Below are 57,671 nucleotides of genomic sequence, written 5' to 3'. Positions count from 1 at the left end.
GAAAGCAACATGAACTTCGGCGAGGGCGGGGCGGGCGCGTACACGGACGGCAAGCTGTCCACGCGCATCAACCACCCCATGGTGCGCAAGGTCATTGAGGCGTTCGCCCGCTACGGCGCGCCGGACCACATCCTCATCGAGGGCAAGCCGCACATCGGCTCGGACCTGCTGCCCGGCGCGGTGGCGAAGCTGCGCGAGGAGCTCATCGCCGGTGGCTGCGAGGTCCACTTCAGCACGCGCGTGGACGACCTGCTCTACAAGGACGGCCACATCGCGGGCGTGAAGCTGTCCGACGGACGCACGCTGGAGAGCAACCGCGTCATCCTGGCCCCCGGCAACTCCGCGCGCGAGCTCTACGAGCGCTTCGCCGCCGACGGCCGGGTGATTGTGGAGGCCAAGCCCTTCGCCCTGGGCTTCCGCGCCGAGCACCCGCAGGCGCTCATCAACAGCATCCAGTACGGCAACGCGGCCAAGAATCCGCGCCTGCCCCCGGCGGACTACAAGCTGGCGGAGAACCTGGAGGTGGACGGCGAGGTGCGCGGCGTCTTCTCGTTCTGCATGTGCCCCGGCGGCATCGTGGTCCCCACGCCCACGCAGGACGGGCTCCAGTGCACCAACGGCATGAGCAACTCGCGGCGCAACGCGCGCTACGCCAACTCGGGCATCGTCGTGTCCGTGTCCGTGGCGGACTTCGAGCGCGAGGGCTTCCGCGGGCCGCTGGCGGGCCTGGAGTTCCAGCGCCACTGGGAGAGCAAGGCGTATGAGCTGGGCGGAGGCCGCTTCTACGCGCCGGCCCAGACGATTCCGGACTACCTGGCCGGGCGCGTGAAGAAGGACCCGGGCGGCACCAGCTACCGTCCCGGCCTGGCGCACACGGACCTCAACCAACTCTTCCCGGAGCGGCTCACCGAGTCACTGAAGCAGGCCCTGCGCACCTTCGAGCGGAAGATGCGCGGCTTCATCAGCGAGGAGGGCAAGCTCATCGGCATCGAGAGCCGCACGTCCTCACCGGTGCGCATCACCCGCGGCGAGGACCTGCAGTCGGTGTCCATGAAGGGCCTCTACCCGGCGGGCGAGGGCTGCGGCTACGCGGGCGGCATCGTGTCGTCCGCCGTTGATGGATTGCGCGTCGCTGAGCAGATTGCCACCGAACTGTCCTGACGGACGGCCGGGAGGAGGGCTCATGGGATACATCGTGCGGACGCCGGAGGGCGAGCTGGTCTACCCCAGCCTGCTGGATGTGGAGCGGGCCTACGTCCAGGGGCTGGTGGACGCAGAGGACGAAGTCCGAGAGGAGACCGCCACCACCTGGCGCAAGGCGGCGAGCATCCCCGTTCTTGCCCGGGCGAAACCCGCGCGCTCGGGGGCATTGCAGCGGGGACAGGTGCTTCGCGTGGCGGCCGTGGTGCTGCTGAGCGCGGTGGCCCTGTCCCTGGTGTTCCGCGACGAATTGCGGCTGCGGGGCATCGGCATCGTCCTGGCGTTGGCGGCCAGCACCCTGCTCTTCCAGGTCACCACGAAGGCCTTCAAGCGCACGCCCAGCGGGGGCTGACGCGACAGGGCGACGGCGCACGGGCCCGCCCGCCCGGCCGCCCCCCGACGTGGCGCTCCGGGACGGGCAGCCATCCGCAGGCCAGCACCCCATGTTCTTCCCTGGCAGTACGCCCCGGGCGCCGGTGCCCTCGGGTCGCCGCGAGAGGAGAACCCACCGTGCTCAGCACCTATCTGTCCCGCGACGCCGCCCGCCGACTGCGCCATGGCGCGCCATGGGTGCGCCGGGAAGACATCATCTCCATGGAAGGCACGCCGCAACCCGGAGAGCCCGTACAGCTTCGGGACGAGGACGGCTCGGTGCTGGGCCTGGGTGACGTGGATTTAGAGGCGTCCTACGCGGTGCGGCGGCTCGGTCAGCCGGACGAGGTGGTGGAGGGACTCATCCCGCGCCATCTCCGCCGCGCCTTCGAGCGGCGGGCACGGCTGGTGGACGACCCGCGCTTCTGCCGCGTCGTCAACGATGACGGGGACGGCCTGCCCGGCCTCATCGTGGACCGCTACGACACGCACTTCGTGGTGCAGACGCTCACCCGTGCCATGGACGCGCGTCTCGAGGAGCTGACGCGCGCGCTGGTGGAGGTGGCGGGCGCGGGCGCGGTGCTGCTGCGCAACGACACCCCTCGCCGCAAAGCGCTGGGCCTGCCCACGCAGCGCCCCCATGTCCTGTACGGCACCCCACCCCGCTGGTGCCGGCTGCTGGAGATGGGGGCCCGCTTCACCGTGGACCTCACGTACGGCCAGGGCACGGGCTACGCGTATGACCAGCGCGAGGTCCGCCGCTTCGTGGCGCGCATGGCCCAGGGCTCGCGCGTGCTGGACGCCAGCTGCAACGTGGGAGGGCTCTTCGTCCACGCGGGGGTGCACGGGGCCCGGCACATCCTCGCCTTCGACGCCGACGCGGACGCCGCGGACCTGGCACGTGAGAACGCGGAGGCCAACGGCCTGTTGGGCCGGGTGATGGTGGAGACGGGCAGGCCCCTGCAGGCCCTCCGGGCGGTGCGAGACACCTTCGATCTGGTTCTCCTGGACACACCGGCCGTGGCGACCGACGAGGAATTCGTGGAGTTGCTGCGTCACGCGCTTCGCAGGACGCGCCACGGTGGCTGGTTGATGGTCACCGGGTACCATCCACCCCTCCCCCAGGACGGCTTTGACGACCTGGTGGCCACCGCCTGCGAGGGCGAGGCGCGGATCGCCACCCGGCTGGCCCGCCCGGGCCTGCCGCCGGACCACCCGACCCTGGCCGGGTCCCATGGGGCCGAGCACCTCCACGCGATGGCGTTGGAAGTCAGCTGAAGCCATCCACCCGCGCGGCCGATGGAGTGCTAGTGTCCGCCGCCGCAATGACCAACGAAAACGTGCCCGAGTCCGCGCCCCCCGCCCAGGAAGGTTCCGTGGAGACCGTCCGCAAGGTGTATGCGGCCGACCTGCGGGAGAAGGACCGCGTCCATACCGTCTTCCGCGTCACCAAGAAGGAGAAGGTGACCGCCCGCAGTGGCAAGGTGTTCGTCGCCGCCACGCTCGTCGACAAGAGTGGCGAGGTGGACGCGCGCATCTTCGACAAGGTCGACGCGCTCGAGCCCGTCTTCCAGCCGGGTGACTTCGTGCTCGTCCAGGGCAACGTCATCCAATTCCACGGCCGTACCCAGGTCGTCGTCGAGACCCTGGAGCGCCTGGACCCCGAGCCCCTGGACCCCAAGGAGTTCGAGCCGCCCCCGGCCCCGCCCGCCGTCGAGGCGAAGCCCGCACCGGAGGCCAAGGCCGCCCCGGAAGCCAAGGCAGAGAAGCCCGAGAAGGCCGACAAGGGCGAGGCCCGCGGCAACGAGGGCCCGGGTGGCGCGCGCGCCGCCGGCCTCATCCGGGAGATGGTCACCGAGCGCATCGGCGACACCTTCGTGAAGCAGCTGCTGCTGGCCTTCCTGGACGACCCGAAGATCGCGTCCGGCCTGCCGGTGGCCCAGGGCGTCCGGGGTACGCACCACGCGTGGCGTGGCGGACTGGCGGAGCACATCCTGTCGGTGATGCGGCTGGCGCTCCGCGTAGCGGACCAGTACCCCATGGCGGACCGCGACCTGCTGCTGGCCGGCGCGCTGCTGCAGCAGGTGATGAAGGCGGCGGACGCCACCGAGTCCTCCGACGAGGGCCGGCTGGTGGGCAACCTCGTCCTGACGGCGCAGAAGCTGCGCGAGAAGGCGCTGGCCATCCCCGGCTTCCCGCCGCTCCTGGAGCAGCACCTCACGCACCTGGTCATCTCCCAGCACGGCGACGCGCAGCAGGGCAGCCCGAAGTCGCCGGTGACGCTGGAAGCGCAGATCATCCACTCGCTGGAGTCGCTGGACGCGCGCATCGCCTCGTGGCTGGAGGCCATGCAGCGCGATTCTCACGACAAGTGGACGGACGTGGTGCGCCCCTACGAGCGCCAGCTGTGGAAGGGCCCCTCGCCCACCTCGCGGGGCCGCGCCCCGGTGGAGGGCGGTGGCCGCCGCAAGGGCCGCGAGGAGAAGCGCAAGGCCCGGGCGGAGAAGCAGCAGCAGCCGGGCACCCCGGCCGAGGGCGCCCCGCAGCAGGAGCAGGCCCAGCGCCCGCCCCGCAAGGAGCGTCCGCCCCGCGAAGAGCGTCCGCCCCGCGAGGAGCGCGCGCGTGAGGAGCGCCCGCCCCGTCCGCCCCGCGAGGAGCGTCCGCCGCGTGACGCGAGCTCGCTGCCCAAGGAGCTGACCTTCAAGCCGTTCAGCGCGCTGACGTCGTTACCGTCCGACTCCGGCAACAAGGGCGGTGAGGGTTCCTCGGAGAGCTGAGGCAGCACATGGTGAAGAGGTTGGGAGAGCGCCTCATCGAGGCGGGACTCGTCAACGCCGGGGCCGTGGAACAGGCCCTGGAGCACCAGAAAATCACCGGCCACAAGGTCGGTGATTGCCTGGTTGAGCTGGGACTGCTCCAGGAAGCGGCGCTGCTGCGCTTCCTGGCGGCGGAGTTCCAGACGCGCTTCGTCAGCGCGGACAAGCTGGCGAAGGCGCGCATCGCCACCGAGGTGCTGGACCGGCTTCCGGTGCGCCTGGCCGAGGCGCAGAACGTGCTGCCGCTGGCGGTGGACCCGGAGCGCAAGCTGCTCTCGGTGGTCGCCGCCGAGCCGCAGAACAAGTCGCTGATGGACGAGATTGCCCTCGTCACGGGCATGTCGGAGGTCTACGCGTACGTGGGCCTGCGCAGCGCCATCTCCGCCGCCATCCGCAAGCACTACTACGGCGATCCCACCGCCTTCGCCGCGCTGCTGGAAGGCGCCAACGCCCAGGGACAGGCCCCGGCCGCGCCGTCCCGCGCGGGCGCCCCGGAGCACGGACGCACCTACGCGGGCAGCGTCACCGGGACGGGCACGGGCAACCGTGGCGGACTCAGCCTCAACTTCCGCGTGGAGACGGACGCGCGGATGCGGCTGCAACGCGGCAGCAGCACCGGCACCCCCGCGGTCCGCCCGTCCACCCAGCGGCGCGAGCCCGGTGGGCCGCGCGGGCTGGTGAGCGACAGCGACTACGTGGAGACGCTGGGCATCATGGTCGGCCTGCTGGAGCAGGACCGGCAGCGCCACCGCGGACACTCCGCGCAGTTGGCGCGGCAGGCCGGCATCGTGGGCCAGCGCATGGGCATGCCCCACAAGGAGCTGGCCGCGCTGACCATCGCCGCCTACCTGCACGACCTGGGCAAGCCGGCGGAGCGGCACTTCTCGCTGGCGAGCAACGCCGTCAACCCGGAGTGGAAGGCGCAGGCGAAGCTGGCCTGCCGCATCCCCACCCGCATGTTCGAGACGGTGCACCTGCCCGCGCAGACGAACACCATCCTCGCGCAGATGTACGAAGCCTGGGACGGCTCCGGCACGCCCCAGGGCGCCAAGGGCGAGGACATCACCCTGGGCGCGCGCATCCTCGCCGCGGTGGACAGCTTCCTGGAGCTGACGAAAAACCCGGGCAATGCCCTGGGCCGCGTGCTGCCCAAGGAGCAGGCGCTGGAGCACCTGCGCAAGTACGCGGGCGTGCTCTATGACCCGGTGGTTGCGGACATCGTCATCCAGCTCCAGAGCGGCGAGCTGCTGCGCCACCGGCTGGAGAGCGAAGGCCGCCAGGTGCTCGTGGTGGAGCCGGACGAGACGGCGCGCGGCGAGCTGCTGGAGGCGGTGCTGAAGCAGGGCCTGGTGGCGCACGCGCTGTCCACCGTCGAGGGCGCGCAGGACGGACTGGCGCGGCAGGACTGCGATGTGCTGGTGGTGAGCCTGCGGCTGGGACTGCAGGACGTGATGGACTTGCTGGCGCAGGCCCGCTCGGCGCCGGAGACGGCGGGGCTGCCCATCGCGGTGGTGGGCGAGCCCGACAATGCCACGCGGGAGCGCCTGCTCATGGCGGGCGCCACGGACGTGCTGTCGCCCGCGGACAAGCCCGCCATCGCGAAGACGGTGCAGGCCCTCTACGACGACCGGGTCCAGCACAACGGCCCGGGGCGCGTGGTGCGCGGCAGCTTCGACGAGCTCCCCCCCCGCGAGCTGCTGCGCACGCTGGGGGGTGGCCACAAGAGCGGCCGGCTCAACCTGCGCCAGCACACGCTGGAGGGTTACCTGCACCTGGAGCGGGGGCGCGTCGTCTTCGCGTCCTTCGGGGGTCACTCAGGCGAGCCCGCGCTCCAGGCGCTGCTGAAGCTGAAGCAAGCGGACTTCCAGTACGACCCGGACGCGTTGCTGCTGGACGTCCCGCAGATGGACCAGGACCTCGCGGCCCTGGCCGGCGGCCTCAACGCAGGTTGAGGTTGAAGAGGGCGGCGGCGTTGGCGGTGGTGACCGCGGCCACCTCCTCCAGCGTCACGCCCTTGAGCTCGGCGACCTTCTTCGCCGTCTCCACCACGTGCGAGGGCTGGTTCTTCCGCCCCCGGTGCGGCACCGGCGCCAGGTACGGGCTGTCCGTCTCCACCATCAGCCTGTCCAACGGCGCGAAGCGCACCGCGTCCTGGAGCGCCTCCGTCTTCTTGTAGGTGATGACACCCGACAGCGACAGCAGGAAGCCCCGGTCCAGGTAGCGCCGGGCCGCGTCCGTGTCGCCGGTGAAGCAGTGGATGACGCCCTTCGCTACGCCCGTCTCGCCGAGGATGGCGTCACAGTCGTCATGCGCGTCGCGCACGTGCACCACCAGCGGCTTGCCCAGCCGGAGCGCCAGCGCGCACTGCCGCCGGAAGACCTCCGCCTGCGCCTCACGCGGTGAGTGCTCGTAGTAGTAGTCCAGGCCCGCCTCCCCCACCGCCCGGACCTCGGGACGCGCGCAGGTGCGCTCCAGCGTGGCCAGGTCCTCCTCGGTGGCCCGAGCGGCCTCGTGCGGGTGGATGCCCAACGTGGGCGACAGGAACTCCGGGTGCGCCGCCGCCAGCTCCAGCGCGTTGCCCCAGTTGCCCGGGCCATGGAACTGCCCCACCACGACGGCGTGGACCAGCCCCGCCGCGCGAGCCGCGTCGAGCACGGCCACGACGTCCGGGTAGTCCTTCACCTCGAGGTGGCAGTGGGCGTCGACGAATCTCATGGCTCCTCCTGCAACAGCTCTTCCAGCTCGGCGCGGGCCTCTGGAGAGGGAAAGGTACTCACCGCGTTGCGAACGGCCTCACGCGCCTCCGCCCCGCCCAGGCGCCACAGCCCGTCAGCGGCGTCCAATCGGCTGTCCTCGGAGGCCTGCGCGTCCTGGAGCAGCCCGACCAGCCAGGGCAGCGCCCGCGCATCGCCCAGCCGGCCCAGGCCTCTCGCGGCCGCGCCCCGGCAGGGGTCCTTCACGTCGTCCAGGACTTCCTTCAAGCGCTCCAGCGCGCCTGGCACCTTCACCTCGCCGCAGAGCTCCACGGCCAGAGCCCGGTCCGGGCTCCACCGCTTCTTCGCCATCCGCTGGATGAGGTACGTCGAGCCGTCCGAATCGCCCAGCTTCGCCAGCACCCCGGCGGCCTGCGTCTTGTCGAAGGCGGGCAGGAGCCACCGGCCGAACAGCTTCTTCACCTGGGGCAGCGCGCGCGCGTCCCCCAACTCCGCCAGCGCCCCCAGGGCCCGGAAGCGCAGCAGGTCCGCGTCCAGCGCCTCCAGCAACACCTCCAGCCCCGCGGCGTGATGGAGGCTGGCGATGCCGCGTGCCGCCTCGAAGCGGACCTCGAAGGTGCCGTCCTCCAGCATGGAGGCCAGCGCCCCACGCAGCTCCGGCCGGGCCAGGTCCGCCAACCGGCCGGTGGCCTCCAGGCGAATCTGCCACTCCTCGTCCCGAAGCCGGGCGATGAGCAGGTCCGGCAGCTCCGCCGGAGGCACCACCACGGAGGCCAGGCTCACCCCCGCGCGGCGCACCTCCACCTGCTTGTCCGCCAGCAGCCGGGGGAGCGCCTCGAGGAACTCGGCGGCGTGCTCGGGGACCTCCGACGCGAGGTGATAGAGCTGGAGCGCGGCTTCCGTCCTGAACGCCGGGCGCTTCTCGCGCTCCAGCGTCAGGAGGGCCCGGTCCCGGTCGGCACGCCAGTCCGTCACCTCACTTCACCTCGCTGCCGGGGGCCACATCGCCCGGGTCGAGCAGCGACAGCTCCTTGCCGCCCGGCCCCGCCGTCAGGAGCATTCCGCGCGACTCGATGCCCTTGAGCTTGCGCGGCTTGAGGTTGGCCACCACCACCACGTTGCGCCCGGTGAGCGCCTCGGGAGCGAAGGCCTCCGCGATGCCGGAGACGATGGTGCGCGGGCTCCCCTCGCCCACGTCCACCGTGAGCTTGAGCAGCTTGTCCGCCTTCTGGACCTTCTCCGCGGCCAGCACCTTGCCGGCCTTCAGCACCACCTTGGCGAAGTCGTCGTACTCGATTTCACCCGACGACTCGGCCGCGCCAGCGCTCGGGGCCGCCGCCTGCGTCGCGGCGAGAGCCTCGGCGGGCTTCTTCTCCGCCTTGGCACCCTTGGCCGGCCTGGCCTCCGCGGCCTGCGGCGCAGCGGCGCCTTCCGGCAGCTTGATGATGACGTTGACGCGCTCCTCCTCCAGCCGCGGCAGCAGCGGCTCGGGCGTGCCGATGGGACGGCTGCGATCCAACAGCGGGTACTTCGCGCCCTCCAGGGACTGGAACGTCAGCGGCTCGGCGCCGAGCTGGGCGAAGAGCTTCTCCGACACGCGCGGCGTCACCGGGGCAAGCAGCGCGCCCAGGAGGTAGGCCACGTCCGCGGCGTCGGACAGGTCCGCGCGAGCGACCTCCGCGTCCTTCTTCACCTGGGCCCAAGGCGCGGCCGTCTGGAGGAAGGCGTTGGCGGCCGAGGCAATCTCGGTGATGACGCGGATGGCGGACCGGTACTCCAGCTTGTCGAACGCCTCGCGAACCTCCGGCACGCGGGCGAGCGCGGCCTCCACCAACTCGCGGCCCGGGCCCTCGGCACGGCCGGGCGCGAGACGCTTCTCCAGCGGACCGGCCAGCAGCGACAGGGCGCGGTTGGCCAGGTTGCCCACGTTGTTGACCAGCTCGCCATTCACGCGCTGGCGGAAGTCCTTGAGGTTGAGGTCCAGGTCCTCCACGCCCGGGCCCAGGTTGGCCGCGTAGAAGTAGCGCAAGTAGCTGGGGTCCAACTGGTCCAGGTAGTCGCGCACCGGCACCATGGTGCCGCGGCTCTTCGACATCTTCTCGCCGTTCACCGTGAGGTGCCCGTGGACCTTGATTTCGCTGGGGATGTGGAAGCCCGCGACGTTGAGCACGGCCGGCCAGAACAGCGCGTGGAAGTAGACGATGTCCTTGCCGATGAAGTGGATGATGCGGGTGTCGGCGTCCGCGCTCCAGTAGTCCAGCGCGCTCTTCGCCTTGCCCGTCTCCTTCGCCCACTTCTCCGTGGTGGCGATGTACCCGATGGGCGCATCCAGCCAGACGTAGAAGTACTTGTCCGTCTCCCCCGGAATGGCGAAGCCGAAGTACGGCCCGTCACGGCTGATGTCCCAGTCCGACAGGCCCTTCTCGAAGAAGCCCTGGAGCTGGGTCGCCAGGCCCGGGTGGAGGAAGCCCGGCTTGCGCAGCACGTCCTGGAGGAAGTCCGCGTGCCGCGACAGCTTGAAGAACAGGTGTTCGGAGTGCTTGCGGACCGGCGGCGTGCCACACAGGGCACAGCGCGCGTCGATGAGGTCCGTGGGGTCGTAGGCCTTGCCGCACTTCTCACAGGCATCGCCGTACTGGTCGGAAGCCTTGCAGTTGGGGCAGGTCCCCTTGATGAAGCGGTCCGGCAGGAAGCGGCGGTCGTTATCGCAGTAGGTCTGCTCGATGTTCCGGCGCTCGATGTCGCCCTTCTCCTTCAGCCGCCCGTAGATGAGCTCCGCGTACTGGCGGTTCTCCGGCGAGTTGGTGGAGTGGAAGTAGTCGAAGCGGACATCGAGGTCGTGGAAGTCCCGCTGGTGCTCCTCGTGGAAGCGGGCGATGAACTCCTCGGGCTTGAGGCCCTGCTTCGCCGCGTTCAGCTCGATGGGCGTGCCGTGGGTGTCATCGGCACAGAAGTAGACGACGTCCCTGCCGCACGAGCGGAGGAAACGAACGTAGATGTCGGTCTGCACGTACTCGACGGCGTGGCCGATGTGGAGCGGGCCGTTCGCGTAGGGCAGCGCGCTGGTGACGAGGGTTCTCTCAGCCATGGATTCTCCTGAGGGCGGCGGACCTTAGCCGCTCGGATGGCCGAGGTCATCGACGGCGTGAGGACCGCGGGCACGAATGCGCCACGGAGCCGGAGATGTTATCGACCGGATACGCATGTGCACCATCATCATCCTGCGCCACGTCCACCCCGAATGGCCGCTGGTGCTCGCGGCCAACCGGGACGAGTTCTACGCCCGCCCCGCCACCGGTCCCCAGGTGCTTCTGGAGTCCCCGCTCGCCGTGGGCGGCCGGGATGAGGAGCGCGGTGGGACGTGGATGGGTGTAACCCACGGCGGATTGTTCGTCGGCCTGACGAACCAGCGGGGCGAGCGAGGCCAGGGCCCGGCCCCTCGCTCGCGGGGCGAGGTGGTGCTCAAGGCCCTCCAGGCCGGCAGCGTGGAGGCCGTGGACCGGTACCTGGATACCCTGCCAGGGGATGCGTTCATGCCCTTCAACCTCCTCTATGGAGACGCCCGGCGCCTGCGCGTGGCCTACGCCCGGAGGACGGACCGGCAGCTGCGGCGGGAGGATGTCCCCCCGGGGGTGCATGTCCTGCCCAATGACGTCCTGAACGCCCCGGAATTGCCCAAGGTGGAGCGGGCCCGGCTGCTGACCACCGAGGTGGCGAAGAAGCCCTGGCCGGAGCTGGAGGCGGGCTTGAAGGCGGTGCTGTCGGACCCGACCCTCCCCGCCGAGGAGCTGATTCCACCCCCTGGCGCCGGTGAGGACCTGCCCCGCGACTTCCTGCAACGGCTCCAGGCGCTCTGCATCCACACGCCGCTCTACGGCACGCGATCATCCGCCGTGGTGGCGCTGGCGCCGGGGCGCGTCGGGCACTACCTCGCCTCGGACGCCCCGCCCTGCCAGGGGCCGTGGAAGGACGTCACGGGCCTGCTGGCCGGGCCCACCGAGTGACAAGCCGCGGGGACTCCGACGCCGTCAAGACGCAGCGGCGCCGTGCTCGCCCACGATGACCCGGGCCCGCCCGTCCATGGAGAGCTTCACCTCCTCCACGGTGGTGAAGCCCGACTCGCGAGCCAGCTCGGCCAGGTGCCGCATCCACGGGTTGTAGGGCATGCCGTTGTCCGAGCAGCACGGCACCACTGCGAAGGGCAGCCGGTGCGCCGCCGCGTACTGGATGATGATGCGGGTGGCGCCATCCGGGTGCATGCCCACCACCAGCTCCGCCTCGCACGGCTCTTCCAGCGTGAAGATGCGCTGGGCGTAGGTGACGGGCAGGTGCTTGTGCCGCAGGTCGAAGGTGGTGACGGCACGGCCCCGCTTCGTCAGCGCCTCGTTGAGCTTCCCCTGCCCGCCCGCCACGTCGAAGACGCGTGGCGCGTTGAAGCGCTCCACCAGGAAGTCCGCGAAGAGGTCGAAACGACGCTTGTCCGCCATATGCGCCTCCTTTTAATAACCCGCGCCTTGCTGGCGCACACACACCGTGGCCAGCAGCCGCTCGATGACCAGCCGGCCGTTCGCTGACGACTTCAGCGCCAGGTCCGCCTCGGCGCAGGCCACCAGCGCGCCCAGCAGCTCCCGCCGCTCATAGCCCGCCGCGGCCTTCATGCTGAACGTGAGCGCCCACGCGTTGGGCATCTTCCGCTTGCTGCCCTTCAGCTCCGCTTCCAGCCGAGGGAAGACGCGCGCCTCCACGTCCTTCGCGGTGCGAGGCGGATTGCCCCCTGCGTAGCGCCACAGCCACTCATGGCTCTCCAGCAGGCTCCGGACGATGGAGGCCACCGCGCCCAGCAACTGCAACGCGTGGGTCCCCTGCCCCATGGCGTCGTCCGCGTAGGACAGCGCTCCGCCGAAGTCGCGCTTCTGGAGCGCCTCGGACAGCTCGAAGAATTCCTCCTCGCGCGCGTGGTGGACCAGCGCGGCCACGTCCGCCCGCTCAATGGCGGGACCTTCCGAATACGTGGCCAGCTTCTCCAGCTCCGACTGAAGCAGACGGATGTTCCCACCGATGCGCTCCTTGAGTTCGTCCAGCGCGCCAGGCCCCAGCTTCTTCTTGAAGGGCGCCAGGAACTCCTTGGCGATGTCGGTCAGGTCCAGGTCCTTGTGACGCGCCGCCACCTTCCGCTCGACGACATGGCCCTTGTCGTGGGCCAGCTTCACCAGCGGGTTCTTGGCGTCCACGTCGGACGCGGCCAGCACCAGCGCATGGCCCGCCGGCACGCCCTTCTGGATGAGGTCCAGCAGCGCCGAGGCATCGCCCTCCGGCGCGGAGATGCGCTCCTCGCGGCAGAAGGCGGCGGCCTCCTTGAGGAAGGCCACGTCCGCGTCGGCCAGCTCCACGTTGAGCTCGTCCTTCCACTGCTCCACGGACGGCGCCCCGGGAGTGCCCGGGTCCAGTTGCTCCACGCCCCAGCCCGCGCGGGCCGCCAGCGCCAACAGCCGCCGCGCGCCTTCCTTCCGCTTGCCCGCCTTCCACGCCTCGCGTGCCTTGCCCAGCGCGTCCCCTCGCCCCTTCTTGGGCGCCAGGAACTCCGGGTCGCGGACCAGCACCACCTTGCGGCCGGGGAACAGCGGCAGCGTGGCCAACTCCTGCGCCACCTCGCGCGGGCTGCCCGCGTCCAACACGGCCAGGTTGAGGCCCATGGCCGCGTCGGGGACGAGCAGCTTCACCAACTCGTCAGCGCCCTTGCGGACCAGGAACTCCTCGCCCACCAACAGGTACACCGGGGCGACCTTGCCCCCCTTCACGCTGGCCAGCACGTCATCCAGGTCACTGGCGCTCATCGCGACGTCTCCGTGAACAGGTCGATGAGCATCCGCTCCAATTGGAGCCGGGGCGCACCGTTCCGGGCAATGGCCGCCCGCGACGCATCCAGCAGCGAATGCCGGCGGTGCAGGAGGATGTCGGACGTGCGGGCCGCCACCTGCCGGGCCAGCTCCACCATGTCGCGGTTGGCCAGCCCCGACTCCAGGCCTGACTTCACCAGCGCCACGTCGCGCGTCCACAGCGCAAGCAGCTCCAAGGTGCTCTCCGACTCCTCGCGCGAGCCGCCATGGGCCTCCGCGAAGCGCAGCAGGCCGACGGCGTCCTCGCCGCGCAGGGCCTCGAAGGCGGTGATGGTGTCCTTGCGCCGCGACAGCGCGTCCACGTCCAGCGCCATGGCCCTGCCCAGGCTGCCGCCCGCCATGACGGCCGCGAGCATGGCCGTCTCCGCGTCCAGCTTGCGCGCCTCCGCCACGCGCTGGGCCACCAGGGCCACCGGCAGTGGGCCGAAGTGCACCTTTCCGCACCGGCTGCGAATGGTGGGCAGCAGGCGGTCAATCGCGCTGGCCACCAGGATGAGCGTGGTGTCCGAAGGCGGCTCCTCCAGCGTCTTGAGGAACGCGTTCTGCGCCTGCACGTTCATGGTCTGGGCGGAGACGATGAGCGCCACCTTGCGGCGCGATTCCAGGCCGCGAAGGGCGATGCGCTCCTGGAGCTGGCGCACCTGCTCCACGCGCAGCTCCCGGCTGGGCGTCCCAGTGAAGTCGGACCGGCCCGCCAGCCCCCGGGACACCCGTTCATCGTCAGGCATCACCCAGGTGACATCCGGATGGAGGCCCCGCTCCACCCGCTGGCAGCTCGCGCAGGCGCCGCAGCCCACGTCTGGCTGCTCGGGGCATGTGAGGGCCTGGGCCAGCCCGACGGCCGCCAGCTCCTTGCCCACCCCTTCTGGCCCGGCGAAGAGGTACGCGTGATGGACCGCGCCGCTGCGCAGAGCCGCCAGGAGGGCGTCCACCGCGCGAGGCTGTCCCAGTACCGTTGCGAGCGTCATGGCGCGTGTATCCCCGCTCACGCGGCACGCGTCAACGGCCGCCTTGACCCCCATGGAGATGGCGGGAGACATTCCCCCCGCCTTGCTGCCCTTCCTTCAGAGCAACCTGTCCCTGGCCGTGGGTGCGCTGCTCATCGTCGTGCTGATGGGGGTGCGCGCCGCCTCCCATGACGGCGACCTGCGACAGGATTTGAAGAGCGCCATCCGGCTCCTCATCGCGTTCATCGTCCTCCGGCTGGCCACATGGGCCCTGCCCGCGACGGCGCCGGAGGGCATGCAGAAGGCGCTCCAGATCAGCTGGATGCTGATGTTCACCTTCGGTGGCATCCGCGCCAGCGTGGCCCTGGCGTTGAAGGTGATCCGGCTGCGCGCGCCGGCGGTGGGCACACCGAAAATCCTGCGCAACGTCATCGACTTCACGCTGTACCCACTGGCGGTGCTGCCGCTCCTGCGCACCCAGTTCAACGTGGACCTGGCGGGCCTGGTGGCCACGTCCGCGGTGCTGTCGGTGGTCATCGGTCTGGCGCTCCAGGAGACGCTGGGCAACCTCTTCGCGGGCCTGTCCCTCCAACTGGACCGCCCATTCGAGGTCGGCCACTTCATCCGCATCGGCACGCACACCGGGCGCGTGGTCTTCATTGGCTGGCGCTCCATCCGGTTGGCCAACTTCCGCCGCGAGGTCATCACGCTGCCCAACAGCATGGTGGCCAAGGAGTTGGTCCTCAACTTCACCCAGGACCCCAACCCCGTCGGCATCGACGTGGAGTTCCGCCTGTCGCGGGACGCCGCGCCCAACCAGGTCAAGCACGCGCTGCTGGAGACGATGCGGGAGACCCCCCTCATCCTCCCGGAGCCGGCGCCCATCGCACGCACGCTGAGCTACGAGGAATCCGCCATCCGCTACATGGTGCGGTTCTTCATTGGCGATTACGGCCTGGCCGACGCGGTGAAGGAGGACCTCCACACCCGCCTGTGGTACCGGCTGCGCCGGGCGAACATCGAGATTCCCTACGCCCAGCGCACGGTGCACGTGCGGCAGGAGACGGCGCGCACGGAGCTGTCGGAGGACACCATCCGCAGCCTCCTGGGCGCCGTGGACCTCTTCCAGTCCCTGGACACGGAGGAGTTGGACCGGCTGCGCCAGGAGTCGCTGGTGCGCCGCTTCGGCGCCGGCGAGCGCATCATCCAGGAGGGCGACGAGGGCCGGACCTTCTACGTGCTCGCCTCCGGAGAGGTGAGCGTGCGCACGGGGAAGGCGCAGTCGGAAGTCACCCGCCTGGGTCGGGGCAGCTACTTCGGAGAGATGTGCCTGCTGACGGGAGAGCGCCGTTCAGCCACCGTGGTGGCGGTGGAGGACTCACTGCTCCTCGAAGTAGACCGTCCGACCTTCGCCCGCCTCTTCACGGAGTATCCGGGTCTGGCCCGGCAGCTCTCCTCCATGCTTGCCCAGCGGCGGACCCAGCTGCGCGCGGTGGCCGAAGCGAGCGGAACGAGCAACGACGCCATACCCGCCGAGGTCGGCCGTATACTCGGACGGCTGCGCCAGATATTCGGGCTCAATGCCACACACGAGTAGCCTGGGCGCAGCGGGGGGATGACGTGACAGACCTTGATACGCCGGTTCCAAAGCTGGGGCGGGTTCGACCCTCCTCAAACTGTGCTGATTTGAACTGCTGGAGGCGGTACTTTCCAGGGCTACTGTCATGACGGAAGACGTTGAAGGGCTTGCGGACTCGCCAGACATCGCGGTGGTAGGGATGGCCGCGCGACTGCCTGGTGCGCGCGATGTGGACACGTTCTGGCGCCGCGTGCGCGACGGCGTCGAGTCCGTCACGCACTTCAGCGACGCGCAGCTCTTGAGCGCGGGCGTGGACCCGGCGCTGCTCCAGGACCCGAACTACGTGAAGTCGGGCATGGTGTACGAGGGCCTGGAGGACTTCGACGCGGGCTTCTTCGGCTTCAGCGCGCGCGAGGCGTCCCTCATGGACCCGCAGCACCGCCACTTCCTGGAAGTGTGCTGGGAAGCGCTGGAGCACAGCGGCCATCCGCCGGAGCGGTTCAAGGGGCCCGTCGGCGTGTTCGGCGGCTCGGGCATGAACGCGTACATGCCCTACAACCTCTTCACCAACCCGCAGCTGATGGAACAGGTGGGGCTGTTCCTCGTGCGGCACACGGGCAACGACAAGGACTTCCTCACCACCCGTGTCTCGTATTGCCTGGACCTGCGCGGCCCCAGCCTCAACGTACAGACGGCGTGCTCCACGTCGCTCGTCGCCATCCACTCCGCCTGCCAGAGCTTGCTGGCGCGCGAGTGCGACCTGGCGCTGGCGGGCGGCGTCACGCTGGAGCTGCCGCACTACCGCGGCTACCTGTACCAGGAGGGAGAAATCCTCTCCCCGGACGGGCACTGTCGCGCGTTCGACCACCGCTCCCAGGGCACGCTCTTCGGCAGCGGCGCGGGCGTCATCGTGCTGCGCCGCCTGGAGGACGCGCTGGCGGATGGCGACACCATCTACGCGGTGGTGAAGGGCAGCGCGGTGAACAACGACGGCGCGCGCAAGGTGGGCTACCTGGCGCCGTCCGTGGACGGGCAGGCGGACGCCGTCGTGGAGGCGCTCAACGTCTCCGGCATCAGCGCCGACTCCATTGACTACATCGAGTGCCACGGCACCGGCACGCCAGTGGGCGACCCGATTGAAATCACCGCCCTCACCCAGGCCTTCCGCACGCAGACCCAGAAGAGCGGGTTCTGCCGCATCGGCTCGGTGAAGACGAACATCGGCCACCTGGACACGGCCGCGGGCGTGGCGAGCTTCGTCAAGGTCGTCCAGATGCTGCGCCACAAGCAGATGGCGCCCACGCTGCACTTCGAGAAGCCCAACCCACAGATTGACTTCGCGCGCTCGCCCTTCAGCGTGAACGCCGCGCTGCGCGACTGGCCCGCCGCCAAGGGCCGGCCGCGCCGGGCGTCGGTGAACTCGCTGGGCGTGGGTGGCACCAACGCGCACGTCATCCTGGAGGAGGCGCCCGCGCAGCCGCAGACGTCCGCCGCGCGCCCCTTCGAGACGCTGTGGCTGTCCGCGCGCACCCCCGCCGCCCTGGAGCGCGCCGCGCAGCGGCTGGCCACGCGGCTGGGTGAAGCCGACGCGCCGAACCTGGGTGACACCTCGTACACCCTGCTCGAGGGCCGCCGCCGCTTCGCGCATCGCCGCGCCGTGGTGGCATCGTCCCGCGAGGAGGCCGTGCGCCTGCTGTCGCAGCCAGAGGCCGCACGGACGGCCCAGGCACAGACGGAGGCGGAGGGCCGCTCCGTCGTCTTCCTCTTCCCCGGCGGCGGCGCGCAGTACCCGGGCATGGCGAAGGGTCTCTATGAACAAGAGCCCGTGTTCCGCCGCGCGCTGGACGAGTGCCTGTCGCTGCTCGAACAGCACCAGTCGCTGAAGCTGCGGCCCCTGCTCTTCCCGGAGGCCGGCGCAGAGAAGGAGGCCCGCGCCCAGTTGGAGCAGGCCACGTACGCGCTGCCGGCGCTGCTGTCCGTGGAGCTGTCGCTCGCCGCGCTGTGGAAGGCGCGGGGCCTGACGCCGCAGTCCTGCATGGGCCACAGCATGGGCGAGTACGCCTGCGCGCAGCTCAACGGCGTGTTCTCGGTGAAGGACGCGCTGGGCATCGTCGCCTGCCGTGGCCGCCTCTTCGACCAGCTCCCCGCCGGCGCGATGCTCAGCGTGGAGATGCCGGAGGCGGAGCTGAAGCCGCTGCTGGGCGAGGGCCTGGACCTGGGCGCGCACAACGCGCCGGGGCTGTGCCTCGTCTCCGGTGAAGTGGCCGCCATCGAGGCGCTGGAGGCCCAGCTCAAGGCTCGCGAGGTGGAGGCGCGGCGGCTGCACATCCGCGTGGCCGCGCACTCGCGCATGCTGGAGCCCATCCTCGCGCCCTTCCGCGAGTTCCTGGGCACTGTGCGCTTCTCCAAGCCCACCGGCCCGTGGATCTCCAACGTCACCGGAACCTGGGTGACGCCGGAGGAGGCCACGTCGCCCGACTACTGGGTGCGGCACCTGCGTCAGCCGGTGCGCTTCGCCGAGGGCGCGGGCGTGCTCCTGGCGGACAAGGCGCGCGTCTACCTGGAGGTCGGCCCCGGCCAGACGCTCACGCAGCTGCTGCGCGCCCAGGTGGAGAAGCCGCAGGCCGAGCAGTTGGTGCCGTCACTGCGGCACCCCAACGACACCGTGGCGGACCTGGCGTTCTTCCAGCTCGCGCTCGGCCGCCTCTGGGCCGCGGGCGTGGACCTGAACGCCGCCGCGCTCTTCGATGGCCAGAAGCGGCGCCGCGTGGCGCTGCCCACGTATGCCTTCGAGCGCGAGCGCCACTGGGTGGAGCCGGGCAGCGGCACCTTCATGGCGCGGCGCGAGGGTGAACGCCCGCTGGTGCGTGAAGAGAACGTGTCGCGCTGGGGCTATGTGCCGCGCTTCCGCGAGCAGGCCGGCGCGGCGCCGGAGGCCCCAACGGAGAACGAGCGCTGGCTCCTCGTGGGCGAACAGCACCTGCTGCTCAGCGAGCTGGCTCGCGAGCTGTCGGCGCGCGGCGCCCAGGTGATGCGCGTGCTGCCGGGCGATGCCTTTGGCCGCGCGGACGAGGGGCACTTCACCCTGCGGTTCGACGCGCGCGAGGACTGGGAAGCGCTCTGGGACGCGCTGGGTGCCGAGGGGCGCGTGCCACCTCGCATCGTGGACATCACCGGCCGGGACATGGCCCCGCTGGGGTGGGAACGCGCGGTGTCGCGGTACTTCCTCACGCCGCTGGCGCTGATGCAGTCCCTGACCTCCGAGTCGCTGCCTCCGGGCCTGCGCTACATCCGGGTGACCCAGGAGGCCCTGCCCGCCGAAGGACACGCCACGAGCCCCGAGCAGGCGCTCAGCTTCGGTCCGCTGCTCGTGGGCCCCAAGGAGCTTCCCGAGCTCAAGGCCCGCGTGGTGGACCTGCAGCTGGTGGTCAACGTGATGGGTCAGGCGCGGGAGCTCGCGGACGAGCTGCTGCGCCCGGACGTCGAGGCGCCGGTGGCGCTGCGCGGCGGGCGCCGGCTGGTGCAGGTGGTGGAGCGGGCGGCGCTGGACGAGGGCCCGTCGCCGCTGCGTGAGCAGGGCGTCTACCTCATCACGGGCGGCCTGGGCGGCATCGGCCGCACGCTCGCCGAGCTCTTCGCGCGCAAGGTGAAGGCCCGGCTCGCGCTGGTGTCGCGGTCGGCGGCCAGTGCGTCGCACGCGGAGCTTCAGCGCACGTTGGAAGGACTTGGCGCGCAGGTGCTGCTGCTCAAGGCGGACACCACCGACGCCGGCCAGCTGCGCGCGGCCATCGCCCAGGTTCGGGAGCGCTTCGGCGCCTTGCATGGCGTGGTGCACGCGGCGGGCACGCTCGAGGACGGGCCGCTGGAGGCGAAGACGCGCGACTCCGCCCTGCGGGTGCTCGCGCCCAAGGCACTGGGCGCGCTCGCGCTGGAAGAGGCGCTGCAAGGCGCGGCCCTGGACTTCTTCGTCAGCTTCGCGTCGACGAGCGCGTGGCTCGGGCCCCCGGGGCAGGTGGACTACGTCGCCGCCAACGCGTACCTGCTGGCGCAGGCGACACGGCTGGAGGCCACGGGCATCGCGAAGCGCGCGCTCGCGTTGGGCTGGGGCGTCTGGCAGGAGGTCGGCATGGCCGCGGCGCAGCTCGCGCCGCAGTTGCCGCCCGGTGAGTCCGTCAACCACCCGCTGCTCCAGCGGCGCGTGGAGGCCCCTGAAGGGCACCACGTCTTCCGCGCCATCTACGACGCGAAGGCCCACTGGGTGCTGGATGAGCACCGGATGCGCGGCGGAGGCCCCGTCCTCCCCGGCACGGCCTATGTCGAGCTGGCCCGCGCCGCCTGGGCGCTGGCGCGTCCTGGCGAGCCGCTGGAGCTGTCGCAGCTCTCGCTGGTGTCACCGCTGGACGTCCCGGACGGAGAGGTACGGGAGGTGGAGATCGGGCTGACGCCGGAGGGCGGCGGCTTCACCTTCCGCGTGCGCAGCCGCGCGGCCGGAAACGCATGGACGGAGCACGCCACCGCGCGGCTCCACCAGGCCACGGGCCAGCGCCCCGCGGCGCTGAACGTGTCCGCGGTGAAGGTTCGCTGCGGTGAGCGGCCGCTGACCTTCGGCGAGGGTGAGCAGTCCCTGCCGCAGGACGCGCTCATCGCGTTCGGTCCTCGCTGGAAGGTGCTGCGCGACGCGGGCTTCGGCACGTCCGAGGCACTGGGCCGTCTGGAGCTGCCCGCCGCCTACCGCGAGGACCTGTCGACGTACGGGATTCCGCCCGGGCTGCTGGACATCGCCTCCGGCTTTGCCTTCTCCCTGCTCCCCGACGCGGGACAGCCGGGGAAGCTGCACGTGCCCGTCTCCTACCGGCAGCTCCAGGTCTGGGGTCCCTGGCCCCAGGTGGCGCTGAGCCACGTCCGCGTGCGCCAGGAGGAAGGCCGCGGCGCGCTGCTCGACGTCACGCTCACCGACACGGACGGGAGTGTCTTCTGCGCCATCGAGGGCTACCTCGTCGCGTCCGTCGAGGCGCGGCGTTTCAGCCGCTCGCCGCAGAAGAAGGGCTCACTGCTGGAGAGCTGGCTGCCTTTGGGCATCAAGCCCGCGGAAGGTCAGGACGCCTTCCTGCGCGCGCTGGCCCTCCAGGACACGCCCGCGCTCTTCGTCAGCTCCATGGACCTGCACACCCTCGCGGCCCGCATGCGTCCGAAGCAGGAGGCGAAGCCCGCGGCGGCGACGGCCACGGCCCAGGCAGGCGCGCCGTCCGGTGTGGCGGCCGCGGACGCACCGCGCGACGACGTGGAGCGCAAGCTGGCGGAGCTGTGGCAGCAGTTGCTCGGCGCGCCGAAGGTGGGGCTCAAGGACAACTTCTTCGAGCTGGGCGGACACTCGCTCATCGCGGTGCGCCTGTTCGCGCGCATCAAGAAGACGCTGGGCGCGGACCTGACGCTGGCCACGCTGTTCGAGGCCCCCACGCTGGAGCAGTGCGCCGCGCTGGTGCGCGAGGCCGCCGGGATTCCCTTCACGCCGGACGTGGGTCCGGGTGAAGCGGCGCCGGCCGCGCAGGCCCCCGGCGTCAAGGCGGCGCCGAAGAGCTGGTCTCCGCTGGTCACCATCCAGAAGGGCGGCAATGCCCTGCCCTTCTTCTGCGTTCACGGCGCGGGCGGCAACGTCCTCAACTTCCGCGAGCTGGCGCAGACGCTCGGCAAGGAGCAGCCCTTCTACGGGCTCCAGGCGCGAGGCGTGGACGGCAAGCTGCCTCCGGCCGACAGCATCGAGGAGATGGCGTCCATCTACCTGGAGAGCATCCGCCAGGTGCAGCCCCACGGGCCCTACCTGCTCGGCGGCTACTCCGGCGGCGGCGTGGTCGCCTACGAAATAGCGCAGCGGCTGCACGCGCTGGGCGAGCCGGTGGCGCTGGTCGCGTTCCTGGACACCTTCCACCCGTCCACCCAGGAGCGGCGCCAGTCCCTGCACGAGCGCCTGCGGGAGCTGCGCCGGGAGGGCGCGGCCAGCTACGTCAGCCGGAAGCTGCGCACCAAGGTGGAGCGCGACGGCACCCGGCTGTTGAGCCAGCTCAAGCTGCGCTGGTACGAGCAGCGGGGAGAAGCGTTGCCCATCGAGCTGCGCAACCTCCAGCTCACCGAGCGCTTCCAGGCCCTGGCCAGCCGCTACGTCCCGAGCCCCTACGCCGGTCCCGTGACGCTGTTCCGCGCGCAGGAGATTCACGCCATCTACGCGCACATGGGCACCAGCCTGGGCTGGGAGCCGCTGGTGCCGGCGCTGAACATCCGCGAGGTGCCGGGCGACCACGACAGCCTGGTGCGCGAGCCCAACGTCCATGTCCTGGGGCGGCTGCTCCGCGAAGCGCTGGACGATGCACAGCGCGGCACGCGTGACGAAGCGCGCCGGGTGGGCACGAAGTGAGGGGGGCGCGCTTCCGGGTGAACCAGCGCTTCCCGCTGGTCACAGCCGCCGTGCTGGCGGTGGGGATACTCATGGTGGGATTGACTCGAGACGACGCGGATCTCCCGGGCCCGTTCCCCTACACCGGCGCGCCCCTATCGGCGGAGGAACGGGCGAGCCTGGCATCGGATGGATGGACGGTGACAGGCCCCGACGCGCCCCCCAGGCTCGTCGCCTTGACGCGGCCGCCCTCCGCGGGTGAGACGCGGTGGCTGGTGTACTTCGGCGGCAACACCCCGGGGTACCTCGCGGAGGCGAAGTCCGTCCTGCTCTCACTGGACGAAGGCCGCGGGCTCGGGCTGGCCGCCATCGCGCCGCCCGGCTTCGACGGCTCACCGGGCAAGCCCTCCCCCGAAGCACTCCGCGACAGCGCCGCGAGCGCCATGCGCTGGCTGACGGAGACGCATCCTGCCGCGGCGCGGGACATCCACCTCGTGGGCTTCTCCATGGGAACCATGTCGGCGCTCGCGGCGGCCCACGCGCTTCGGGCGCAGGAGACGCCCGCTCGGAGACTGGTGCTGTTCGCGCCGTTCCAGGCGATGAAGGTGGGGCGCACGGGGCTCATCGGCAGCCTCGTCGGGCGGCACCGATATGACAACCAGCCGCTGCTGCTCCCCAAGCAACTTCCGCCAGCGCTCGTGCTGCATGGAGGCGCCGACAGCGCGCTGCCCCCCGTCCAGGGCGAGCGCGTCAGCCGTGGGCTTCGCGTCCCCCTCAAGACGTACCCCGGTATCGGTCACGCCGAGCTTCTGAAGCATCCCCCCGCGCTCGCCGACGCCCGGCAGGGCCTGGGCTTGTGAGCGGGGAACACCCGAATCGCAGCAACACAGGAGGCACTGAATGAGCGCGGCTCCGGAGTCGCCCAGCTGTTTCATCATTGGCGAGGGCACCCTCGTCGTTCCCTGTGCACAAGCCCTCACCGAGCGCGGCGTCCGGATTCTCGGGCTCGTCACGCGCGAGCCCGCGCTCCAGAAGTGGGCGGAGGAACAGGGCGTGCCGCACGTGCCGCCCGGCGAGCAGGTGCTGCCCTTCCTGTCCCAGGCGCCCTTCGACTGGCTCTTCAGCATCGTCAACCTGAGCATGGTGAAGGACGAAATCCTGCGCCTGCCCCGGCGCATGGCCATCAACTTCCATGACGGCCCGCTGCCCCGCTATGCCGGACTCAATGTCACGTCGTGGGCGCTGCTGAACCGGGAGCCTCAGCACGGCGTCACGTGGCACGAGATGACGAAGGGCGCGGACGAGGGCCGCATCCTCAAGCAGCGCCTCTTCGACATCGCCCCCGGTGAGACGGCCTTCAGTCTCAACGCCCGCTGCTACACGCTGGGCATGGAGACCTTCGCGGAGCTCGCGGAAGAGTTGGTCGCGGGCACGTCCGAGGCGAAGGAACAGGACTTCGCGCAGCGCAGCTACTTCGGCCTCGCGCAGCGTCCGGAGGCCGCGGGCGTCCTCGACCTCCACGGAGACGTGGACGTAGCGCACGCGCTGGTGTCGGCGCTCGACTATGGCGGCTACCCCAACCCGCTGTCCTTCGCGAAGGTCTGGCTGGGCAACGGGCCCATCGCCTTCTCCGAGGCCCGCCGCTCCGAGCCGGCTTCCGAGTCCGCCCCAGGCACCGTGCTCGACATCGAAGGTGACGCGCTGACGGTGGCGCTCCAGGGCGGAGACCTCACGCTGAAGGGCCCCAAGGGGCTGTGCGGCGCGCCGCTGTCGTGGGCCGACGTGCTCGGCGCTCGGATGCTTGCCCGAGGTGACGTCCTGCCCGCCGTCGCTCCGGAGCTGCGCGCCCGGCTGACCGAGGTGGGTACGCAGGCCGGCAAGGCGGAGTCGTTCTTCCTCCGTCGCCTGGAGACGCTCGCTCCACCGGACCTGCCCTTCCTGGGCGGCAGCTCCAAGGACATGGGGACGCACACGCTGAAGTTCGAGGCCAGCGACCTTGCCCCGGGCTGGGTCACGGACATGCCGCCCGAGGAGCGGCTGCTCTTCACCGCCATGGCCTTCCTGGCGCGCCTGTCCCCCGAGCCCCGCTTCGACGTCGGCTACGCGGATGCGTCCACGCGCGCCCGCATCGAAGGCGTGGAAGGCTTCTTCGCCTCGCAGCTCCCGCTGCGCATCGAGCTGCCGATGAAGGATGCGCCGGAGCAGGCCGCGGGTGCCTTCCGCAAGGCGCTGACGCAACTGCGCGACAAGGGCGTGCTCGCACGCGACGTCCTGGGCCGCTCCGCCCAGCTCTCCAACCTCCAGCGCCACGGCGGCGAAGTGGCGTATCCCGTCGCGCTGCGCATCGGCGCGGCGAACCCCGCCGTGGGCGGCGCGGCGCTCGTCATTGACGTGGACGCGCAGGGCCGGCACGCCCACCTGCACTTCGATGCCACGCGCGTGGACAAGGCCCGCGTGGACGACGTGGCGCGGCAGCTCAACGCGTTCCTCGCCTCGCTCCGGGACGCGCCGGGCAAGGCGGTGGGCGAGCATGACCTGCTGGGCGTGGAGGAGCGCCAACTGCTGGCCCGGTGGAACGACACGCGGCGGGACTTCCCCCGTGACGCCACCCTGGCCTCGCTCTTCCAGGCCCAGGCGCGGCGCACGCCGGACGACATCGCGCTCATCTGCCGGGGCGCCTCGCTGACCTACCGTGAGCTGGACGCGCGCGCCGAGGTGCTCGCACGGCACCTGCGCGGCGCGGGCGTCGGCCGCGACGTGCGCGTGGGCATCTTCATGGAGCGCTCGCTGGAGATGATGGTGGGCGTGCTGGCCACGCACAAGGCGGGCGGCTGCTACGTGCCGCTGGACCCGGCCTATCCCGCCGAGCGCATCGCGTTCATGGAGGAGGACGCGGGCTGCCACCTGGTGCTCACCCAGGAGCGGTTGCTGTCGCGCGTGCCGTCCGCGGTGAAGGCAGTGCTCGCGGTGGACCAGCAGTGGGAGCGCATCGCCGCCGCGCCGGAGGCCCAGACGCCGCCGGCCACGCCCGACAGCCTGGCCTACGTCATCTACACCTCGGGCAGCACGGGCAAGCCCAAGGGGGTGATGATTGAGCACCGCAACGTCGTGAACTTCGGCGTTGGCATGGACGAGCGCCTGGGCACGGAGCGCGGCACCTGGCTGGGGGTGACGAGCCTCAACTTCGACATCTCCGTGCTGGAGCTGCTCTGGACGCTCACGCGCGGCTTCACGGTGGTGCTGCACGCGGAGCGGCACGACGCGGCGCAGACCGGCAAGCACGCCTCGCGCGCCATGGAGTTCAGCCTCTTCTACTTCTCCAGTGATGAAGGCGAGCGTCCCGAGGGCCGCTATGACCTGCTCATGGAGAGCGCGCGATTCGCGGACACGAACGGCTTCTGCGCCGTGTGGACGCCGGAGCGGCACTTCCACGCGTTCGGCGGACTCTTCCCCAACCCGGCCGTGACGTCGGCCGCGCTGGCGGCGGTGACGCGCAACGTGCAGCTTCGCGCTGGCAGCCTCGTGTCGCCGCTGCACCCCACGCTGCGCATCGCCGAGGACTGGTCCGTGGTGGACAACATCTCCCACGGCCGCGTGGGCATTTCGTTCGCCGCGGGCTGGCAGCCCAACGACTTCGCGCTGCGTCCGGAGACCTTCCCGGACCGCAAGCGCATCATGTTCCAGCAGATTGAGGACGTGCGCCGGCTGTGGCGTGGCGAGGCGCTGGAGACGAAGAGCGGCACGGGCCACACCGTGAAGCTGCGCACCCTGCCCCGCCCGGTGCAGAAGGAGCTGCCCATCTGGGTCACCACCGCGGGCAACCCGGAGACCTTCGAGGAAGCGGCGCGCGCGGGCTGCCACGTCCTCACCCACCTGCTGGGCCAGTCGGTGGAAGAGGTGGCGCAGAAGATTGCCCTCTACCGGGAGACGTGGGCCAAGGCCGGCCACCCCGGCAAGGGCACCGTGTCGCTGATGCTGCACACCTTCGTCGGTGACTCCGAGGCGTCCGTGAAGGAGGTCGTCCGCGAGCCGATGAAGTCGTACCTCAAGTCGTCGGTGGGCCTCATCAAGGAGGCGGCCTGGAGCTTCCCGGCCTTCAAGGCGCAGACGACGCTGGCCAACGGCAACTTCGGCACCGACCACCTGTCCGCCGAGGAGATGGACGCGCTGCTCGACTTCTCCTTCGAACGCTACTTCCAGTCCTCCGGCCTGTTCGGCAGCGTGGATGCGTGCGTCGCGCTCGTGGACCGGCTCAAGGGCCTGGACGTGGACGAGATTGCCTGCCTCGTGGACTTCGGCGTGCCCACGGAGCTGGTGATGAAGCACCTGCCGCTGCTGGCCGAGGTGCGCCAGCGCGCCAACTCGGGCGTAGGCCAGCCCGGCGCCGAGCCCGAACTCGACGGCTCCATCCCCGCGCTGATGGAGCGGCACGCGGTGACGCACCTCCAGTGCACGCCGTCCCAGGCGAGCATGCTGCTGGCCGAGGAGCGCTCGCGCGAGGGCCTCAAGCGGCTGAAGAAGATGATGGTGGGCGGCGAGGCCTTCCCCGTCCCGCTGGCGCGTCAACTCTCCGAGACGGTGTCCGGCGACGTCATCAACATGTACGGCCCCACCGAGACGACCATCTGGTCCTCCACGCACCCGGTGAAGAACGTGGGCGAAGGCGTCCCTATCGGTACGCCCATCGCGAACACGCAGCTCTACGTCCTGGATGCGCAGCAGCGTCCGCTGCCCATTGGCGCGGCGGGTGAGCTGTACATCGGCGGCGAGGGCGTGGTGCGGGGCTACCACCACCGTCCGGAGCTGGACCGCGAGCGCTTCGTGCCGGACCCGTTCTCCTCCCAGCCGGGCGCGCGGATGTACCGCACCGGCGATGCCGCGCGGTGGAGACACGACGGCCTCGTGGAGTACATCGGCCGGCTGGACCACCAGGTGAAGGTGCGCGGCTTCCGCATCGAGCTGGGCGAAATCGAGTCCCGGCTGGGCGAACACCGCGCGGTGCGGGAGACGGTCGTCATCGTCCGCGAGGACATCCCGGGCGACAAGCGGCTGGTGGCCTACCTCATCGCGAGGCCGGGCGAGCCGCCCACGGCGGACGCGCTGCGCGAGTTCCTGCGCACCAGGCTGCCCGAGTACATGGTGCCGCAGGCCTTCGTGACGCTGAGCACCTTCCCCCAGACGCCGAACAAGAAGGTGGACCGCAAGGCCCTGCCACCTCCTGAGCAGGCCCAGGCGCGCGGGGAGCTGGTCCGGCCGGAAGGCGAGACGGAGGCGCTGATTGCCAGCATCTGGCAGGACGTGCTCAAGCTCGACAAGGTCGGCGTGGAGGACAAGTTCGTCGACCTGGGCGGCCACTCGCTGCTGATGGTGCAGGTGCTGGAGAAGCTCAAGGCCCAGGTGGAGAAGCCCCTCACGCTGGTGGACCTGTTCCGCTACCCCACCATCCGCACCCTCTCCGGGTTCCTGTCGGGAGACAGCGGCGAGGAAGAAGCGCTCAAGGAAGTCGCGGCGCGCGGTGAGGCCCGGGCCGCGGCTCGCCGGGCGATGCAGCAGCGCCGCCGCCGGTAGACGTCCGTCATCGCAAGGCTGGCACTCCAGGGATGGCCTGAAACCAAAGGCAGGCCGGTTCCACGATTCCTGGAGTGCCGCATGCGTTCCGAGGCTGCGGCGAGCCGCCTCGTCCCCTGGGCGCTGGAGCCCGTGACGGCCTGAGTCGTGCTCCTCGGCCGGAGCGGTGCGAGGTGTCGCGCGCCGCTCCGGCGGGCCCGCCGTTACGCCTTGCCTCGGCGGCCCATGTGCTGCCCGGTCAGCGAGCGCGGGTGCGTCGCGAGCTGAGCCGGGAAGCCCTCGAAGACGACCTGTCCGCCCTCATGCCCGGCGCCGGGCCCCAGGTCGATGACCCAGTCCGCGCGGGACACCACGTCGAGGTTGTGCTCGATGACGATGACCGTCGACCCGGCATCCACCAACCGGTCGAACAGGCCAATCAACGTGTCCACGTCGTTCATGTGCAGGCCCGTGGTGGGCTCGTCGAGCACATAGATGTTCCCAGAACGGCCCAGCTCGGCGGCGAGCTTCAACCGCTGGCGCTCACCGCCCGACAGCGTTGACAGCGGCTGCCCCAGCGTGAGGTAGCCGAGCCCGACGTCATCCAGCCCCTGGAGGATTTTGGCGATCGCCGGTTCGGTGAAGAAGGCCACCGCATCACTGACGGCCATCTCGTAGACGTCGCTGATGGACTTGCCGCGCAGCCGGTGCGACAGCACCTCCTCGGTGAACCGCTTGCCCTCGCACGTCTCGCAGACGGTCACCATCGGGTCCAGGTGCGCCAGGTCCGTGTAGATGACGCCCAGGCCACTGCAGTCCGGGCAGGCCCCCTTCGAGTTGGCGGAGAACAGCGCGGCATCCACCTTGTTCGCCTTGGCGAAGGCCTTGCGGACGTTGTCGAGGATGCCGGTGTACGTGGCGGTGTTGGAGCGGCGCGAGCCCCGAGCCAGGTTCTGGTCGATGATGATGGTCTCCGGGTACGCCTTGGGCAGGCAGCCCTGAATCAGCGACGACTTCCCCGAGCCCGCCACGCCCGTCACCACCGTGAGCACACCCCGCGGAATCGAAACGGACAGGTCCTGGAGGTTGTTGAGCCGGGCGCCCTTGATTTGAAGCTGCCCCGTGGGCTTTCGAGGCGTGGTCTTCAGCGGCTGGAGCTTCTTCATGTGGTTGCCCGTGAGCGTGCCCGAGCTCAGCAGCCCCTCGTAGGTGCCCTCGAAGACGACCTGACCACCCTTGTTGCCAGCCTTGGGCCCCATGTCGACCACATGGTCCGCAATGGCAATCATGTCCGGCTTGTGCTCCACGATGAGCACGGTGTTGCCCTTGTCGCGCAGCTGCTGCATCAGGCCCGCGAGCCGGCCCACGTCGTGCGGGTGGAGCCCCACGCTGGGCTCATCGAAGATGTACGTCACATCGGTGAGGCTGGAGCCCAGGTGCCGCACCATCTTCACCCGCTGGCTCTCTCCACCCGACAGCGTCGAACTCTCGCGGTCGAGGCTGAGGTACCCCAGGCCAATGGTCACCAGGTTGTCGAGCCGGTGGGCCAGGGCCTCCAGCATGGGCCCCACGGACGGCGCGGCAATCTTCCGGACGAACACGGCGAGGTCCGACACCTGCATCGCGGAGCACTCCGCGATGCTCTTCCCCTGAATGTGGCTGGCGAGCGCTGCCTGGTTGAGGCGCCCACCCTTGCAGGAAGGACAGATGGCTCGGGTGAAGATGCGCTCGTATTCGGCGCGGACGTGCGGTTGGACTGTCTCAGGGTCCTTGGAACCCAGCGTCCGGCGCAGCTTGGGGACAAGGCCCTCGTAGGTGAGGTTCATCTTGTCGAGCTTGATCTTCCGACCGTCGTCCAGGTGGAGGAGCTTCTCCATCTCCTCCTTGGTGTACTTGGACAGCTTCTTGTCGACGTCGAAGTAGCCCGAGCGGGCGTAGATGGCCCAGTACCAACTGTCGACCGCATAGTCCCTGGGCAGGATGGCGCCCTCATTGAGGGACTTGGACTTGTCGATGACGGCGTCCAAGTCCATGGACGCGACCTGACCGATGCCCTCGCACTCCGAACAAAGCCCCCGAGGGTCGTTGTAGGAATAGAAGCCCGGGCTGCCCAGGTGCGGCTCGGCGAGGCGTGAGAACACCACGCGGAGCATCTGCGCGGCGTCGGTGACGGTGGCGACCGTAGAGCGTGAGTTCCCGCCCAGCCGCTGCTGGTCCACGATGATGGCGGCGGAGATGTTCTCCAGGCTCTCCGCGTCCGGCTGGCCGTAGTGCGGCATGAACTGCTGCACGAAGGCCGGATAGGTCTCATTGATGAGCCGCTGGCTCTCGGCCGCGATGGTGCCGAAAACCAGGGATGACTTGCCCGAACCCGAGACACCCGTGAAGACCGTGATCTTCCGCTTGGGGATGTCGAGCGAGACATTCTTCAGGTTGTTCTCGCGTGCCCCGCGAATCTTGATGGAGCCGTACATGCTTGGATTCTCCTTAGAGTGACGCCCTGCCCGCGGACGCGGCGCGTCCACAAACAGGCTTCCCGCAAATCGCTCGACATCTTTTCAGCCGCGCCATAACTTCGTACGCCGCACGGGGTTTAGCACAACAACCCCGTACGCTGTAAATAGTTATCCCGAGGTACGGATGAGCGACGAGATTTCCGGACGGGGCGACCCGTTGAAATCACTGCAGCTGCTATGGGGACGGACCGAGGCACCGAAGCGTGGCCCGAAGGCGAAGGCCAGCGTCGCGGAGCTGGTGTCAGCCGCAGTCACCATCGCGGATGCCGAGGGGCTCGAAGCGGTCAGCACGCGCCGCGTCGCGGAGGCGGTGGGTATCTCCCCCATGTCGTTCTATACGCACATCCCCAGCAAGGCCGAGCTGTTGGACTTGATGATGGATGTCGTGTCCGGCGAAATCCTGAAGGACCGTCCCGTCTTCAAGCCCGCCAACTGGCGCGCCAACCTGACGCGGGTGGCGACGGACTATCGCGACTTCTACCTGGCTCACCCGTGGGTGATTCCACTCGCGACGCACCGCACCGTGCTGGGCCCGAACACCTTCCGTTCCGCCGACATCGCCTTGAGTGCCATTGAAGGCCTGGGGCTCACAGACCTCGAGATGGACCGGGTCATCACCCTGGTCCTCGACTACGTCCACGGCGCGGTCCGCAACGCGGCCCGGGAAAAGATGGTCAAGGACCTGACCGGCATGACGGACGAGGAGTGGTGGTACCGCGTCGCCCCCTTCCTCGAAACCGTCGACTTCACGCCCTACCCCGTCCTGTCCCGCGTCGGGAAGACCGCGGGAGAGACCTACGGGGCACACGACCCCAGGGGGGCGTTTGCCTTTGGTCTCGAGCGCGTGCTCGATGGACTGGCGGTGTTCATCGACGGAAAGGCGCCGGGAAAGAAGCGGCGCTGAGCCACCAGGCGGCGAGCGTCGAACTCGCCGTGGAGGGGTGGCCTACGACGGGGGAGACCATCCCCCGCTCCGCCCCGAGCGCTTCAGACGCGAGGCGGTTCGACGGTGAGGCAGACGCGTGATTCGTCACTCAATCGTGGAGTTCGTCACGACGATGGGCGTGTCATCGTGATTCGAAATCTGTGGATGCGTCGGGTACCACGAGCCGCCCGTATTGTTCCGAATCACGGAGCGGTCGATGCGGATGTCCCCCGAATGGTCATTGCTCACGAAGAAGATGGCGCTGCCGTGAGCATTGACCTCGTTGTGCTCAATCCGGGTGCCACAAAGTGACAGCGTCATCGTGTTCCCATCGTTGTAGATGGCCCCGCCGCTGCCCCCACCCGGCGTCCCCGGCCGCGCGGGATTGGCGCCATGGCCGACAGCCCGGTTGTGGGAGAACAGGCTGTTGATGATGGTCCACGACACGCCGATGCTGCTGATGCCACCGCCGTTGGAGCAGGCACCGCCGTAACCCGCCTTGCCCCCGAAGGTCGTGTTCACCACGTACACGGGCTGGTTCCGGTGCTGGCTGAACACGCGGAGCGCGGCGCCGCCCACATCCGGCCCCACATCCGCGCAGACGTTGTTGAAGAACCGGGAGTTGATGACCTTCAAGCGCCCGCCGCGCACCCAGACCGCGCCGCCGCCGTCGTACTCGGCCTCCATCCTGGAGCTGGCATCCACGAACGTCAGGTTCTGCAGCGTCAGCCGAGGGTGGTCCTGGTCCTGGCAGTGCGCCGTCGTCCACACCTGCTCCCGGTCGCAGGTGTTCATGTACAGGATGCGGTGCCGCCCCGCCCCGCTCAACGTCACCAGCCCCTTGCCGTCGATGACGATCTCCGGCCCCGTGTCGTTGAAGATCTTCGCCGTCCGCTCCAGGGTGATGGTGACGGGCTGGAGACCGCAGTCGAAGGTGATGACCCCGCCCCGCGCCACGGCCTGGATGAACGCGTCACTGGTACAGCTCTCTGGACTGCCCGTGCCGACGACCGTGGTGGGCCGGGAGACGTCCGCGAGGCCAGCCTCGGCCGGGACGGCGCACGTGGCCTCCGGGTTCTGATTCCCGGCGGGAGGCCCATCCTTGGGATTCGTCAGCGGGTTGGGCGTGTCCACGCCCCCGTCGTCCTCCGAGCACCCCATCCCACCGGCGAAGGAAAGTCCGAGAAGCACGAGCGCGGGCAGCCGACGAAATCTCTCAAGGTGCATGAGGCCTCCAGTCCGCACCCAGTGTAGCCCCGCGCTGAGCGATGGCCCGGGGCCTCCTTCTGGAGGCTACCGAGCCGTCACGGCTGCCCGCCGAGCCACGGGCCCCACTGGACGATCCGACTGCCGCCCGCGGACTCACGCTGCCCCCCGGGGCCCACGCGCTCGGAGCCGCTGGAGAGCGACTGGAAGCGCGCTTCATACGGCAGGCCCGCGAGCCCCGGCGCCCAGGGCTCGGCCGCGTAGGTATCCATGAAGACGTGCTGCGTGCCTTCCAGGTCCTCGGTGCGCTGGTCCGTGATGGAGGGCACGTTCCGGTCTCCCACGGTGAAGGTGCCACGGGCGCCATCCCTGGAGGGAGGCCACTCGCCCGAAACCAACGCCTCCCAAGGAAGGCCCATCACCACCTCCTCCAGGGACTCAGGCTCCGCGTTGGAGAAGTCGGCGCACGGATCGCTCCCAGTGCCCAAGGGGCCCTCCGCGCGCAGGATGTAGCCGCGCTCCGCGGTGAAACACACGCGCAGCACCTCGTGCGTGGGCGCCATGTCCACCTTCCTGTCGTAGTACGCGCCGGGCCCCAGGGGCCGCTCCAGCGCGGGCGCGGGGGCGCTGGCCTCGGTGGAGCCCTCCTGGAACTCACGCAGCGACAGCTTGATGCCGCCCGGCGTCCGGAACCCGGCTGACTCGGTGCTGGCCTCCAGTAGGCCGCGCGTCAGGTAGAGCAATGCCGAATCATTGGCATACACGCGCGTGCGCAGCGGACCATCCACGGGCCGTTGATCGCTGACATAGCGAGTGGCCTCCCAGTTGCGCCCGGAGAAGGAAGGACGCTCCGCCGTCACCTGCCCTGGACGCGGCACGTCCAGCGAGCGCGTCATGTCCGAGCGCACGGGCACCACCAGGTCCTGCGCCAGCCGCGTCTGCGTCAACGGATTGCCCGCCGCGTCGGTGAAGGCCACCCGCACATAGACCCAGGGCTGCTGGACGGACACGACCTCCAGCGTCAACTGGCCGTCCAGCGTGCGCGCGGCGTCAGCCGCACCGGGGGTGGGGCCCTGGGTCGCGGAGAAGGCATAGGTGACGCGATCGCCCACGCGGGCACGCTTCCAGGCCTCCGCGGCCTGCTGAGAAGTGGAGCTCTGGCTCTGAGCCTCAATGGGCGAGGGATTGCTCGACATCGTGCTCCCACAGCCAGGAAGGAACGACAGGGCCGCGCCCAGCAGCGCGGCGACAGGACAGGTGACGTGGCGCATTTGCATATGCGACTGAATACACCGACAGTGTATTCACGCGCACCTCTCGTCAGAGGGAGTGTCCTTTCTCCCCCCATTACAGGGCTGTAGTTTGTTTTCACTCGCGCCAGATCATGCCTGGGGTGTCTTTGCCCCATGGGGCAGGTGACCGATAAGCAGACATCACTGTGCGGTTTCGAAACGCCTGGCCGTCTCCAGGCAATCTTAAGTAATCACGCGGGTTTGCGACAACTGGCGTCAACTCCATTTACGCGCCCGTGACGCGGGCCTGGAGCGCAGGCACTCCACGCTAGTCAATTTTTTCTGGTTTCTCGCTCTACGCGACTCATTGGCCCACCATTTGCTCATGGGCCGGGACGCGCCTCGCCGCGGCTGGTGGATACCAGGCGGACGGCGCGTCCCCCCGCAGTCAAAACGGACGAGGAATCTCCGATGCCCATGTTCCAGAAGATGTTCAAGGGAGCTGCAGTCCTCGCGGTGACCGGTAGCATGATGCTGACGGGCTGCGGCACTGACGTGCAGGCCGATTCGCAGCACGAGCAGGATGAGATCATCTCCAACCTGGTCGAGGCCGGCTTCCCGGCGGACGACATCCTGGTCTCCGACGGCCAGGTGTACGTGGGTCGCGACGCGCACGTGACGCTCGAGGCGTCCCGCGAGATGCTCGAGACGGACCTGAGCACGCAGGAGCAGTACCGCACGACGAACCTCGTCGCCTCCTCCATCACCCGCATCTGCATCGTCCCGAACTCCGCGTACGCCGCCAACTCCACGCTGATGTCCGCCCTTGACCGGGCGATCGCCAACTACAACGCGCTGGGCCTGTCGTTCACCATGCAGCGCGGCGGCACCGGCTGCAGCGCGACCATCTCCGCGCGCACCATGTCCGGCGCTGGCGGCTCGGCGGGCTTCCCCTCCGGCGGCCGTCCCTACGGCACCATCAACATCGGCACCGGCACCGCCACCTACGGCGTGGCCGTGGTCGAGCACGTCGTGACCCACGAGCTGGGCCACGCCGTGGGCCTGCGTCACTCTGACTACTACAACCGCAGCATCAGCTGCGGTGGCGCGGCCACCAACGAGGGCACCGCGGGCGTCGGCGCCATCCACATCCCGGGCACGCCGACCACGGCCACCCGCGGCGGCTCGCTCATGAACTCCTGCTTCGGCTCGTCCGAGACGGGTAACTTCAAGAGCTCCGACGTCACCGCGCTCCAGTACCTGTACTGAGTCATGGCGCGACACCCCACAGACTTCCGCGTGACGCTGTGGGGTTCGCTCCTCGCTGGGACCGTCTTCCTGGGCCTCACCGCCTGCGGAGGACGGTCCGAGCCCACCGAACCTGCGGTCTGTGAGCCACCCGCCAGTCCGGAGGTTCGTGCTTTCGCGCAGTGCGGTCCGACGCTCGACTTCGCCCCCATCAACAGCTACGTCGGCGAGTTCTCGGACGTCATCCAGGACCGGGAAGACGCCGTCGTGCTCATTGACGGGCGCTGCACCGGAACGCTGATTCAAGCAAGCGCGGGCCCCGTGGTGCTCACCGCGGGCCACTGTGTCAACCTCGGGGACATCCCGCTCATCGTCTTCAACTTCGAGGACGACGCGGACGGCGACCCTTTGATTACGGAGGGCACCGTCATCGAGCAGTCGATGGAGCCGGACTACGCGCTCATCCAGCTCGACGTCCTCCCGGATGTCACGCCCATCCGGCTGACGGCCCAGGCCACCGAGCAACTGGCCATCATCCAGCACCCCCGCGGACGCCCCAAGGTCATTGCCGAGGGCCGGTATCTGGACGCGTGCAACAACCGCTTCTTCTACGGGGACCTGGACACGCTGGTCGGCAGCTCCGGCGCGGGCGTACTCAACCGGCAAGGGCACCTGCTGGGCGTCCACACCGACGGAGACTGTGAGGTCAACGGCCGGGGCTCCAACCGGGGCGCGCCCGCCGAGGTCATCGTCGAAGCCTCCGCGTATCTGCAAATCGAAGACATCACCGAGCCGTCCACGGCGACGCGCACGAAGGGGGCGGACGCCCCATCCGCGCGGCTCGCGCCCTGAGTGTCGGGCCGCGCCTGCACCGGAACGGTGGGGGGCCTCTTCACCGAACGGCGCGGGTTGTCACCGGTCCGCGGCAGGCGTTGGAGCCCCCGGGCGCGCCAATGTCGCCCGGGCCGGTGTCGACCACCTTGGGTCACGCCGCACACGATGCGGACTCCACGAGGCGAACGGGCGGCCAGACGCTTGCTCGCGGCGCCCAGGATGAGCCCGCGTCACCACGGAAGGCCGTGGCCATCATCCGCGCGCATCCCCGTGCCATTGGCCGTCGGGCAGACGAGCAAAAGGCCCCTGCTGTTTGAACGCAAATCAAGCAGCGGCCCCCCCCACCTCGATGTCACTCGACGCGCTCTGCGCGACATGCGAGACGCTGGCGCGAGCCGAGGCATTGCCGCGCCCGCCTCTCGGAGTCGACGCACCATGGAAGTCGCAGCCCCCCCGAATGCCGCCCCACACGGCGCACCGTCGCTGGGGCTGTTCCGGCTCACGTGGCCCATCTTCCTGGAGCTGCTGCTCTTCATGATGATGGGCACGGCGGACACGCTGATGCTCAGCGGCGTGTCGGACGACGCCGTCGCCTCGGTGGGCGTCGTCAATCAGTACGTCTTCATCTGCATCCTCATCATGGAGGTCGTGGGTCACGGCGCGGCCATCGTCGTGGCCCAGTACCTGGGCGCGCGCAGGCAGACAGAGGCCGCGCGCATCGCCGCCATCGCCGTCACCCTGAACCTCGCGCTCGGCATCACCGTCAGCGCGGGGCTGCTGCTCAGCGGAGATGCCATCCTGGGCGGGATGAACCTTCAGGGCCACATGCTGGCCTACGCCAAGACGTACCTGCACATCGTCGGCGGCTTCCTGTTCCTCCAGGCCCTCATCAACGTCTTCGCCGGGATGCTGCGCACCTACGGCTTCACGCGCGCGTCCATGTTCGTCTCGCTGGGAATGAACGTGCTGCACGTGGGTGGCAACTACGTGCTCATCGCCGGCCACTTCGGCTTCCCCGCGATGGGCGTGGCGGGCGCGGCCATCTCCACCGTGGTGAGCCGGGCCATCGCGCTGGGCGTCTTCGTCTACGTCCTGTACCGGGTGATGCCGGTGAAGATGGCGCCGCGCGACTACGTGACGTTCTCCAAGGACTACGTCCGCAAGATTCTCAAGGTCGGCCTGCCCTCCGCCTTCGAGCAGGCCACGTACCAGGGCTGCCAGACGGTGTTCCTGTACTACGTGACGTTCCTGGGCGCGGTGGCGCTGGCGTCCCGGCAGTACGCACACGCCATCTCCCAATATGTCTTCCTGTGCAGCCTGGCCATTGGCATGGGGACGTCCATCATCGTGGGCAGACTGGTGGGCGCCAACCGCGCCGACGACGCGTACCAGCAGGCCCTGCGCAGCCTGAAGTGGGGCCTGGCCATCACCCTGGTCGTGGACGTGGCCGTCGTCCTCCTCCGCGTCCCCATCGTCTCGCTCTTCACCGAGAACGCCGACATCGTCCGGCTGACAGCGCAGGTCATCGTCATCGGGCTGGCCCTGGAGACGGGGCGCTGCTTCAACCTGGTGCTCATCAACGCCCTGCGCGCCGCGGGTGACGCGACGTTCACCGTCTACATGGGCATCGCGTCCATGGTCTGCATGAGCCTGCCGCTGGGCTACTACCTCGTCTTCCACATGGGCCTGGGACTGGCCGGCGTGTGGATGGCGGTGGCCGTGGACGAATGGGTGCGCGGCATCACCATGTGGCTGCGCTGGAAGAGCCGCGCCTGGGAGAAGCAGGCCCTGGTCTCCCCCGTCGCGGAGGCGGAAGCCGCGCCCGTCGCCGCGCCCGCCTGAGCCGCGTGCTCAGCCGGTGACGACCATGCCGTCGCGCACCGTCACCGGCCACGGCGTGAGCCGGCCCCCCGAACACGGCCCGCCCACGCACAGCCCGTCCTCCACCTGGAACAGGGCTCCGTGCCAGGCACAGACGATGAGCCCCTTGTCCGGCGTCAGGTAGCCGTCCAACTCGCGCGCGAGCGGCAGACCTGCGTGGGGACACCGGTCCACGTAGCCGTGGACCGCGTCACCCTTGCGCACCAGGAAGCCGTGGAAGAAGGCGTCCCCAATCTGGAGGACGAGGTTGCGCGCCCCGGGGTCCTCCAGGGCGCTCAACGGGAGCAGCTTCACGTTGGCCGGCGTCGACCAGACGCGCTTGCGCCCCGCCGTCTCACCACCCGTGCTCACGCGGCCCTCAAGGCAACGTCGCCTTCTGGAAGCCCGCCCAGCACGCGTCGTAGTCCTGCTGAAGCGCCGGCGACTCCATGGCGAAGCGCGTGGGACGGATGACCCAACGCGACTCGAACATGAAGGCCAGCGTGTCCTTGATTTTGTGAGGCTTCAGGTCCGCCTGGATGGCCTGCTCGTAGCTGGTCCGGTCCGGGCCATGGCCGCTCATGCAGTTGTGCAGCGAGCCGCCGCCCGGGGCGAAGCCGCCCGCCTTCGCGTCGTAGACGCCGTGCACCAGCCCCATGAACTCGCTCATCACGTTGCGGTGGAACCAGGGCGGCCGGAAGGTGTGCTCGGCCACCATCCAGCGCGGCGGGAAGATGACGAAGTCGCAGTTGGCCGTGCCCGGCACCTCGCTGGGCGACGTGAGGACCGTGAAGATGGACGGGTCCGGATGGTCGAAGCTCACCGTGTTGATGGTGTTGAAGCGGGCCAAGTCGTACTTGTACGGCGCCAGGTTCCCGTGCCACGCCACCACGTCCAGCGGTGAGTACGAATACCGCGCCGACCACAGCCGCCCCTGGAACTTCTGCACCACCTCCGTGGGCCGGTCCACGTCCTCGAAGGCCGCCACCGGCGTCAGGAAGTCGCGCGGGTTGGCCAGTCCATTGGCCCCAATGGGCCCCAGGTCCGGCAGCCGGAAGAACGCACCGTGGTTCTCACAGACGTAGCCGGCGGCCTGGCCCTCCGGCAGCTCCGCGCGGAAGCGAACCCCGCGCGGCACCACCGCGATTTCGCCTGGCGCCACGTCCAGCACGCCCAGCTCCGTCACCAGCCGCAGCCGCCCCGCCTGCGGGACGATGAGCAGCTCGCCGTCCGCGTTGAAGAACACCCGGTCCACCATGGAACGGTTGGCCGCGTACAGGTGGATGCTGATGCCCGCGGCCGACGCCGCGTCCCCGTTGCCCGCGTAGGTGACGAGCCCGTCCACGAAATCCGTGGGCTGGGCCGGCGGGGGCTGGGGACTCCACCGCAGCCGGTTGGGCGAGGCGGGCACCTCGTCGAAGGGCCCGCTGCGCAAGAGCCCCTGCGCCAGCGGCTGGAACGCAGGGTGGTTGGCGCTGGGCCGCAGGCGGTACAGCCAGGCGCGCCGGTTCTCCCGGCGCGGGGCCGTGAAGGCCGAGCCCGACAGCTGCTCGGCATAGAGGCCGAACGGCGCCCGCTGGGGTGAGTTCTGTCCCTCGGGCAGTGCGCCGGGCACCGCCTCGGTGGCGAACTCGTTGCCAAAGCCAGACAGGTAAGCGCCGGGAGCCGTCTTGAGGACGCTCCCCGGCGACACCTCGGAGGAAAGCTGGGTGGTCACCGGATTCTCCTCGCAAGCGCGGCGCGCGGACTAGTCGACCTTGATGACGCCGCGGCGGATCTGGTCCAGTTCGATGGACTCGAAGAGCGCCTGGAAGTTGCCGTTCCCGAAGCCCTCGTTGCCCTTGCGCTGGATGATTTCGAAGAAGATGGGCCCGAAGAGGTTCTCGGTGAAGATCTGGAGCAGCAGGCCCTCTTCCTCGCTGCCGTCGATGAGGATGCGGTTCTTGCGCATCCGCGCCAGGTCCTCGCCGTGGTTGGGGACGCGCTTGTCGACCAGGTCGTAGTAGGTTTCCAGCGTGTCCTGCAGCACCACGCCGCGCGCGCGCAGCCGCTCCACGGTGTCGTAGATGTCCGGCGTGGTGAGCGCCAGGTGCTGGATGCCCTCGCCCTTGTACTGGCGGATGAACTCTTCAATCTGCGACTTGTCGTCCTGGCTCTCGTTGAGCGGAATCCGGATGGCCTTGTCCGGAGCGATCATCGCCTGGCTGAACAGGCCCGTGGCCTGGCCCTTGATGTCGAAGTACTTCTGCTCGGTGAAGCCAAAGATGCGGTTGTAGAAGGACGACCAGGTGCGCATCTGCCCGCGGCGCACGTTGTGGGTCAGGTGGTCCAGCGTCTCCAGGCCCACGCTGTTCTTCGCCTCGGACTCCTCGGCGCCAGGAATCATCTGCCAGGTGTCATAGAGCGTCCCCTTCTCCCCGTGGCGGTCCACCAGATACAGCAGGCTGCCACCGATGCCCTCCAGGACATAGGAGCCCTCGCCCAGCGAGCCCCGCTCCGGGTCCGCCGCCTTGGCGCCGCGCTCCAGGGCCATCTCGTAGGCGGTGCGCGCGTTCGCCACGCGGAAGGCCATGCCGCTGGCGGACGGACCGTGCTCCGCGCGGAACTCAGCGGCCTGCCCGGAGGCCTCGCGGTTGATGAGCAGGTTGATGCCGCCCTGCTTGTAGCGGACCAGCTCCTTGGACGGGTGCTTGGAGTACGCGGTGAACCCCAGCCGCTCGAAGAGGCGCTCCATCACCTCGGGCTGGGGGCTGGTGAACTCCACGAACTCGAAGCCATTCAGCCCAAGAGGGTTCTCTGCCGTATCCGCCATGACGCCGCCTCCGTGCGTTGCAGGGGCGCGGGCCTTCACGGCCCACGCGAGTCACCGAAAGCGCCCCGTGGTCGGGAGCGCCTCCTGTCGCGAACGTAGGGATGGCGCCCCTGCATAAAAAGTACAAAGTCCAGCCAGAGACTGTCAGGGGCTTACACAGCGCGCCGCGCCATGAACCCGCCATCAACTTTCCCCGTGGGCGGGTGGCGCCCGGACGGCGGAGGGCTGTTCACGGCACGACGCTGGGCGCGACTCGAGCGCTCGCCTCCCCGCTTCACCGCGATCCGGCCGAACGCATACAGCCAGGACGCGGCAGGCTGCATCGTTAGATTACGCAAGATTGCGCACCCGCCCTGCACCTCACCGACCGCGTGAAACAACTCACTTCCCAGACTGAACTCCCTGTCCCTGGTGGCGAACTGGGCGAACTGCTGCGCTCACACGATTGGAGCCGCACCCAACTTGGCCCCTACGAAGCGTGGCCCCGCCCGCTGAAGGCCTTCGTCGCCATGATTCTGGAGATGCCGGCCCCGGCCATCATCTTCTGGGGACACGAGCTCATCCAGGTCTACAACGACGGCTACGCGGTCATCATGGGCCCGCGCCATCCCCGTTACCTGGGCGCCACCTACCGCGAGTGCTGGCCGGACACCTATCCCGTCATCTCGCCCTGGATGCGCAAGCTCCTGGCGACGGGTGAAGTAACGCAGGTGGCGAAGACCTTCTTCATGCTCACCCGGTACGGGTTCAATGAAGAGGCCTACTTCACCTTCGACTTCAGTCCCCTGCGGGACGACGCGGGCACCATCGCGGGCATCCTCCAGGTCGTCTTCGAGGTCACCGACGTCGTGCTCAGCGAGCGCCGGCTGGCCACGATTCGCGCGCTGGCGCCCCGGGTGAGCGGGCCTTCCGAGAGCGCCACCACGGACGCCATCCGGGCCCTGGCGGACAACCCCAAGGACATCCCCTTCGCCCTCATCTACCACTGGGACGAGGGCGAACAGCGGCTGGAGCTGACGGAGTCCACGGGGCTCGAGGGGCTGGCGCAGCACGCCGTGGTGGACCTGGGACGAATCACGGAGGCCACGAAGCAGGCCGTGGCGGCGAACGTCCCCGTCCTCCTGGAGTCGGTGCCATCCCTCCTGGGAGCCCGCCAGTTCGGCCCCTGGCCCGAGCCGACGGAGAAGGCGCTGGTGCTGCCCCTGCGGCGCACCAGCACGGACAGCCTCCGGGGCGTGGTCGTCCTGGGCATCAGCCCCCGGCTGCGCTTCGACGACACCTATCGCCAGTTCTTCGAGGACCTGGCGCGCGAGCTGGCCACCCACCTGGCCGTGGAGCAGGAGAAGCGCGCCGAGCGCGAGGCCTACACACACGCCAAGCAAGCCCGGGCCCAGGCCGAAGCGGAGGTGGCCCGGCGGGCCCAGGCGGAGGCCGCGCTCCGGGCCAGCGAGGAGCGCCTGCGGATGGCCCTGGCCGCCGGTCAGCTGGGCGTCGTGGAATTGCAGTATGAGCGCGGCGTGCTGTCGTGGGACGAGCGGGCCTTGCAGCACCTGGGCCTCCCCCCCGGCAAGTCTCCGACGCTGAAGGAAGCCGCGGCCCGGATTCATCCCGACGACGTGAACCGCGCACGGCGCACCATCGAACAGGCGCTGCGTCCGGGCGAGGAGGCGATTCGCCTGGAGTGCCGCGTGCAAGGCTGGGATGGCGTGCAGCGCTTCCTGCTGGCCATGGTGAAGACGCACTTCGACGCCCAGGGGAAGCCTGACCGCGTCGTCGGCGCCCTGCAGGACGTGACGGAGCAGCGGAGCGCTGAACGGGAACGCGAGCGGCTGGCCACCATCGTCGAGCAATCCCCCGACTTCATCGGCGTGGGGGACCCATCCGGCCGGGCGGTGTGGGTGAACGATGCGGGGCGGCGCCTGCTGGGCCTGGGGCTCGATGAGGACATCACCCGGTACCGCCTGCGGGACTTCTTCCTGGCCGAAGACCAGACCTACGTCGACGAACACATCGCGGCCGCCATCCTCCAGGGCGGCCGGCGGGAGGGCGCGTTCCGCTTCCGGCACTTCCCGACGAGCGAGCCCATCGCGGCGCAGTACCACACCTTCCCCCTGGTGGAGCACGACACCCAGCGGCAGATGGGCATCGCCACCGTCGGCCGCGACATCCGCGCACAGAAGCGGCTGGAAGCGGAGCGGGAGCGGCTGCTCGCCCGGGAGCGCGTGGCGCGCGAGGAGGCGGAGGAGGCCAACCGGCTCAAGGACGAGTTCCTCGCCACCCTCTCCCACGAGCTGCGCACGCCGCTCACCGCGGTGCTCGGCTGGGTGCAGATGCTGCGGACCGGCACGCTGCCGCCAGAGAAGCGGGAGCGGGCGCTGGCCACCGTGGAGCGCAATGCTCGCGCCCAGGGGCAGCTCGTCGAGGACCTGCTCGACGTGAGCCGCATCATGACGGGCAAGCTGAAGCTGGACGTGTCGTCCGTCGACGTGAGCCAGGTCGTGGAGGCCGTGCTCGAGTCACTGCGGCCCGCCGCCGAGGCGAAGGGCATCCGCGTCCAGGCCGCGCTCGACTCAGGCGGCACCATCATGGGCGACATGAGCCGCCTGCAGCAGGTGGTGTGGAACCTGCTGTCCAACGCCGTGAAATTCACCCCCAAGGGAGGCCGCGTCCAGGTACTGGTGGAGCGGCGGAACTCCTCGGTGGAAGTCACGGTGGCCGACACGGGCCAGGGCATCTCCCCGCAGTTCCTGCCGCACGTGTTCGAGCGCTTCCGACAGGCCGACGGCAGCACCACGCGCAAGGCCGGTGGGCTCGGACTGGGACTGGCCATCGTCCGGCACCTGGTGGAGCTGCACGGCGGCACCGTGATGGCCACCAGCGAGGGCGAAGGCCGGGGGGCCACGTTCATCGTCAACCTGCCGCAGGCCGTGGCGCTGAGGCGGGAGGTGCTGGTGCCTCCCACCCTCCGCGGCCCGTTGCAGGAGCAGGACATCCCCTGCCCGCCCAAGCTCGAGAGCCTGCGGGTGCTCGTGGTGGACGACGAGGAGGACACGCGCGAGCTGCTTCGCAGCATCATCGAGACGTGTGGCGGCATCGTCACCACGGCCAGCTCCTCGGAGGACGCGCTCGCCAGACTCCGCGAGGCATCGTTCGACGTGCTCGTCTCCGACGTCGGGATGCCCGAGGAGGACGGGTACCGCTTCATCGCGCGCGTCCGGGCCCTGCCCGAGGAACAGGGTGGCGGCATCCCCGCGGTGGCCCTCACGGCCTACACCCGCATGGAGGACCGGACGCGCGCGCTGCTCGCGGGCTTCACCACCCACGTGCCCAAACCCATCGAACCGGTGGAGCTGATGGCCGTCATCGCCTCCATGTCCAACCGGGGCCCACCACGACGGGCCTGACACGGCCTACCCCACGGGTGTGATTTCCATGGGGCGGCGGGCCCGTCGGGCAGCCCCGGGAATGTCAGACCCTTCCGGTAGTCTGCCTTCATTCCCGAAGCCGGAAAGGAAGGCCGAACCATGACCGTCACCCGTGAGAGTCCGCGCGTTTCCGTCAACAAGCTGGGCCAGTACCTCACCGCGACGCCGTCACTGCGAAAGCGCATCATCCAGGGCCAGAAGCACCCGGTGGACCCGCAGTACCTGCGCTACCCCGCCGCCGCCCAGGCCATCATCGAGTTCCTGTGCGAAGGCCGGGATGAGGTCATCCTCCGCTACCACCAGCGGCGGCTCCTCAACGCCCAGCCGGAATCCGACTACGACGCGCACCGGCTGGCCCTGTGCGCGGAGGCGCTCCAGCGTTGCCTGGTGTCCGCGGGGGACCTGGCCACCCGCGCGATTGCCAGCCCCGTGGACGCGGACCTGCCGCCGCTGGCGCTGGCGGGCGTGGACATCAGCGTGCGCCCGGACGTGCTGCTGCGCAGCGTGGATGCCCAGGGGATGATGCGCTCCGGGCTGCTGAAGCTCTACTTCTCCAAGCACACGCCGCTGGACGAGCGCTCCGGGCAATACATCGCCACGGTGCTCCAGCGTTACGCCGAGGAGCGGCTGGAGCAGCGCGGCCCGGTGGACCCGCGGCTGGTGGGCGTGTTCGACGTCTTCGCGGGCCGACTCTTCCAGGCGCCCAAGGCCCAGCAGCGCCGGATGAACGACGTCCGGCTGGCGTGCGAGGAAATCGCCGCCCGGTGGGACGTCCACTGACGCGCCGGTGAGCGGGCTTCCCGTCCCGGGCCTGTCCGCTTCCGGGACGGGCCTTCCCGCATCCGCGCACTCCCAGGGCGCGCTCCGGGAAGGCCCCCTCCACATGCCCAGGGGTTGCGCCCGCGAGGCGGTTGGCATGTCCTTCGCTCATGGCCGCAGCCATGGATTCGCTCCGCCAGGACCTCCGCTACGCGATACGCACCCTGACACGAACCCCCGGCTTCACGCTGGCCGCGGGCCTCACGCTGGCGCTGGTCATCGGGGCGAACGCCGTCCTGTTCAGCGCCATCCACGCCATGCTGCTGCGGCCCCTGCCCTTCCCGTCACCCGATTCGCTGGTGCGCATCTGGTGCGAGCAGGACTCGGTGACGCACGCCTCCGTGTCACCGCCAGAGCTGCTCGGCTGGCGGGAGCATTCGAAGGGATTCAGCCAGTTGGCGGGCTTCGGACGCACCAGCCTCAACTGGACGGGCGCCAGCGAGCCCGAGCGGGTCCGGGCGGTGCGAATCACCCCCAACTTCTTCTCCGTGGTGGGAGTGCGCCCCGCGCACGGGCGTGACTTCCGCGAAGAGGACGCGCCGGCCGGGGGCGACACCTCCGCGGTGCTGGTGAGCCACGGCTTCTGGCAACGGGCGCTCGGGGGCGGCGCGGACGTGGTGGGCCAGACGCTGGTGCTCAACGGCCGCAGCCACTCGGTGGTGGGCGTGCTGCCGGAGGACTTCTCCTTCCCGGAGTTCTCCGAGGAGACGGACGTGTGGGTTCCCGAGTGGCAGGACCCGCAGCAGCAGGGCAACCACTACCAGTCGGTGCTGGGGCGGCTGGCACCGGGGACCCCGCTGGAAGCGGCCCGGGCGGACCTGGAGCGCGTGGCGGAGCTCATTGGCGAGCCCGAGCCGGGGCAGTCGCGGCACACCGTGCGCATGAAGGGCTGGCAGGACCACCTCACCGCCAACTCACGGGACACCCTGTGGATGCTGTGGGCGGCGGTGGGCTTCGTGCTGCTCATCGCGTGCGCCAACGTGGCCAACCTCATGTTGGTGCGGACGATGTCCCGGCAGCGGGATGGCGCCATCCGCGCGGCGCTGGGCGCCAGCCAGGGGCGGCGGCTCCAGCAGTCCCTGGTGGAGAGCGTGCTCCTGTCCCTCTTCGGCGGTGTGCTGGGGGTCTTGCTGATGCTGTGGGGCCTGGAGCTGGTGCGCACGCTGCTTCCAGCCAGCCTGCTGCGCGTGGCGCCGCTGGAGCTCAACGGCACCGTCCTGGGGTTCAGCGCGCTGCTGTCGGTGGGCACCGGCCTGCTGTTCGGCATGGCGCCCGCGATGCATGCCCTGGGAATGAACGTGCTGCCCCTGCTGCGGCAATCCGGCAGCGCCGTGGGTGCGCGCGCCGGACATCCGCTGCGCAGCGCGCTCGTCCTGGTGCAGCTCGCGCTCGCGCTGGTGCTGATGGTGGGCACGGGCCTCATCGTGCGCTCGCTGCAGAACGTCCAGGCGGTGGACCCGGGCTTCGATGCGGAGGGTGTCGTCGCCGCGCGGCTGACGCTCGCCCCCGACACCTACGCGGAAGACTCGCGCAAGCGGGCCTTCTTCGACGGCATCGCGGAGCGGCTGATGGCGCGGCCCGGAGTGGAGGCGGTGGGCTTCATCAACGACGCGCCGCTGGGGGGCTCGGGCTCCGGCGGGGACTTCTTCCTGGAAGGCGGCTCGGCCTCGCCCAGCGAGCGGTACTACACCGAGTACCGGGTGGCCTCCCCCGGCTACTTCTCCGCGATGCGCATCGCCGTGCGACAGGGCCGCGACTTCGGGCCCCAGGACACGGAGAAGAGCGCGCCCATCATCATCGTCAACGAGGCCTTCGTCCGGAAGTTCCTCGGTGGCGGGGAGGCCCTGGGCCGGCGGGTGCGGCTGGGCTGGTCTGAAGAGCAGCCCTTCCGGGAAATCGTCGGCGTGGTGGAGGACGTCCGTCACGAGACGCTCACGGAGCCCGCGAAACCCGAGAGCTACGTGCCCTTCGCGCAATATCCCCTGCGGGCCATGACGATGCTGGTGCGCACGCACGGCCCGTCTGCGTCGGCGCTGGCGGCGCTGCGCGAGGAAGTCAAGGCGGTGGACGCCGAGCAGCCCATCTACGACTTGCTGCCCTTCACCGAGCGGGTGGAGAAAATCCTGCTCCGCCCCAGGGCCACGACACGGCTGCTGGCGGCCTTCGCCGTGCTCGCCGTCCTCCTGGCCGGGGTCGGCGTCTATGGCGTGCTGGCGTATTCAGTGAGCCAACGGACGCGGGAGCTGGGCATCCGGATGGCGCTGGGGGCCCAGCCCCAGCAGGTGCTGGGGCTGGTGCTCGGCCAGGGCCTGCGGCTGACCGCGGCGGGCGTGGGCGTGGGGCTCATCGCGGCCTTCGGCTGCACCCGCCTCATGGCGGCGACCCTCTATGGCGTGGAGCCCTTCGCTCCGGACATCTTCCTGGGCGTGGCCGTGGCGCTGTCGGTCATCTCCCTGGTCGCCTGCTGGCTGCCCGCGCTGCGGGCCAGCCGTGTCCCTCCGTCGGTGTCCCTGCGCGCGGAGTAGGCCCGGCGCCGGGGGCGGCCGGGAAGCGGGCATCCGGGCGGCCCATCGGAGCCGCGCCGGGAGCGATTTCCCTCCCGGCAGGTGGGCGGACGGGGCTGGACAGCACCTGATATGGAATAAGTCGTTCCAGCTTCCGTCGGAGGAGACGTGAACAAGCTCGCCAGCATCGCCGCCCTCTTCCTTGCCGCCACGGCGCTCGTGGTGGCCCTCTGGAGTCCACGTGAGACGGTGCAGGCTCCGCCCCCGTCCCCTTCGCCCGAGCAGCCCACCAGCGTCGCCGCGGACGTCATCAACCTGGAGCGCCGGATAAAAGCCCTGGAGGACACGTCCATCAGCCTGTCCCGGCGGCTGATGGAGGTGGAGCGGCGCCCCACGTTGACGGCGGATGGGAAGGTGGTGGCCTCGCCGCCGCCCGCGGCGCTCGCGGCGGAGGTGGAGCAACTGCGCGCCGAGGTGCGCGGCATGGTCGCCGGCGAAGCCCTGAACTCCGAGGGCGGCCGCGACTACCTGAAGGACGCGGTGCGCAACGTCCAGAACGAGATGCGCAATGAGCAGCGCGCCGAGCGGCAGCAGCAGTGGCAGCAGGCGCAGATCCAACAGCAGGCGCAGCAGCAGGAGCGCGTGCGCAAGTTCATCACCGACGCCCGGCTGAACTACACCCAGGAGCAGACGCTGACGCGCCGGCTGGAGGCGGAGTCCACCAGGCGCCAGGCGCTCATGGACGAGGTCCGCGCCGGCACGAAGACGATGCGAGACATGCGCCAGGCGCTGCGCACCGAGAGCCAGCAGACCGACCAGGAGATGAACGCCATCCTCGACGAGGGCCAGCGCGCCCAGTACCAGTCGCTGCGCCGCGAGGACCGGCCCGTGGGTGGCCCCCCGGGCGGTCAGCGCGGTGGCCAGGGCCGCGGAAGCGCCACGCCGTGACGAAGGCCCCCGTCATTCGAATGGGGGCCTCGCGTTGTGGGAGATGACGAGCACCTCCTCTGGCCGCCGCTCCGAGCGCGCCCAGGCCAGCAGCGCGGCGAGCGCGTCCACCGCCTTCGCATCCGCCGTCTCCAGGGGCACATCCTCGCGGTACGGATAGAAGAGGTCCTTGGAGCCCAGGCTCTGCTCCGCCCAGCGCCGCCAGCCGGGCATCGTCCTGCCGGACGCGGGTTGCAAGCCCACCACCTCGTAGCCCGCGGCGGAGAAGGGCCGGTACAGCCCCGCGACGGTGGCGCCCGTGCCGAAGCCACACACCACGCAGCGCACGGCGGGATACACGTCCTGGACGATGTCGAGCAGGCGCGTGGTCCATGACTCCACGCTCTCCACCAGCGCGCCATTGGCGAGCTGCCGGGGCCAGAACCAGCCCTGGCGCTCGTAGTCCAGCGCCAGCTCCCAGGCCTGCGTGAAGCCGTGCACGGTGCGCACCTCCCCACCGAAGCCGTTGGCGCGCAGGTACGCGGTGCCCATCGTGTCCGTGAGGGCCACCACCGGCAGCCCACGCTCGCGGCCCAGCGCATCCAGCGCCAGCGCCGACGACGCACCGGACAGCTCCACCAGGCCCTTCGTCTCCGCGGGCGCGGACTGGAGGTGATGGGAGAACGTCAGGTACTTCAGACTGCCCGCCGGAAGCGCTCCACCCCAGAGCACCACCGGCCCCCCCGGCCAGGGCCGTGACAAGGGAAACACGACGCGCATGCGTGAACCTCCATCCCCAACCTCCCCGGTGGGGGCGTCCCACGCCAGCCGCGCCGCCCGGGGGCTGTCCGGACGTGGACCCGAAGTCCGCCCGCTCACCGGCCCAGGACACTCGCCCCGGCCAGGAGGCTGAAGCGAAAAGCCTCTGGAGGAAGACGGCTGTGCAATAGTCAGCGGCGGCTCCACATGCTGCGCCGGCTCCTTCCTACGCTCGTCGCCCTGGGTTGTGGCCTCCTGGCCCTTGGCTGGGGGCTGGTCAGCCTCCAGCGCATCTTCAGCCAGGAGCGTGATGACGCCCACGCGCAGCTGCGCTCGCGCCGGGACGCGCTGGCCCACGCGGCCGAAGAGGCCCTGCGGCAGAACCTGGCGAAGAAGCTCGATGAGAGCATCCCCCCCCTCCACGCCGCCGTGGGCGACCCGCTCGAGCCCGGCGAGGGCTACTACATCAACTTCCGCGGCTACCAGTTCCTGCCGCGCCTCACCATCCCCATGCCGGGCACCGGGACGCCCGCTCGGGACGTGCATGCCCTGCTGGGCGCGAGGCTGAAGGACGGCGCCCCCGCGGGGGAATGGGAGCCCCGCCTCACGCGGCTGCGCGCGGCGGAGGCGGCGCTGGCGGCTCGGGACGCGCGGGGCACGGCCACCCGCGTGGAGGAGCTGCTGCGCTACCACGCGGCGAACCGGCTGACACCGGAGCAGGAGCTGCCCTTCCTGCTGCTGGTGGTGGAGCGGCTCCAGCGCGGCCCTGCCACCACGCCGCTGGTGCGGGCCCTGCTGCGCGAGGGCCTTCCAGAGGACCTGGGTGGCTTCGCCCGGGCGTCGGGGCTGCAGCGGGACGTGCTGCGCGAACGCTCACGCTTCACGCGGGCGGACTTCGACTTCCTCCATGCGCGCATCGTCCGCGTGAGCGCCGCGCTGGGCGAGCCCACGGGCGACTTCCTCGCCCGCGCGGGTGAGGCGGGCGCGGGCATGCTGGTGATTCCCGAGGAGCTCTACGAGCCCACCCTCCTGGGCGAGTCCTGGTACGTGGCGCTGCGCGGCGAGGCGGTGTACGGCATCGCGGTGGACCTGGAGGCGATGCTCCAGCCCATCACCCAGGACATGCAGGCGCGCGGCCTCTTCGACGCGACGGGGCGCCTGCGGCTTCGCGCGGGCGGCGCCGTCCGTCCCCTGAGCACGCTGAAGCTGGCGGTGGACATGCCTCAGTGGGCGCGCCAGGAGGCGGACATCGACGCGCGCTACGGGCTGAAGACGCTGCTGGTGGCCGTGTGCGGAGGGCTCGCGGTGGCCATCTTCGCGCTCGCGGTGGTGGCCCAGCAGCGCAAGTACCGCTTCCTGGAGCTCAAGAGCGACTTCGTGGCCACCGTCTCGCACGAGCTGCGCACGCCCCTGGCCTCCATCCGCCTGCTGGGTGAGACGCTGGAGCGGAAGCTGGCGCAGACACCGGAGGTGCGCGACTACCCGGCGCGCATCGTCCAGGCCGCGGACGGGCTGCACTTCCTGGTGGAGAACATCCTGTCGTTCAACCGCATCGACAAGGGCCGCTGGACGCTGCGGACCTCGCGCGTGCGGCTGGAGGAGCTCATCCCCCTGTTGCGCGACGACCTGGCCAACGTGACGAACGTCCCCGTCCACATCACCTCGGACCTGGAAGGCGTGGAGCTGGAAGCGGACCCGGGCCTGCTGCGGATGGTGTTCTCCAACCTGGGCCGCAACGCGTGCGCCTACAACCGGAGAAGCCCCGTCGAAATCTCCATCCGCGCGCAGATGATTCCCGGCTACGGCTGCACGGTGCTCTTCCAGGACAACGGCATCGGCATCCCCGAGTCCGAATGGGAGAACGCCTTCCTGGACTTCTACCGGCTGACGGTGCCCGGACCGGAGGTCCATGGCAGCGGGTTGGGCCTTGCCCTGTGCCGCAAAATCATGAAGCTGCACCGGGGCGACATCCAGGTGGCCTCCTCGGGATCCGAGGGCACCACCTTCGCGCTGATATTCAACGAGCCGGCTCGATGAACACCGCCACATCCACCCCGCCCCTCCGCCCCGCCATCCTCATCGTCGAGGACGACGCCCACCTGCGCGTCGGTCTCCGGGACAACCTGCTGGACGAGGGCTACCTCGTCGCCGAGGCCCCCAGCACCCGCGACGCGGAGCGGCTGCTGCAAGAGCGCGCGTTCGACCTGCTCATCCTGGACGTCATGCTGCCCGGCGAGGACGGCTACAGCTTCTGCCGCCGGCTGCGGACGCAGGGCAACAAGAGCATGGTGCTGATGCTCACCGCGCGCTCACTGGAGGACGACATCCTCAGGGGTTTCGAGGTGGGCGCGCAGGACTACCTCACCAAGCCCTACCGGCTGCGGGAGCTGCTGGCCCGGGTGCGCGCCCTGGTGCGCCGCTCCGGCACGGCGCCGCCGGAACAGATGGGCTTCAGCGGCTTCACCCTGGACCTGGGCCGGCGGCAGGTGTCGCGCGCGGACGGTTCGGTGGTGGAGCTGACGCGCACGGAGTTCGACCTGCTGGCCTTCCTGCTGCGGCACCAGGACCGGGCCCTGCCCCGAGGCGAAATCCTGGACGCCGTCTGGGGCCGCGACGTGGTGGTGGACCCGCGTACGGTGGACAACTTCGTCTCCAGCCTGAAGAAGAAGCTGGGGTGGACGAGCACCTCTGGGTTCTCCATCCACACCATCCGGGGCGTGGGCTACCGCATGGAGGTCGCTTCGTCATGACACAACCATGACGAAGCGATGGCCGACCCACCGCCATTCGAAGACGCCGACTCCGTAGGTTGACTCGTGCGTGGACAGGGCGCTCCGCAGCCACCCGTCCCCGTCGGTGCCGTCCGTCCTGCACGGCCGTCACCGGGAGCGCCTGACGCTGAGGGAGGCCATCCGGAATGTTCAATTCGGTCATCGAGCGGCAGCGGGCTGGACGTCTTGGCACGGGCGTGTGGGTGTCCATCGTCCTGCATGTGGCCCTGTTCGGGACGGTGCTCTTCATCTCCGCGAGGCCGCCGGGGCCCAGCGAGCCGCCGGAGCCGAAGGAGCTGGTGCTCCGCGTGGCGCCGCCCCCGCGCGTGGCGAAGGGCTCCCCCGCCCCCGCGCAGCCGAAGGCCGCCACCGCGCCACGCCATCGCCCGCGCAACCGGGACCGCGTGCCCGCGCGCGTGCCGCCGCCGGTGGTGGATGCGCCGCCCAAGCCGGTGGAAGCGGTGGCGAGCACCGACGCCAGCTCCTCGACGGACGAGGTGGCGGAGCCGGGGACTGGCGTGCCGGGTGGGCATCCCGAGGGCTACGAGGATAGCGACGTGATTGGCGTGCCGTACGTGCCCGGCCTGGTCCCCGGGCAGGAAGCCACGGGCACCGACGTCATGCCCTTTGGCCAGGGCATGTCGCCGCCCAGGCTGATGGGAAACCCGGGCATCGAATACACGCACCAGGCGCTCGCCGCCCGCGTGGAGGGCACCATGATTGCCAAGTGCGTCATCACGGTGCGCGGCGACGTGACGGACTGCCGCATCATCAAGGGCCTGCCCCACATGAACGAGGCCGTGCTCGATGCGCTGCACAACCGCCGCTACACCCCGGTGCAGTACCAGGGCCGGACGGTGAGCGTGTCCTACGTGTTCACGCTGCGGCTCAAGCTGCCCCGCTAGGAGCGTGTAGCGGTAATCTTGTCTGCTTCGGCGGCGGCCTTGGCTTCGGCCTCAACACCGTGGGTGCATTCAGAAGCCCAGCAATCCCACCGGGTTGCTGGGCTTTTCCCGTGCGGTGACTGAATCCGCGCGCCCCCAGGAGCCACGCCTTGTCCTCCCGCTCCCGACGCCTGTTGCATGGAGCGGCGGGAGCTTTCCCTCGCGGCGTAGCGGTGGGCCCTCGGTTACAGCGTGACGTCGACGGTATAGACGCCGTCGCTGGACGTGGCGGTGCCTGTCACATGGGTGCTGCCCGTCGTGCGGAGGACCTGGCCGGTGCCGTCGGGCTCGATTTCACCCGTGAGGGCGAGGTCCAGGGTGACGCTGCCCTCCAGGTCCCCCGTCATCTGGAAGGGCCCCTTGAGCGTCCCGGTGAACGTGCCGTCTGGGATGCCGCGCAACTGGAGGGTGAACTCCGGCTGCGCCGCCGTGTCCGTGCTCGAAGTGTAGGTGATGTTCACCGGGTCCTCGTCCCCGCCCAGGATGATCTCGCCGTCGGAGTACCCGGTCATGCCAATGCGCAGGCGCATGCCCTTGTTGGCCGAACTGCCCTGGTCCACCTGCCCGGTGACGAGCAGCGTCCCGGAGACGGCGCCCGTCGTGGACTGGGGCGGGATGTTCGCAGTGGACGCGGAGTTGAAGCCGATGAAGCCCAACTGCAGCGCCTTGCCCACGGACGGGTCGAGTCCGAGGTACGCGCGGCGGGCCTGCTCGTCGGAGTTGAGTTCGTCATCACCGCAAGCCGTGAGGCCTAGGGACAGGAAGAGGGAACACGCGACAGCGGTCACGGTACGCGGAAGTGGTGTGAGCATGATGGGTGTCGCCTTTCATCCGATGGGGCTGAGGCACGTGCAGGGCGTCGTGCCGGTGCAGGCTTCCCCGTCGACCGTCTGGCAGTTGAGCCGCGGGCAGCACGGGCTGGTGGGCGAGCACGCCTGACCGCTGGCGGAGCAGGTCGACCCCGTCTCGCAGGTGCCGACGACGCTCCCACCCGGGATGTTGCAGCCGAGCCCGACGCAGCAGTCCGCGGGCGAGGTGCAAGCCTGGCCCTGGGGCTGACAGGCGTTGGGGGTCGAGCAGGTGCCATTGCTGCAGATGCCGGAGCAGCAGGCGGCCCCCGAGGCACAGGCATTCCCGTTCGCGGCGCACGTGCCCGCGTCCGTCCCACCCGTGCCACCGTCCGTGCCGCCACCGCCCGGCACGGTCCCGGCGCGGCACGCGTAGGAGGATTCGGAGACGAGGGAGCAGGTGGTGCCAGCACAGCACTTGGAATCCTGCGGATCACAGGACGTGCCCACGGGATCGCAAGTCACCTTCTGGCAGGTCAGGCCGCCATCCGCGCCGGGCAGGCAGCGAGCGCCGCCGCAGCACTGGTCGGAAAACTGGCACTGCTGGTCCTGCGCGATGCAGCACGGCTCCTCGCCGGTGTAGCCCGTGGGACAGCCCGCCGGGCAGTTGTTGTTGGGGCAGCCGCCGAAGCAGCGCGGCACGCCGACGGAGTCCACCTTGCACACGGCCTTCATGCCGTCGCAGCAGGCCTCGCGGGCGTTCACGTCGATGATGCCGCCATCAGGCAGCTGGCCGCTGCCGCAGATGTTGCCCACGGGGTTGCAGCCATTCGGCTTGTCACAGCGGCTCTCGCGGCAGCTCACCGCGTTGGACAGCTTCTCACCGCCACAGCACACGCCGTCGTTGGTGCAGTAGTTGCCCGTGGGACGGCAGCCGCCCACCGGCTGGCACACGGTGGTCCCGTAGCCCAGGTCCACGCATGTGCGCGAACAGCAGTTGCTGGAGCCGGAGCACGGGTTGCCATCCTGGAGGCAACTGCCCGCGCCGCCACCGCTGACCGCCACGCAGCGGCCCGGGGTGCCCGTGTTCTCCTGCGTGCACACACCTCCGCAGCAGTCCGCGCCCTTCATGCACAGATCGCCATTGGCCTGGCACGAGTACGCCGGCTTGCAGATCCCCCCCTGGCAGTTGTTGGAGCAGCAGTCCCCCGCGCCGGTGCAGGCTTGGCCCGGCACCTTACAACTGTCGGTGCTGCTGGGAGGCAGCGCCGCGCACTCGCCGTCCGCGCCGCAGAGCTTCGTGCAGCACGCCTCCGCGCTGGCGCACGTGCTGCCCACGTCCAGGCACTGCAGCGTGGAGCACTTGCCGTCCAGGCAGCTGTTCGTGCAGCACTCAATGCCGCTGGTGCAGGTCTCGCCCGCGGCGGTGCACTGGGCACTAGGGGCAGGACAGACGCCCGTATCAGAGCAGAGGCCGGTACAGCACTGGGCGCCCGAGTCCCGGCTGCACGCAGTGCCTTCGCCGAGACACTGGGAGCCGGGCCCCGCGTCGGGCAGGGGCTGCCCCGCGTCCGTTCCGGCATCCACCGTGACTGGCGGGAGGTTGGGCGGCTTGTCGCTGTCTCCACTGCTACAAGCCACAAGACCCAACGCGAACAACAACAGCCAGCGGTTTGCCTTCATCCCCCCAAGACCTCGGCCAGTGGCTACCGGCCACGCGGTCAGCCCCTCCACCCGCCAGCCTGTCGGCGCCAATCCCCAACCGCGCCGCCGCCTTCACTCGCGATACTCCTCGCGCTCCGACATCGAACACCCTTCCATCACATCGAGGGTGTCCACGGAAGCCGGGGACGCTCAAGGCGCCTAGGGCGCTCAGCCCCCGTGGCCTCCCGCTGGCACCAGGACGTGCGTCAGGACGTACTTCTTGAGGCGCCGGCGGAGCTCATCCTCCAGGGTGAGCGCGATTTGCGGGTGGACGCGCGCGCCCACCTCGAACAACACCGCCTCCAGCAGCAGCCCCTCCTGGGCGATGGCGTAGAGGCGGTCCAACGTAGGGTCCGAGGCCTCCGTCTTGCCCTCCGCCTTCTGGCTCTCATGGACGGCCAGCGCCGATGCCAGGCACTCCATCTCCTCCACGGAGGTGAACTGCTCCTCCGTGGATCCCGTCATCTTCGCCCGATGTGAGGGCTCGCCCAGCCACAGGGCCTTGCAGTTGGCGAACGCGAGCCAGGCAGGGTCGTGGTTGGGGTCGAACTGGATGGAGACGCCCTGCGCGTCGCGCTCGGCATACCCGCGCGGGACAATGGTGTCGCCGCGGATGACGAGTCCCAGGTGCGCGTTGGTGCGGAAGAACTGGCGGATGACGGGGTAGCGCGGGCTCAGCGCCAGGCACTGCGCCCAGGCATCCAGCGCCTCCTCGAAGCGCCCCAGCTTCGCCAGGGCATTACCCTGAAAGAACCAGGCACGGTGGTCATAGGGGTTGAGGGTGGTGGCGCGGCCGTAGTGCTCCAGCGCGGTGGCCGCGTCTCCGGCGAAGTAGTCCGCGTCGCCCCGGAAGACCCAGGCCACGTAGCACTCGGGGCACAGGTCCGTGGCCCGGGCGTACAGCTTCGCGGCCTCGTCGTAACGCTTCGCCTGGAAGTGGGGCTCGGCCTCATCGAGCAGGGCTTTCATCCCGGCGGGCGTGGGCCACTCGCGGATGGTGCGGCGGCCGTCCTCCACCTCCACCCGGGGGACGTCAATCAGGGCCACGCGCTGGGGCCACAGCTGGTCGCCCCACCCGCCCGGGGGTGAGTCCTTGCCTTCGACCCGATAGGCGACCTTGGAGTCCTCCAGCACCTTCATGATTTCGGAGGGCGAGAGGTACGCCGGTGTCTCGTGCTCGGCCTGGGACGTCTCGGCGGCTTCGGGAGGCACTGCTGGGACGGGCTTCGGCGTGGTCGCACAACCGAGGACGAAGGAACAACCGAGGACGATGAAGAATGGACGCACGCGCGAGGGCCCCTTCGAAGGATGCGAGGACGACGGCCACCAGTCTATGCCCGGGAGTTCCTCCATCCGGAGCCTCGAAACGCATCGACAGGTCCCGAGTCTCCTGACCTGGGAGATGTCCACCGCCCGGCAAGCACTCCGGAAGCGGCTTGAAAGGGCTCGCGGGGCTGGCGCGCCTTCGTTCGCAGGGAGCGCCCAGCCCCCGCAGGTCCTGCTCCGGTTCCGTCAAGTCATCGTGAGTCGCATGAGCGCTCGCGACACCCGGCTCAGGGGTGCGCGCCAACGGTGAGGTCGATGTCCCTGGCAGCCCCGGCGCGCAGCACCTTGGCGTGCACGGTCTGCCCCACACGCTCTGGAGGCAGCTGCGCGACCAGGTCACCCACCTCTCGCAATGGCTGCCCCTCGAGCGTGATCAGCGTGTCACCCGGATGCAGCCCCGCCTCCTCGGCCGGGCCCTCCGGCTCCACGCTCGCGACCTTGAGGCCGCTCTGGGTGCCATGGGCCTTCGCAAGCCTCTCCGGCAGCCGGACGGGGAAGGCCCCCATACCGAGGTAGCCGCTCGGCGCTTGTGCGGGCGCCTTCGTGGGCGTGGCGTCGGTGCTGGGCGGCGACTTCTCCGCCCCGGGCTTCGCGGCCCCTCGAGCGACATCGCGCGTTGTGTCCTTCATCGCCTTGCGCGCGCCGCTCGCAACCTCACCGCCCTTGCGCGCTGCGCCCCGGGTCGCCTCTGCGAACGCGCGTGTTGCACCCTGGGCGCTCTTGGTGACGTCGTCGAAGGCGCTTGTTGCGTCCTGGGCGCGCTCGGCGACGTCTCGCGCCACTTCCTTCGCCCTCACCGCGGGCTTTCGCGGCGCCCTCTCCTTCACGTCGCGCTTGCGTGGCGTCCCCTGCGTCCGCCCTCCAGCCTTCTGCATGCGCAGGCGCGTCGCGGCCGGGGGCCGCCCCACTCCACCACCCTGGGTCGCCATGGACATGCCTTCGCGCAATCGCTCCTTGAAGCCCTCGGCCACGCCTCCCTGCGTCGGCGCTCCACCCGCGCCCCCCCTCAGCAACCGCTGACGTGCAGCGGCAGGGGGCCGCCCCACTCCACCATGGGTCGCCAGGAACATGCCCTCGCGCAATCGATCTCGGAAGGCCTCGGCCCCTCCCTTCTCGCCCCCCTTCTCCGCCATCTTTCGGAGCAGCAGCCCGGCGAACAGCCCAATGCCCAATAGCCCGAGGATGGAGCTCCCCGGGCGCGCCTTCAGCTTCTTTTGCGCGGCGCGGATCCACTCCTCCATCGAGGCTTCCTGGAGGTAGAGGGTGGTGTCCTGGAGAACGCGGCTTCCCCCCTGGAGCACGGGCAGCGTCAGCACGGTCGGCAACCGCCTGGCCGCGACCGTGAGGAGCCTCGCTCCGGACTGCGCAACGTTGGCGATGAGCGCCTCGCGCTGCGAGCGGAGTCGTTCCAGTTCCTGCGCCTGTACATCCTGGGGGAGCGTCTCTTGCTGGGCGCGCTTGCGCGTGTTCCCACCGTTCGCAATTCCTTTGACCATGGCCATGGGTGCTCACACCGCTGACGCACACGCGTGCCGGACGCGCATGCATTGTCCGTGGAGAACGTAGACACGACAGGCGGCGAAGTTCAGGGAGGCGAGGCGGCCCCACCCC

Annotated in this window: 38 protein-coding genes (1 of these 38 running past the window's edge); 21 read left to right on the top strand and 17 right to left on the bottom strand. The window is 70.0% G+C overall.

The annotated features are described in order from the left end of the window. From HNV26_RS13845 to HNV26_RS13825, 5 genes are all read left to right on the top strand, one after another. On the top strand, positions 1 to 1,161 hold the 3' portion of the coding sequence (locus tag HNV26_RS13845) for an NAD(P)/FAD-dependent oxidoreductase (RefSeq protein WP_171440193.1). Its footprint begins 435 nt before the window's first position; only the last 1,161 of its 1,596 coding nucleotides appear in the window; its start codon lies beyond the left edge, outside the window; the stop codon is at positions 1,159 to 1,161. Positions 1,162 to 1,183: 22 nt separating this feature from the next. Further along, the gene (locus HNV26_RS13840) at positions 1,184 to 1,552 is read left to right on the top strand and encodes a hypothetical protein (protein ID WP_171440192.1); all 369 of its coding nucleotides are present in this window, start codon (positions 1,184 to 1,186) and stop codon (positions 1,550 to 1,552) included. A gap of 158 nt (positions 1,553 to 1,710) precedes the next feature. Then, positions 1,711 to 2,850: a class I SAM-dependent rRNA methyltransferase gene (locus HNV26_RS13835; protein ID WP_171440191.1), complete on the top strand. Its 1,140-nt coding sequence runs from the start codon at positions 1,711 to 1,713 to the stop codon at positions 2,848 to 2,850. Positions 2,851 to 2,897: 47 nt separating this feature from the next. Beyond that, positions 2,898 to 4,349 carry an OB-fold nucleic acid binding domain-containing protein gene (locus tag HNV26_RS13830; protein WP_171440190.1) on the top strand — a complete coding sequence of 484 codons (1,452 nt, stop codon included), beginning with the start codon at positions 2,898 to 2,900 and terminating at the stop codon, positions 4,347 to 4,349. 8 nt (positions 4,350 to 4,357) lie between these two features. After that, positions 4,358 to 6,340: an HD domain-containing phosphohydrolase gene (locus HNV26_RS13825; protein WP_171440189.1), complete on the top strand. Its 1,983-nt coding sequence runs from the start codon at positions 4,358 to 4,360 to the stop codon at positions 6,338 to 6,340. Here the strand turns inward: HNV26_RS13825 and HNV26_RS13820 are convergent. The 3 genes from HNV26_RS13820 to metG are packed head-to-tail and all read right to left on the bottom strand — an operon-like array spanning position 6,327 to position 10,190. Beyond that, a complete protein-coding gene (locus HNV26_RS13820; protein WP_171440188.1) occupies positions 6,327 to 7,103 on the bottom strand; it encodes a TatD family hydrolase in 777 nt (258 codons plus the stop codon). The genes HNV26_RS13825 and HNV26_RS13820 overlap by 14 nt on opposite strands. Continuing rightward, positions 7,100 to 8,077 (bottom strand): HEAT repeat domain-containing protein, encoded by a 978-nt coding sequence (locus HNV26_RS13815; RefSeq protein ID WP_171440187.1) that lies wholly within the window; start codon positions 8,075 to 8,077, stop codon positions 7,100 to 7,102. The genes HNV26_RS13820 and HNV26_RS13815 overlap by 4 nt, the downstream gene beginning before the upstream one ends. Before the next feature lies 1 nt (position 8,078). Beyond that, on the bottom strand, positions 8,079 to 10,190 hold the full coding sequence (gene metG / locus HNV26_RS13810) for a methionine--tRNA ligase (protein WP_171440186.1): 2,112 nt from the start codon (positions 10,188 to 10,190) through the stop codon (positions 8,079 to 8,081). Positions 10,191 to 10,305: 115 nt separating this feature from the next. Here metG and HNV26_RS13805 point away from each other — a divergent pair, with 115 nt between their 5' ends. Continuing rightward, positions 10,306 to 11,106 carry an NRDE family protein gene (locus HNV26_RS13805; RefSeq protein WP_171440185.1) on the top strand — a complete coding sequence of 267 codons (801 nt, stop codon included), beginning with the start codon at positions 10,306 to 10,308 and terminating at the stop codon, positions 11,104 to 11,106. A 24-nt stretch (positions 11,107 to 11,130) separates the two neighbouring features. On the opposite strand, the gene HNV26_RS13800 is transcribed toward HNV26_RS13805, so the two are convergent. The 3 genes from HNV26_RS13800 to holB are packed head-to-tail and all read right to left on the bottom strand — an operon-like array spanning position 11,131 to position 13,967. After that, positions 11,131 to 11,589 (bottom strand): hypothetical protein, encoded by a 459-nt coding sequence (locus HNV26_RS13800; protein ID WP_140854096.1) that lies wholly within the window; start codon positions 11,587 to 11,589, stop codon positions 11,131 to 11,133. A 12-nt stretch (positions 11,590 to 11,601) separates the two neighbouring features. Next, positions 11,602 to 12,936: a DNA polymerase III subunit delta gene (gene holA, locus HNV26_RS13795; protein ID WP_171440184.1), complete on the bottom strand. Its 1,335-nt coding sequence runs from the start codon at positions 12,934 to 12,936 to the stop codon at positions 11,602 to 11,604. Then, entirely contained in the window at positions 12,933 to 13,967 is a 1,035-nt protein-coding gene (holB, locus tag HNV26_RS13790; RefSeq protein WP_171440183.1) for a DNA polymerase III subunit delta', read from the bottom strand. The genes holA and holB overlap by 4 nt, the downstream gene beginning before the upstream one ends. A gap of 82 nt (positions 13,968 to 14,049) precedes the next feature. Between holB and HNV26_RS13785 the strand changes: the two genes are divergently transcribed. The 4 genes from HNV26_RS13785 (at position 14,050) to HNV26_RS13770 (ending at position 27,481) form a co-directional block, all read left to right on the top strand. Next, positions 14,050 to 15,543: a mechanosensitive ion channel family protein gene (locus HNV26_RS13785; protein ID WP_253816546.1), complete on the top strand. Its 1,494-nt coding sequence runs from the start codon at positions 14,050 to 14,052 to the stop codon at positions 15,541 to 15,543. A gap of 127 nt (positions 15,544 to 15,670) precedes the next feature. Beyond that, on the top strand, positions 15,671 to 21,934 hold the full coding sequence (locus HNV26_RS13780; RefSeq protein WP_171440182.1) for a type I polyketide synthase: 6,264 nt from the start codon (positions 15,671 to 15,673) through the stop codon (positions 21,932 to 21,934). Between the two features lie 17 nt (positions 21,935 to 21,951). Beyond that, positions 21,952 to 22,773: an alpha/beta hydrolase family protein gene (locus HNV26_RS13775; protein WP_366816863.1), complete on the top strand. Its 822-nt coding sequence runs from the start codon at positions 21,952 to 21,954 to the stop codon at positions 22,771 to 22,773. Between the two features lie 40 nt (positions 22,774 to 22,813). Next, complete coding sequence (locus HNV26_RS13770) at positions 22,814 to 27,481, top strand: MupA/Atu3671 family FMN-dependent luciferase-like monooxygenase (protein WP_171440180.1); 4,668 nt, start codon at positions 22,814 to 22,816, stop codon at positions 27,479 to 27,481. A gap of 203 nt (positions 27,482 to 27,684) precedes the next feature. Here the strand turns inward: HNV26_RS13770 and HNV26_RS13765 are convergent, their stop codons facing one another. After that, on the bottom strand, positions 27,685 to 29,934 hold the full coding sequence (locus tag HNV26_RS13765) for an ATP-binding cassette domain-containing protein (RefSeq protein ID WP_171440179.1): 2,250 nt from the start codon (positions 29,932 to 29,934) through the stop codon (positions 27,685 to 27,687). 166 nt (positions 29,935 to 30,100) lie between these two features. On the opposite strand from HNV26_RS13765, the gene HNV26_RS13760 reads away from it, so the two are divergent. Further along, positions 30,101 to 30,880 (top strand): TetR/AcrR family transcriptional regulator, encoded by a 780-nt coding sequence (locus tag HNV26_RS13760; protein WP_171440178.1) that lies wholly within the window; start codon positions 30,101 to 30,103, stop codon positions 30,878 to 30,880. 126 nt (positions 30,881 to 31,006) lie between these two features. Here HNV26_RS13760 and HNV26_RS13755 read toward each other — a convergent pair whose 3' ends face one another. Together HNV26_RS13755 and HNV26_RS13750 are read right to left on the bottom strand one after the other, a co-directional pair. Further along, positions 31,007 to 32,128 (bottom strand): hypothetical protein, encoded by a 1,122-nt coding sequence (locus HNV26_RS13755; protein ID WP_171440177.1) that lies wholly within the window; start codon positions 32,126 to 32,128, stop codon positions 31,007 to 31,009. Between the two features lie 77 nt (positions 32,129 to 32,205). Next, positions 32,206 to 33,384, bottom strand: a complete 1,179-nt coding sequence (locus tag HNV26_RS13750) for a DUF6068 family protein (RefSeq protein ID WP_171440176.1) — start codon at positions 33,382 to 33,384, stop codon at positions 32,206 to 32,208. Positions 33,385 to 33,810: 426 nt separating this feature from the next. Between HNV26_RS13750 and prtB the strand changes: the two genes are divergently transcribed. The 3 genes from prtB (at position 33,811) to HNV26_RS13735 (ending at position 37,263) form a co-directional block, all read left to right on the top strand. Beyond that, entirely contained in the window at positions 33,811 to 34,608 is a 798-nt protein-coding gene (prtB, locus tag HNV26_RS13745) for a M57 family metalloprotease PrtB (RefSeq protein ID WP_171440175.1), read from the top strand. 3 nt (positions 34,609 to 34,611) lie between these two features. Next, a complete protein-coding gene (locus HNV26_RS13740; protein ID WP_171440174.1) occupies positions 34,612 to 35,439 on the top strand; it encodes a trypsin-like serine peptidase in 828 nt (275 codons plus the stop codon). 417 nt (positions 35,440 to 35,856) lie between these two features. Then, positions 35,857 to 37,263, top strand: coding sequence for an MATE family efflux transporter (locus tag HNV26_RS13735; RefSeq protein WP_171440173.1), 1,407 nt, complete (start codon positions 35,857 to 35,859; stop codon positions 37,261 to 37,263). A gap of 9 nt (positions 37,264 to 37,272) precedes the next feature. Here HNV26_RS13735 and HNV26_RS13730 read toward each other — a convergent pair whose 3' ends face one another. From HNV26_RS13730 to hppD, 3 genes are read right to left on the bottom strand one after another with little or no spacing between them, the layout of a single operon-like run. Beyond that, on the bottom strand, positions 37,273 to 37,653 hold the full coding sequence (locus tag HNV26_RS13730; RefSeq protein ID WP_171440172.1) for a Rieske (2Fe-2S) protein: 381 nt from the start codon (positions 37,651 to 37,653) through the stop codon (positions 37,273 to 37,275). Positions 37,654 to 37,660: 7 nt separating this feature from the next. After that, entirely contained in the window at positions 37,661 to 38,998 is a 1,338-nt protein-coding gene (gene hmgA, locus HNV26_RS13725) for a homogentisate 1,2-dioxygenase (RefSeq protein ID WP_366816862.1), read from the bottom strand. 30 nt (positions 38,999 to 39,028) lie between these two features. Then, positions 39,029 to 40,093 carry a 4-hydroxyphenylpyruvate dioxygenase gene (gene hppD, locus HNV26_RS13720; protein ID WP_171440171.1) on the bottom strand — a complete coding sequence of 355 codons (1,065 nt, stop codon included), beginning with the start codon at positions 40,091 to 40,093 and terminating at the stop codon, positions 39,029 to 39,031. Between the two features lie 509 nt (positions 40,094 to 40,602). Here hppD and HNV26_RS13715 point away from each other — a divergent pair. From HNV26_RS13715 to HNV26_RS13700, 4 genes are all read left to right on the top strand, one after another. Further along, complete coding sequence (locus tag HNV26_RS13715) at positions 40,603 to 43,497, top strand: ATP-binding protein (protein WP_253816545.1); 2,895 nt, start codon at positions 40,603 to 40,605, stop codon at positions 43,495 to 43,497. Positions 43,498 to 43,617: 120 nt separating this feature from the next. Further along, entirely contained in the window at positions 43,618 to 44,298 is a 681-nt protein-coding gene (locus HNV26_RS13710) for a hypothetical protein (RefSeq protein WP_090488870.1), read from the top strand. A 149-nt stretch (positions 44,299 to 44,447) separates the two neighbouring features. Next, positions 44,448 to 46,862 (top strand): ABC transporter permease, encoded by a 2,415-nt coding sequence (locus HNV26_RS13705; RefSeq protein ID WP_253816544.1) that lies wholly within the window; start codon positions 44,448 to 44,450, stop codon positions 46,860 to 46,862. Positions 46,863 to 47,009: 147 nt separating this feature from the next. Continuing rightward, entirely contained in the window at positions 47,010 to 47,789 is a 780-nt protein-coding gene (locus tag HNV26_RS13700; protein ID WP_171440169.1) for a hypothetical protein, read from the top strand. Between the two features lie 12 nt (positions 47,790 to 47,801). Here the strand turns inward: HNV26_RS13700 and HNV26_RS13695 are convergent, their stop codons facing one another. Then, positions 47,802 to 48,548 (bottom strand): pyridoxal-phosphate dependent enzyme, encoded by a 747-nt coding sequence (locus HNV26_RS13695; protein WP_216612234.1) that lies wholly within the window; start codon positions 48,546 to 48,548, stop codon positions 47,802 to 47,804. Between the two features lie 186 nt (positions 48,549 to 48,734). On the opposite strand from HNV26_RS13695, the gene HNV26_RS13690 reads away from it, so the two are divergent. The 3 genes from HNV26_RS13690 (at position 48,735) to HNV26_RS13680 (ending at position 52,203) form a co-directional block, all read left to right on the top strand. Further along, positions 48,735 to 50,564: a sensor histidine kinase gene (locus HNV26_RS13690; protein WP_171440167.1), complete on the top strand. Its 1,830-nt coding sequence runs from the start codon at positions 48,735 to 48,737 to the stop codon at positions 50,562 to 50,564. Then, positions 50,561 to 51,277 (top strand): response regulator transcription factor, encoded by a 717-nt coding sequence (locus tag HNV26_RS13685; protein WP_090488889.1) that lies wholly within the window; start codon positions 50,561 to 50,563, stop codon positions 51,275 to 51,277. The genes HNV26_RS13690 and HNV26_RS13685 overlap by 4 nt, the downstream gene beginning before the upstream one ends. Before the next feature lie 167 nt (positions 51,278 to 51,444). Further along, positions 51,445 to 52,203: an energy transducer TonB gene (locus tag HNV26_RS13680; protein ID WP_171440166.1), complete on the top strand. Its 759-nt coding sequence runs from the start codon at positions 51,445 to 51,447 to the stop codon at positions 52,201 to 52,203. A gap of 224 nt (positions 52,204 to 52,427) precedes the next feature. Here the strand turns inward: HNV26_RS13680 and HNV26_RS13675 are convergent, their stop codons facing one another. The 4 genes from HNV26_RS13675 to HNV26_RS13660 all read right to left on the bottom strand — a co-directional run bounded on the left by HNV26_RS13675 (position 52,428) and on the right by HNV26_RS13660 (position 57,556). After that, a complete protein-coding gene (locus HNV26_RS13675) occupies positions 52,428 to 53,030 on the bottom strand; it encodes a hypothetical protein (RefSeq protein WP_171440165.1) in 603 nt (200 codons plus the stop codon). Positions 53,031 to 53,069: 39 nt separating this feature from the next. After that, on the bottom strand, positions 53,070 to 54,713 hold the full coding sequence (locus HNV26_RS13670; RefSeq protein WP_171440164.1) for a hypothetical protein: 1,644 nt from the start codon (positions 54,711 to 54,713) through the stop codon (positions 53,070 to 53,072). 189 nt (positions 54,714 to 54,902) lie between these two features. After that, positions 54,903 to 56,021, bottom strand: a complete 1,119-nt coding sequence (locus HNV26_RS13665; protein WP_171440163.1) for a tetratricopeptide repeat protein — start codon at positions 56,019 to 56,021, stop codon at positions 54,903 to 54,905. Positions 56,022 to 56,287: 266 nt separating this feature from the next. Then, positions 56,288 to 57,556, bottom strand: coding sequence for a PDZ domain-containing protein (locus HNV26_RS13660; protein ID WP_253816542.1), 1,269 nt, complete (start codon positions 57,554 to 57,556; stop codon positions 56,288 to 56,290). Positions 57,557 to 57,671 lie beyond the last annotated feature (115 nt).

This window comes from Myxococcus xanthus (genome assembly GCF_013116825.1).
GTDB lineage: Bacteria > Myxococcota > Myxococcia > Myxococcales > Myxococcaceae > Myxococcus > Myxococcus xanthus_B.
Note: the sequence above shows the minus strand (reverse complement) of the source record. Positions and strands in the feature narration are given on the sequence as shown.

Excerpts from the sequence above, each read along its gene's own strand:
- HNV26_RS13705 (WP_253816544.1), top strand. The coding sequence starts at position 44,448 with ATGGCCGCAGCCATGGATTCGCTCCGCCAGGACCTCCGCTACGCGATA.
- HNV26_RS13830 (WP_171440190.1), top strand. The coding sequence starts at position 2,898 with ATGACCAACGAAAACGTGCCCGAGTCCGCGCCCCCCGCCCAGGAAGGT.
- holA (WP_171440184.1), bottom strand. The coding sequence starts at position 12,936 with ATGAGCGCCAGTGACCTGGATGACGTGCTGGCCAGCGTGAAGGGGGGC.
- HNV26_RS13750 (WP_171440176.1), bottom strand. The coding sequence starts at position 33,384 with ATGCAAATGCGCCACGTCACCTGTCCTGTCGCCGCGCTGCTGGGCGCG.
- HNV26_RS13840 (WP_171440192.1), top strand. The coding sequence starts at position 1,184 with ATGGGATACATCGTGCGGACGCCGGAGGGCGAGCTGGTCTACCCCAGC.
- HNV26_RS13825 (WP_171440189.1), top strand. The coding sequence starts at position 4,358 with ATGGTGAAGAGGTTGGGAGAGCGCCTCATCGAGGCGGGACTCGTCAAC.
- HNV26_RS13695 (WP_216612234.1), bottom strand. The coding sequence starts at position 48,548 with ATGCGCGTCGTGTTTCCCTTGTCACGGCCCTGGCCGGGGGGGCCGGTG.
- HNV26_RS13715 (WP_253816545.1), top strand. The coding sequence starts at position 40,603 with ATGATTCTGGAGATGCCGGCCCCGGCCATCATCTTCTGGGGACACGAG.
- HNV26_RS13755 (WP_171440177.1), bottom strand. The coding sequence starts at position 32,128 with ATGCACCTTGAGAGATTTCGTCGGCTGCCCGCGCTCGTGCTTCTCGGA.
- HNV26_RS13670 (WP_171440164.1), bottom strand. The coding sequence starts at position 54,713 with ATGAAGGCAAACCGCTGGCTGTTGTTGTTCGCGTTGGGTCTTGTGGCT.
- hppD (WP_171440171.1), bottom strand. The coding sequence starts at position 40,093 with ATGGCGGATACGGCAGAGAACCCTCTTGGGCTGAATGGCTTCGAGTTC.
- HNV26_RS13770 (WP_171440180.1), top strand. The coding sequence starts at position 22,814 with ATGAGCGCGGCTCCGGAGTCGCCCAGCTGTTTCATCATTGGCGAGGGC.
- HNV26_RS13685 (WP_090488889.1), top strand. The coding sequence starts at position 50,561 with ATGAACACCGCCACATCCACCCCGCCCCTCCGCCCCGCCATCCTCATC.
- HNV26_RS13740 (WP_171440174.1), top strand. The coding sequence starts at position 34,612 with ATGGCGCGACACCCCACAGACTTCCGCGTGACGCTGTGGGGTTCGCTC.
- HNV26_RS13660 (WP_253816542.1), bottom strand. The coding sequence starts at position 57,556 with ATGGTCAAAGGAATTGCGAACGGTGGGAACACGCGCAAGCGCGCCCAG.
- HNV26_RS13735 (WP_171440173.1), top strand. The coding sequence starts at position 35,857 with ATGGAAGTCGCAGCCCCCCCGAATGCCGCCCCACACGGCGCACCGTCG.
- HNV26_RS13680 (WP_171440166.1), top strand. The coding sequence starts at position 51,445 with ATGTTCAATTCGGTCATCGAGCGGCAGCGGGCTGGACGTCTTGGCACG.
- holB (WP_171440183.1), bottom strand. The coding sequence starts at position 13,967 with ATGACGCTCGCAACGGTACTGGGACAGCCTCGCGCGGTGGACGCCCTC.
- HNV26_RS13760 (WP_171440178.1), top strand. The coding sequence starts at position 30,101 with ATGAGCGACGAGATTTCCGGACGGGGCGACCCGTTGAAATCACTGCAG.
- HNV26_RS13820 (WP_171440188.1), bottom strand. The coding sequence starts at position 7,103 with ATGAGATTCGTCGACGCCCACTGCCACCTCGAGGTGAAGGACTACCCG.
- HNV26_RS13765 (WP_171440179.1), bottom strand. The coding sequence starts at position 29,934 with ATGTACGGCTCCATCAAGATTCGCGGGGCACGCGAGAACAACCTGAAG.
- HNV26_RS13805 (WP_171440185.1), top strand. The coding sequence starts at position 10,306 with ATGTGCACCATCATCATCCTGCGCCACGTCCACCCCGAATGGCCGCTG.
- HNV26_RS13780 (WP_171440182.1), top strand. The coding sequence starts at position 15,671 with ATGACGGAAGACGTTGAAGGGCTTGCGGACTCGCCAGACATCGCGGTG.
- HNV26_RS13800 (WP_140854096.1), bottom strand. The coding sequence starts at position 11,589 with ATGGCGGACAAGCGTCGTTTCGACCTCTTCGCGGACTTCCTGGTGGAG.
- metG (WP_171440186.1), bottom strand. The coding sequence starts at position 10,190 with ATGGCTGAGAGAACCCTCGTCACCAGCGCGCTGCCCTACGCGAACGGC.
- HNV26_RS13710 (WP_090488870.1), top strand. The coding sequence starts at position 43,618 with ATGACCGTCACCCGTGAGAGTCCGCGCGTTTCCGTCAACAAGCTGGGC.
- prtB (WP_171440175.1), top strand. The coding sequence starts at position 33,811 with ATGCCCATGTTCCAGAAGATGTTCAAGGGAGCTGCAGTCCTCGCGGTG.
- HNV26_RS13690 (WP_171440167.1), top strand. The coding sequence starts at position 48,735 with ATGCTGCGCCGGCTCCTTCCTACGCTCGTCGCCCTGGGTTGTGGCCTC.